Source organism: Arthrobacter sp. zg.Y820, from assembly GCF_030125555.1.
Taxonomy (GTDB): Bacteria; Actinomycetota; Actinomycetes; order Actinomycetales; family Micrococcaceae; genus Arthrobacter_B.
Genome location: NZ_JASKLX010000009.1, coordinates 167734 through 221914 on the forward strand (window position 1 = coordinate 167734; position 54181 = coordinate 221914).

General features: G+C 66.1%; 60 protein-coding genes, 1 tRNA gene, 1 other RNA gene and 1 riboswitch (2 of these 63 running past the window's edge). Of the genes, 35 read left to right on the plus strand and 27 right to left on the minus strand.

Translation table 11 applies throughout. The annotated features are described in order from the left end of the window. The 3 genes from QNN99_RS09680 to QNN99_RS09690 form a co-directional block, all read left to right on the plus strand. Positions 1-597, plus strand: the 3' portion of a protein-coding gene (locus QNN99_RS09680; RefSeq protein ID WP_229966248.1) for an alpha/beta hydrolase family protein. 63 nt of this gene lie to the left of the window's left edge; the window shows 597 of its 660 coding nt (coding positions 64-660); its start codon lies off the left edge, out of view; its stop codon occupies positions 595-597. 241 nt (positions 598-838) lie between these two features. Continuing rightward, positions 839-2641, plus strand: coding sequence for a flavin-containing monooxygenase (locus QNN99_RS09685; protein ID WP_229966249.1), 1803 nt, complete (start codon positions 839-841; stop codon positions 2639-2641). Between the two features lie 74 nt (positions 2642-2715). Continuing rightward, positions 2716-3522 (plus strand): hypothetical protein, encoded by an 807-nt coding sequence (locus QNN99_RS09690; RefSeq protein ID WP_229966250.1) that lies wholly within the window; start codon positions 2716-2718, stop codon positions 3520-3522. 40 nt (positions 3523-3562) lie between these two features. Here the strand turns inward: QNN99_RS09690 and QNN99_RS09695 are convergent, their stop codons facing one another. Further along, complete coding sequence (locus QNN99_RS09695; RefSeq protein ID WP_229966251.1) at positions 3563-3811, minus strand: hypothetical protein; 249 nt, start codon at positions 3809-3811, stop codon at positions 3563-3565. Positions 3812-3939: 128 nt separating this feature from the next. Between QNN99_RS09695 and galT the strand changes: the two genes are divergently transcribed. Both galT and galK read left to right on the plus strand, forming a co-directional pair. Continuing rightward, positions 3940-5082: a galactose-1-phosphate uridylyltransferase gene (galT, locus tag QNN99_RS09700; RefSeq protein ID WP_229966252.1), complete on the plus strand. Its 1143-nt coding sequence runs from the start codon at positions 3940-3942 to the stop codon at positions 5080-5082. Continuing rightward, positions 5079-6236 (plus strand): galactokinase, encoded by a 1158-nt coding sequence (gene galK, locus QNN99_RS09705; RefSeq protein WP_229966253.1) that lies wholly within the window; start codon positions 5079-5081, stop codon positions 6234-6236. Before galT ends, galK begins: the two co-directional genes overlap by 4 nt. Here the strand turns inward: galK and QNN99_RS09710 are convergent. After that, positions 6233-7174: an ABC transporter substrate-binding protein gene (locus tag QNN99_RS09710; RefSeq protein ID WP_229966254.1), complete on the minus strand. Its 942-nt coding sequence runs from the start codon at positions 7172-7174 to the stop codon at positions 6233-6235. The two genes, galK and QNN99_RS09710, sit on opposite strands and share 4 nt — an antisense overlap. A 177-nt stretch (positions 7175-7351) precedes the next feature. Continuing rightward, positions 7352-7843: a hypothetical protein gene (locus QNN99_RS09715; protein WP_229966255.1), complete on the minus strand. Its 492-nt coding sequence runs from the start codon at positions 7841-7843 to the stop codon at positions 7352-7354. A 79-nt stretch (positions 7844-7922) separates the two neighbouring features. Here QNN99_RS09715 and QNN99_RS09720 point away from each other — a divergent pair, with 79 nt between their 5' ends. Continuing rightward, entirely contained in the window at positions 7923-8279 is a 357-nt protein-coding gene (locus QNN99_RS09720) for a nuclear transport factor 2 family protein (RefSeq protein WP_229966256.1), read from the plus strand. A gap of 105 nt (positions 8280-8384) precedes the next feature. On the opposite strand, the gene ssrA is transcribed toward QNN99_RS09720, so the two are convergent. Further along, positions 8385-8755: a transfer-messenger RNA gene (gene ssrA / locus QNN99_RS09725) on the minus strand. Positions 8756-8894: 139 nt separating this feature from the next. On the opposite strand from ssrA, the gene QNN99_RS09730 reads away from it, so the two are divergent. Beyond that, entirely contained in the window at positions 8895-9647 is a 753-nt protein-coding gene (locus QNN99_RS09730) for a nucleoside/nucleotide kinase family protein (protein ID WP_229966257.1), read from the plus strand. A 59-nt stretch (positions 9648-9706) separates the two neighbouring features. Continuing rightward, positions 9707-10129: a VOC family protein gene (locus QNN99_RS09735; protein ID WP_229966258.1), complete on the plus strand. Its 423-nt coding sequence runs from the start codon at positions 9707-9709 to the stop codon at positions 10127-10129. A 64-nt stretch (positions 10130-10193) separates the two neighbouring features. On the opposite strand, the gene QNN99_RS09740 is transcribed toward QNN99_RS09735, so the two are convergent. Then, complete coding sequence (locus QNN99_RS09740) at positions 10194-10493, minus strand: hypothetical protein (protein ID WP_229966259.1); 300 nt, start codon at positions 10491-10493, stop codon at positions 10194-10196. Positions 10494-10678: 185 nt separating this feature from the next. Here QNN99_RS09740 and QNN99_RS09745 point away from each other — a divergent pair, with 185 nt between their 5' ends. Next, positions 10679-11623, plus strand: a complete 945-nt coding sequence (locus QNN99_RS09745) for an SMP-30/gluconolactonase/LRE family protein (RefSeq protein WP_331461780.1) — start codon at positions 10679-10681, stop codon at positions 11621-11623. A 94-nt stretch (positions 11624-11717) separates the two neighbouring features. Here the strand turns inward: QNN99_RS09745 and QNN99_RS09750 are convergent, their stop codons facing one another. Beyond that, positions 11718-12005 (minus strand): FAD-dependent monooxygenase, encoded by a 288-nt coding sequence (locus QNN99_RS09750; protein ID WP_331461784.1) that lies wholly within the window; start codon positions 12003-12005, stop codon positions 11718-11720. A 348-nt stretch (positions 12006-12353) separates the two neighbouring features. Between QNN99_RS09750 and QNN99_RS09755 the strand changes: the two genes are divergently transcribed. Next, positions 12354-12962, plus strand: coding sequence for an Ltp family lipoprotein (locus QNN99_RS09755; protein WP_229966260.1), 609 nt, complete (start codon positions 12354-12356; stop codon positions 12960-12962). A gap of 310 nt (positions 12963-13272) precedes the next feature. Here QNN99_RS09755 and QNN99_RS09760 read toward each other — a convergent pair whose 3' ends face one another. Together QNN99_RS09760 and QNN99_RS09765 are read right to left on the minus strand one after the other, a co-directional pair. Then, positions 13273-13578 (minus strand): hypothetical protein, encoded by a 306-nt coding sequence (locus QNN99_RS09760; RefSeq protein ID WP_229966261.1) that lies wholly within the window; start codon positions 13576-13578, stop codon positions 13273-13275. A gap of 466 nt (positions 13579-14044) precedes the next feature. Then, complete coding sequence (locus tag QNN99_RS09765; RefSeq protein ID WP_229966262.1) at positions 14045-14389, minus strand: antibiotic biosynthesis monooxygenase family protein; 345 nt, start codon at positions 14387-14389, stop codon at positions 14045-14047. Positions 14390-14503: 114 nt separating this feature from the next. Then, positions 14504-14568, plus strand: a riboswitch (guanidine-III (ykkC-III) riboswitch). A 10-nt stretch (positions 14569-14578) separates the two neighbouring features. Here QNN99_RS09765 and QNN99_RS09770 point away from each other — a divergent pair. From QNN99_RS09770 to QNN99_RS09785, 4 genes are all read left to right on the plus strand, one after another. Beyond that, positions 14579-14893: a DMT family transporter gene (locus QNN99_RS09770; protein WP_229966263.1), complete on the plus strand. Its 315-nt coding sequence runs from the start codon at positions 14579-14581 to the stop codon at positions 14891-14893. A gap of 2 nt (positions 14894-14895) precedes the next feature. Beyond that, complete coding sequence (locus tag QNN99_RS09775) at positions 14896-15282, plus strand: DMT family transporter (RefSeq protein WP_229966264.1); 387 nt, start codon at positions 14896-14898, stop codon at positions 15280-15282. Positions 15283-15409: 127 nt separating this feature from the next. Further along, positions 15410-16876 (plus strand): amino acid permease, encoded by a 1467-nt coding sequence (locus QNN99_RS09780; RefSeq protein ID WP_229966265.1) that lies wholly within the window; start codon positions 15410-15412, stop codon positions 16874-16876. A 96-nt stretch (positions 16877-16972) separates the two neighbouring features. Further along, positions 16973-17839 (plus strand): GAP family protein, encoded by an 867-nt coding sequence (locus QNN99_RS09785; RefSeq protein ID WP_229966266.1) that lies wholly within the window; start codon positions 16973-16975, stop codon positions 17837-17839. Here the strand turns inward: QNN99_RS09785 and QNN99_RS09790 are convergent. From QNN99_RS09790 to QNN99_RS09800, 3 genes are all read right to left on the minus strand, one after another. Continuing rightward, positions 17816-19378 (minus strand): sensor histidine kinase, encoded by a 1563-nt coding sequence (locus QNN99_RS09790; protein ID WP_229966267.1) that lies wholly within the window; start codon positions 19376-19378, stop codon positions 17816-17818. The two genes, QNN99_RS09785 and QNN99_RS09790, sit on opposite strands and share 24 nt — an antisense overlap. After that, complete coding sequence (locus QNN99_RS09795; RefSeq protein WP_229966268.1) at positions 19375-20118, minus strand: response regulator transcription factor; 744 nt, start codon at positions 20116-20118, stop codon at positions 19375-19377. Before QNN99_RS09795 ends, QNN99_RS09790 begins: the two co-directional genes overlap by 4 nt. 135 nt (positions 20119-20253) lie before the next feature. Then, positions 20254-21456, minus strand: a complete 1203-nt coding sequence (locus QNN99_RS09800; RefSeq protein ID WP_229966269.1) for an MFS transporter — start codon at positions 21454-21456, stop codon at positions 20254-20256. 167 nt (positions 21457-21623) lie between these two features. On the opposite strand from QNN99_RS09800, the gene QNN99_RS09805 reads away from it, so the two are divergent. The 3 genes from QNN99_RS09805 (at position 21624) to QNN99_RS09815 (ending at position 23019) form a co-directional block, all read left to right on the plus strand. After that, complete coding sequence (locus QNN99_RS09805; protein WP_229966270.1) at positions 21624-21977, plus strand: hypothetical protein; 354 nt, start codon at positions 21624-21626, stop codon at positions 21975-21977. Between the two features lie 245 nt (positions 21978-22222). Continuing rightward, positions 22223-22495 (plus strand): hypothetical protein, encoded by a 273-nt coding sequence (locus tag QNN99_RS09810; protein ID WP_229966271.1) that lies wholly within the window; start codon positions 22223-22225, stop codon positions 22493-22495. Positions 22496-22650: 155 nt separating this feature from the next. After that, on the plus strand, positions 22651-23019 hold the full coding sequence (locus QNN99_RS09815) for a DUF1622 domain-containing protein (protein ID WP_229966272.1): 369 nt from the start codon (positions 22651-22653) through the stop codon (positions 23017-23019). 12 nt (positions 23020-23031) lie between these two features. On the opposite strand, the gene QNN99_RS09820 is transcribed toward QNN99_RS09815, so the two are convergent. Continuing rightward, positions 23032-23565, minus strand: a complete 534-nt coding sequence (locus QNN99_RS09820) for a hypothetical protein (RefSeq protein ID WP_229966273.1) — start codon at positions 23563-23565, stop codon at positions 23032-23034. Between the two features lie 221 nt (positions 23566-23786). Between QNN99_RS09820 and QNN99_RS17505 the strand changes: the two genes are divergently transcribed. Further along, positions 23787-24137, plus strand: a complete 351-nt coding sequence (locus tag QNN99_RS17505) for a PLD nuclease N-terminal domain-containing protein (protein WP_442860520.1) — start codon at positions 23787-23789, stop codon at positions 24135-24137. Positions 24138-24190: 53 nt separating this feature from the next. On the opposite strand, the gene QNN99_RS09825 is transcribed toward QNN99_RS17505, so the two are convergent. Next, entirely contained in the window at positions 24191-25690 is a 1500-nt protein-coding gene (locus QNN99_RS09825; protein WP_229966274.1) for an HNH endonuclease signature motif containing protein, read from the minus strand. 680 nt (positions 25691-26370) lie between these two features. Here QNN99_RS09825 and QNN99_RS09830 point away from each other — a divergent pair. Continuing rightward, positions 26371-27561: an Nramp family divalent metal transporter gene (locus QNN99_RS09830; RefSeq protein ID WP_229966275.1), complete on the plus strand. Its 1191-nt coding sequence runs from the start codon at positions 26371-26373 to the stop codon at positions 27559-27561. Here QNN99_RS09830 and QNN99_RS09835 read toward each other — a convergent pair. The 4 genes from QNN99_RS09835 to arsB are packed head-to-tail and all read right to left on the minus strand — an operon-like array spanning position 27558 to position 31635. Next, complete coding sequence (locus QNN99_RS09835; RefSeq protein ID WP_229966276.1) at positions 27558-29090, minus strand: NAD(P)-binding protein; 1533 nt, start codon at positions 29088-29090, stop codon at positions 27558-27560. The two genes, QNN99_RS09830 and QNN99_RS09835, sit on opposite strands and share 4 nt — an antisense overlap. Further along, positions 29091-30059: a thioredoxin-disulfide reductase gene (gene trxB, locus QNN99_RS09840; RefSeq protein ID WP_229966277.1), complete on the minus strand. Its 969-nt coding sequence runs from the start codon at positions 30057-30059 to the stop codon at positions 29091-29093. Positions 30060-30088: 29 nt separating this feature from the next. Beyond that, entirely contained in the window at positions 30089-30508 is a 420-nt protein-coding gene (locus QNN99_RS09845; protein WP_229966278.1) for an arsenate reductase ArsC, read from the minus strand. Beyond that, entirely contained in the window at positions 30505-31635 is a 1131-nt protein-coding gene (gene arsB, locus QNN99_RS09850; RefSeq protein ID WP_284015822.1) for an ACR3 family arsenite efflux transporter, read from the minus strand. Before arsB ends, QNN99_RS09845 begins: the two co-directional genes overlap by 4 nt. A 234-nt stretch (positions 31636-31869) precedes the next feature. Here arsB and QNN99_RS09855 point away from each other — a divergent pair, with 234 nt between their 5' ends. The 3 genes from QNN99_RS09855 to QNN99_RS09865 all read left to right on the plus strand — a co-directional run bounded on the left by QNN99_RS09855 (position 31870) and on the right by QNN99_RS09865 (position 33395). Then, positions 31870-32187 (plus strand): ArsR/SmtB family transcription factor, encoded by a 318-nt coding sequence (locus tag QNN99_RS09855; RefSeq protein WP_442860521.1) that lies wholly within the window; start codon positions 31870-31872, stop codon positions 32185-32187. Beyond that, on the plus strand, positions 32180-32728 hold the full coding sequence (locus QNN99_RS09860; RefSeq protein WP_229966279.1) for a GNAT family N-acetyltransferase: 549 nt from the start codon (positions 32180-32182) through the stop codon (positions 32726-32728). The genes QNN99_RS09855 and QNN99_RS09860 overlap by 8 nt, the downstream gene beginning before the upstream one ends. Before the next feature lie 88 nt (positions 32729-32816). Beyond that, entirely contained in the window at positions 32817-33395 is a 579-nt protein-coding gene (locus tag QNN99_RS09865; RefSeq protein WP_229966280.1) for a GNAT family N-acetyltransferase, read from the plus strand. Positions 33396-33413: 18 nt separating this feature from the next. Here the strand turns inward: QNN99_RS09865 and QNN99_RS09870 are convergent, their stop codons facing one another. From QNN99_RS09870 to QNN99_RS09880, 3 genes are all read right to left on the minus strand, one after another. Continuing rightward, positions 33414-34292, minus strand: coding sequence for an ABC transporter permease (locus QNN99_RS09870; protein WP_229966281.1), 879 nt, complete (start codon positions 34290-34292; stop codon positions 33414-33416). After that, entirely contained in the window at positions 34289-35224 is a 936-nt protein-coding gene (locus QNN99_RS09875) for an ABC transporter ATP-binding protein (RefSeq protein WP_229966282.1), read from the minus strand. Before QNN99_RS09875 ends, QNN99_RS09870 begins: the two co-directional genes overlap by 4 nt. A 63-nt stretch (positions 35225-35287) precedes the next feature. Beyond that, the gene (locus QNN99_RS09880; RefSeq protein WP_229966283.1) at positions 35288-35833 is read right to left on the minus strand and encodes a GNAT family N-acetyltransferase; all 546 of its coding nucleotides are present in this window, start codon (positions 35831-35833) and stop codon (positions 35288-35290) included. Between the two features lie 80 nt (positions 35834-35913). Between QNN99_RS09880 and QNN99_RS09885 the strand changes: the two genes are divergently transcribed. Both QNN99_RS09885 and QNN99_RS09890 read left to right on the plus strand, forming a co-directional pair. Beyond that, positions 35914-36594: a DUF6308 family protein gene (locus QNN99_RS09885; RefSeq protein ID WP_229966284.1), complete on the plus strand. Its 681-nt coding sequence runs from the start codon at positions 35914-35916 to the stop codon at positions 36592-36594. Between the two features lie 89 nt (positions 36595-36683). Beyond that, on the plus strand, positions 36684-37082 hold the full coding sequence (locus tag QNN99_RS09890) for a hypothetical protein (protein WP_229966285.1): 399 nt from the start codon (positions 36684-36686) through the stop codon (positions 37080-37082). Positions 37083-37090: 8 nt separating this feature from the next. On the opposite strand, the gene QNN99_RS09895 is transcribed toward QNN99_RS09890, so the two are convergent. The 3 genes from QNN99_RS09895 to QNN99_RS09905 all read right to left on the minus strand — a co-directional run bounded on the left by QNN99_RS09895 (position 37091) and on the right by QNN99_RS09905 (position 40948). Next, a complete protein-coding gene (locus tag QNN99_RS09895) occupies positions 37091-38236 on the minus strand; it encodes a glycerol dehydrogenase (RefSeq protein ID WP_229966286.1) in 1146 nt (381 codons plus the stop codon). A gap of 124 nt (positions 38237-38360) precedes the next feature. Continuing rightward, on the minus strand, positions 38361-40010 hold the full coding sequence (locus QNN99_RS09900; protein ID WP_229966287.1) for an ABC transporter permease: 1650 nt from the start codon (positions 40008-40010) through the stop codon (positions 38361-38363). After that, positions 40007-40948, minus strand: a complete 942-nt coding sequence (locus tag QNN99_RS09905; protein ID WP_229966288.1) for an ABC transporter ATP-binding protein — start codon at positions 40946-40948, stop codon at positions 40007-40009. Before QNN99_RS09905 ends, QNN99_RS09900 begins: the two co-directional genes overlap by 4 nt. Positions 40949-41155: 207 nt before the next feature. Here QNN99_RS09905 and QNN99_RS09910 point away from each other — a divergent pair, with 207 nt between their 5' ends. The 7 genes from QNN99_RS09910 (at position 41156) to QNN99_RS09940 (ending at position 47187) form a co-directional block, all read left to right on the plus strand. Then, a complete protein-coding gene (locus QNN99_RS09910; RefSeq protein ID WP_229966289.1) occupies positions 41156-41773 on the plus strand; it encodes a DUF2867 domain-containing protein in 618 nt (205 codons plus the stop codon). Beyond that, on the plus strand, positions 41760-42383 hold the full coding sequence (locus QNN99_RS09915; protein ID WP_229966290.1) for a TetR/AcrR family transcriptional regulator: 624 nt from the start codon (positions 41760-41762) through the stop codon (positions 42381-42383). Before QNN99_RS09910 ends, QNN99_RS09915 begins: the two co-directional genes overlap by 14 nt. Before the next feature lie 50 nt (positions 42384-42433). Continuing rightward, entirely contained in the window at positions 42434-42865 is a 432-nt protein-coding gene (locus tag QNN99_RS09920) for a LexA family protein (RefSeq protein ID WP_229966291.1), read from the plus strand. Positions 42866-42898: 33 nt separating this feature from the next. Beyond that, positions 42899-44185, plus strand: a complete 1287-nt coding sequence (locus tag QNN99_RS09925; protein WP_229966292.1) for a Y-family DNA polymerase — start codon at positions 42899-42901, stop codon at positions 44183-44185. A gap of 309 nt (positions 44186-44494) precedes the next feature. Continuing rightward, the gene (locus QNN99_RS09930) at positions 44495-45403 is read left to right on the plus strand and encodes an ABC transporter substrate-binding protein (RefSeq protein ID WP_229966293.1); all 909 of its coding nucleotides are present in this window, start codon (positions 44495-44497) and stop codon (positions 45401-45403) included. 117 nt (positions 45404-45520) lie between these two features. Beyond that, the gene (locus QNN99_RS09935; RefSeq protein WP_284015823.1) at positions 45521-46423 is read left to right on the plus strand and encodes an amino acid ABC transporter permease; all 903 of its coding nucleotides are present in this window, start codon (positions 45521-45523) and stop codon (positions 46421-46423) included. Beyond that, positions 46420-47187 (plus strand): amino acid ABC transporter ATP-binding protein, encoded by a 768-nt coding sequence (locus tag QNN99_RS09940; protein ID WP_269439194.1) that lies wholly within the window; start codon positions 46420-46422, stop codon positions 47185-47187. Before QNN99_RS09935 ends, QNN99_RS09940 begins: the two co-directional genes overlap by 4 nt. Before the next feature lie 71 nt (positions 47188-47258). Here QNN99_RS09940 and QNN99_RS09945 read toward each other — a convergent pair. Further along, positions 47259-47331: transfer RNA gene (locus QNN99_RS09945), tRNA-Ala, on the minus strand. A gap of 229 nt (positions 47332-47560) precedes the next feature. Here QNN99_RS09945 and QNN99_RS09950 point away from each other — a divergent pair. After that, complete coding sequence (locus QNN99_RS09950) at positions 47561-47977, plus strand: four-helix bundle copper-binding protein (RefSeq protein WP_229966295.1); 417 nt, start codon at positions 47561-47563, stop codon at positions 47975-47977. A gap of 27 nt (positions 47978-48004) precedes the next feature. On the opposite strand, the gene QNN99_RS09955 is transcribed toward QNN99_RS09950, so the two are convergent. Continuing rightward, complete coding sequence (locus tag QNN99_RS09955; RefSeq protein WP_229966296.1) at positions 48005-48520, minus strand: mycothiol transferase; 516 nt, start codon at positions 48518-48520, stop codon at positions 48005-48007. Positions 48521-48702: 182 nt separating this feature from the next. Between QNN99_RS09955 and QNN99_RS09960 the strand changes: the two genes are divergently transcribed. From QNN99_RS09960 to corA, 3 genes are all read left to right on the plus strand, one after another. Beyond that, the gene (locus QNN99_RS09960) at positions 48703-48927 is read left to right on the plus strand and encodes a hypothetical protein (RefSeq protein WP_229966297.1); all 225 of its coding nucleotides are present in this window, start codon (positions 48703-48705) and stop codon (positions 48925-48927) included. A gap of 134 nt (positions 48928-49061) precedes the next feature. After that, positions 49062-51047, plus strand: a complete 1986-nt coding sequence (locus tag QNN99_RS09965; protein ID WP_229966298.1) for a heavy metal translocating P-type ATPase — start codon at positions 49062-49064, stop codon at positions 51045-51047. 114 nt (positions 51048-51161) lie between these two features. Continuing rightward, positions 51162-52157 (plus strand): magnesium/cobalt transporter CorA, encoded by a 996-nt coding sequence (gene corA / locus QNN99_RS09970; RefSeq protein WP_229966299.1) that lies wholly within the window; start codon positions 51162-51164, stop codon positions 52155-52157. On the opposite strand, the gene QNN99_RS09975 is transcribed toward corA, so the two are convergent. Further along, positions 52135-53214 carry a glycosyltransferase family 2 protein gene (locus QNN99_RS09975; protein WP_331461781.1) on the minus strand — a complete coding sequence of 360 codons (1080 nt, stop codon included), beginning with the start codon at positions 53212-53214 and terminating at the stop codon, positions 52135-52137. The genes corA and QNN99_RS09975 overlap by 23 nt on opposite strands. Before the next feature lie 100 nt (positions 53215-53314). After that, positions 53315-54181 carry the 3' portion of a manganese catalase gene (locus QNN99_RS09980; RefSeq protein WP_229966300.1) on the minus strand. The gene runs 15 nt beyond the window's last position, so only the last 867 of its 882 coding nucleotides appear in the window; its start codon lies off the right edge, out of view; its stop codon occupies positions 53315-53317.

Consider the following 54181-nt stretch of genomic DNA (forward strand, 5'->3'; position numbering starts at 1 on the left):
GCCGCACCGGCCAACGCAACTGCCGCCGTCGTCGTCGCGCACGGAGCCGGAGCGGGCATGGACCATCCGTTCCTGACCGGTTTCACCGATGCCCTGAACGACGGCGGCATCGCGACCCTGCGTTTCAACTTCCCCTACCGCGAGGCCGGCCGGAAGTTTCCGGACCGGCCGCCGGCCGCCATCGCAGCCTGGCGGGCTGCCATGGAGGCAGCGGCCTCACGCACCGCCGGCCTGCCGCTCTGGTCCTGCGGAAAGTCCTTCGGCGGGCGCATGGCCTCCATGGCCGCCACGGAGGGAATGCCTACGGCGGGACTGCTCTTCCTGGGCTACCCGCTGCATCCGCCGGGCAAGCCGGAGAAAATGCGCGACGAACATCTGTACGGGCTGACGCTGCCGATGCTGTTCCTGCAGGGCACCAGGGACACCTTCGCGCTGCCCGGCGAACTGGAACCGGTGGCCGAGCGGATCGGGCCGAACGCCCGCGTTGAGTGGATCGACGGCGGGAACCACTCATTCGAGGTGCGCGGAAACAAGCGGGCACCTGAAGTCATCGGGGCCGGAATGGCCGCGTACGTCTCGGAGTTCATTCGGGCCTGATTCTCCCTCTCCCGGGCCGCAGCCGGCTTATCCGCTCAGGCGAGCCGCTCAGTACGGCGTGTGCTGGTGCAGCGCCAGCTTCCGGTCGGTGATCCGCAACCCGCCGGTCAGCATGATCAGGCAACAGAGCCGGCCAGCGCTTTGGGAGCAGACGCTCCGCCCTTCCGCGCCGGGGCCGGGCCGTGTTTACTGGAGCTCCGCAGCCGGTGATGGTTGCTTCCGGACCCACATAGGAGTGGATATGGCTGAAACGTCGCAGGCCCTGCTGGATCAGTCAGTCGAAAATTGGCTGAGGAACCTCGACGCCGCACTGAAAACCCGGAACGCCGCGGCCGCGGCCGAACTTTTCGCAGAAGACGGCCTCTGGCGGGATTTCGTCTCCTTCACCTGGAACCTGAAAACACTCGAAGGACGCGAACAGATCGCCGGCATGCTCAATGCCGTTCTCGAGGAGACTGATCCGGGCGCCTGGGAACTGGCAGAACCCGCAACCGGAACTCCGGAGCTGACTGAAGCTTGGATCACCTTCGAAACCGGGGCGGCAACCGGGTGGGGCCACCTGCGGCTGCGAGACGGCAAAGCGTGGACCCTGCTCACCACCATGCAGGAGCTCAAGGGATACGAGGAGCCGACGGGCGTCCGCCGCCCCAAGGGAGTGGAACACACCATTCGCCGCGGACGTCAGTCATGGCTGGAGGAAAAGGCCGAGCACAACGCCAGGCTGGGCCGCGAGGAACAGCCGTACTGCGTTATTGTCGGCGGCGGCCAGGGCGGAATCGGTTTGGCCGCCAGGCTGCGGCGCCTGAACGTCCCCACCATCGTCATCGAACGAAATGACCGGGCCGGCGACTCCTGGCGCAACCGCTACAAATCCCTCGCCCTGCATGACCCGGTCTGGTATGACCACCTGCCCTACCTGAAGTTCCCCGACGACTGGCCGGTTTTCGCGCCCAAGGACAAGATTGGGGATTGGCTGGAGCATTACACCGCCATCATGGAACTGGACTACTGGTCCGGAACCGAATGCCTGAACGCACGGTTCGATGACGACAGCGGAACATGGGAACTGAAAGTCCGGCGCCACGGCGAGGACATCACGCTCCGGCCGCAGCAATTGGTCTTTGCGCTCGGCGTCTCCGGTTATCCCAATACCCCGGAGTTCGACGGCGCCAAGGCCTTTCTGGGCGAGCAGTACCATTCCTCGCAGTACCCGGGCGGCGGGGACCAGTCGGGCCGCAAGGCGCTGGTTATCGGCTCCAACAATTCCGCCCACGACATCGCGGCCGATCTTTGGGAACACGGCGCCGATGTCACCATGGTCCAGCGGTCCTCAACCCATGTGGTGCGCAGCGACTCGCTCATGGAATTCGCCCTTGGCGGCCTCTATTCCGAGGCCGCGCTGGCTGCCGGCGTCACCACTGAAAAGGCGGACATGCTCTTCGCATCCCTCCCCTATCGGATCCTGCCGGAAGCGCAGATTCCCATTTATCAACAGATCGCCGAACACGACGCCGAGTACTACAACCAGCTCCGCGATGCCGGCTTCGATCTGGATTTTGGCGAGGACGGCTCAGGCCTGTTCCTGAAGTACCTGCGGCGCGGGTCCGGCTACTACATCGACGTCGGTGCCTCTCAGCTGCTCATCGACGGCCGGGTTAAGCTCCAGCGCGGGCAGGTGGCCAAGCTGACCGGCAACGGCGTGGTGCTGGACGACGGTTCGGAGCTGGACGCCGACGTGATTGTTTACGCCACCGGATACGGCTCCATGAACAACTGGCTGGCCGACCTGATTTCCCCAGAGGTCGCAGACCGGGTGGGAAGATGCTGGGGCTATGGCTCGGACACGATCAAGGATCCCGGCCCGTGGGAAGGGGAGCTGCGCAACATGTGGAAGCCGACCAACGTGGAGAACCTCTGGATCCATGGCGGCAACCTGCACCAAAGCAGGCATTACTCCATTTTCCTGGCCTTGCAGCTCAAAGCACGGATGGAAGGCCTGCCCACTCCGGTCTACGGACTGCAGCCGTCCCACCATCTACGCTGAGCCACCGGAATGAGCTGGCACGACGAATGCCCGCCCCCTGTGCCGGCAGGCCCGACGTTCGATAAGCTATCGGCATGCTGAAGAGACTGGCGAAGAAAGTCGCTGTGGCAGCACTGATTTTTACGGCCTTGGCCGCTGGCCTGGCCGCTGTCCTGGGTTATGGATTCCTGCAACTGCTTCAGACGGCAGTTTTCGGCGACGACGGCGACCCCTCGATCCTGTCGTTCGTCGCCGCCTTCATCACGCCGCCGCTGTTCATCGGTGCCGCGGTGCTGCTGGGCCTGGGAGTCCGCGCGCAGAGGCGCCGCACGCGGACCGCCCGGAACCGCCGCGATGATGCCGCGGCGCAGGCCGAGGCCTGGCGCCGGCTGTACCTACGCCGTGACGACCTGCTGGTGAAGTGGTCACGCTACGAAACCGACGTCTCGCTGATGATCGATTATCCGGTGATGACTGACTACTCCGACTCCGTCATCCGCGAGGTCATCGTCGCCATGCAGGGCATTCGGGCGGCTGAGGCTGAAGCCCTGGACCTTGGCCGCGGCCGGGCTGAGAATTCGAAGCTCCGCCGTGCCGTGGACCGCTTCGAGGTAGCCTTCGTCACGGCTGAAAAGTACGCCCGGCGCTGCGGACAGTCGAAGCTCAGCGACTCCGAGCGCAGCAAGCTCGCCACTGCACGGCAAGCCCTGAACATCATCCTCGACGGAGCAGCCACACCGTCGGAGGTCGACGCCGCCTATCGCAGCCTGCGCGGCTCGCTGCGCGGAATCATCGACCTGCCGGACTCCGCCGTCGCCGATCTGGAAGCGCACACCAGGCAGGCCCTGGGCGTGCACCCGCACGGCTCAACGGCTGCATCCGCCGCCAGCCGCGCGGCCTAACGGGTTCATCCCGCCGCGGGGACGCCGCGAGGGGACGCCGCTAGCTGCGTTCTTCGTCTTCCCTTTCGCGCGGATACTCATCCTCATCGCTGTTCGCTGCCCCGCCGTCGGCGTCCTGCTCCAACCTGTCGGCCTCGGACCCGTCAGGCCGCAGCGGATCTCCATGCGGGCGCACCGGGTCCTGAATCCCCGTGTCCTCCTGTGCCTCCGGGACAACGGAAGCCTGCTGCTCAAGGACATCGGCTTCATTCTGCGCCGCTGTTGCGGGACGGTCATTCGGAGTGGACATCGTTCTGCTCCTTTTGCTGGAGGGAATTCTTAAATTGTAAGCCGGCTTACCAGGTTGTCCGCAGGGCATGAGCGCAAACACCTTGGGATAGTCTGTGACTTCCGAGCGATCGGCAGACGAAGGAATCCATGACAGTCTCCACCAGTACGCGGCTCTCCGACGGCCGGGAACTCATCTACTTTGATGCTGCGGAGGACACCGCCCGCCGGCGGGCAGCCGCCCCGGCGGACCGCCGAGGACTGCCGGCCCGGCCGGGCAACGGAACCGCCAGGTACGACGCCCTCACCGGAGAGTGGATCGCCGTCGCCGCGCACCGCCAGTCGCGCACCCACCTGCCGCCCGCCGACCAGTGCCCCCTGTGCCCGTCCTCGCCGTCGCGCGCTTCGGAGATCCCAGCCGAAGACTACGAGGTGGTGGTCTTCGAAAACCGTTTCCCCTCCTTCGGCCCGGAGCTGGGCGTCCTGCCGGACAACCCGTCCTGGGGCACGACGGCGCCGGCATACGGACGCTGCGAGGTGGTGGCCTTCGATTCGGCACACGAGGGCTCCTTCGGTTCGCTGTCCCCCGGGCGTGCCCGCACCGTCGTCGATGCCTGGGCCCACCGCACCGAGGCGCTGTCAGCGATGCAGGGCATCCGGCAGGTGTTCTGCTTTGAGAACCGCGGGGCGGATATCGGCGTCACCCTGCTGCATCCGCACGGACAGATTTACGCCTATCCGTTCCTTCCCCCGCGCTCGGCAGTCATGGCGCAGCAGGCTGCCGCCTTTTTTGAAGCCTCGGGCGGCCGGCAGACCCTGGTGGGTGCGGCGTTGGACGCGGAGCGGAGCTCCGGGGACCGGATGATCCTCGAGGGCCGGCATTTCAGTGCCTTTGTGCCGTTTGCCGCCCGGTGGCCGCTGGAAGTTCATTTGGTGCCGCACCGCCAGGTTGCCGACCTTGCCGATCTGCGCGACGACGAGCGGGATGACCTGACATCCGTCTACCTTGACCTGCTGGCCCGGGTCGACGGGCTGTATTCCACGCCCACCCCGTACATTGCGGCGTGGCATCAGGCGCCGCTGGACGCCCGGTTCCGCGCGGCGAGCCGCCTGCACCTGCAGCTCACCTCGCCGCGCCGGGCCGAGGACAAACTCAAGTTCCTGGCCGGCTCCGAGGCGGCCATGGGAGCTTTCATCAACGACACCATCCCCGAGCAGGTGGCCGCGAACCTGCGTGCCGCCGCTCCCGCTTGCGCCGGCACGGCGCAGGCCGCCGGAAAGGCCCTGGCATGACGCTTTCCGCCCCGGAATTGGTTACCGCTTTCACCAACCGTTTCGGTCGGGAGCCGGCGGGCGTCTGGTCCGCCCCCGGACGGGTCAACCTGATCGGTGAGCACACCGACTACAACGACGGGTTTGTGCTGCCTTTCGCCATTAACCGCTCGACGTCGGTGGCGGCGGCACCGCGCCGGGACCGCACCACGCAGGTGCATTCGGCGTTCAACGGCGGAAGCACTGTCAGCGCGAGCCTGGACGACCTGCAGGCGGGCAGCATCCAGGGCTGGGCGGCCTACCCGCTGGGCGTGCTGTGGGCGTTCGAGGACCACGGCGCCCGGGTTCCCGGCGTCGACCTGTATCTGGATTCGGATGTGCCGGTCGGTGCCGGGCTCTCCTCCTCGGCGGCCCTGGAGTGCGCCGTGGCCGTCATGGCCAACGAGCTCTCCGACGCCGGGCTGACCGGACCGGAGCTTGCCGCGCTGGGCCAGCGCGCCGAGAACCTGATGGTCGGCGCACCCACCGGCATCATGGACCAGTCCGCGTCCCTGCTCGGCGAGGAAGGGCACGCGGTTTTCCTGGACTGCCGGACCCGGGAAGCGCAGCTGGTGCCGCTGGATCTGGCCGGCAACGGCCTCACCCTGCTGGTGATCGACACCAGGGTCAGTCACGAGCATTCCACCGGCGGATACGCCGCCCGGCGGACCTCCTGCGAGCGCGGCGCCGAGGCCATGGGCGTCGCCGCACTGCGCGACCTCTCCCTCGCTGACCTCACGGCTGCCGCGGGCATTTTGGATGAGGAGACCTTCCGCCGCGTCCGGCACATAGTGACGGAGAACGACCGCGTCCTGGCCGCCGTCGACGTCCTGCGCGGGCAAGGCCCCGCCGGGCTCGGCGCCCTCCTCAACGAGAGCCATGCGTCCATGCGGGACGACTTTGAGATTTCCTGTCCGGAGCTGGACCTGGCCGTGGACACCGCACTCAGCGCCGGTGCGCTGGGCGCCAGGATGACCGGCGGCGGCTTCGGCGGCTCGGCCATCGCGCTGGTCAACAGCGACGACGCCGACGCCGTCACCGCCGCGGTAACGGCCGCGTTCACCGCGGCCGGCTACACCGCACCGGCTGTCTTCACGGTGCTGCCCGCCGCCGGTGCCGGACGGGTGCAGGGCTAGGAGGCGTCCGGGCCGCCGGAAACGAAGAACGGGGCCAGGTCGCCGTAAGGGTTCACGGCCGTTTCGTCGTCGAACCCGTCGAACTGCTGGCGCAGGCCGATCACGGCGCGGGCCCCTTCATCTGTGATGGTGGTGTCCCGGGCAATACCCCAGGGGCCCAGTTCGGCGTCCAGCACCAGACGCGCGTCGGGCTTCGACAGTCCGCGCACATCGGCCACCACGTCCACGGCGTCGTTCCGATGGGCCGGATCCAGCACCCAGGCCAGTGCCGCCTCGTAGCTTTCGCGGAAGCGCACGGCGACGTCCCGGTGTGCGGAGTACCAGTCCCCGTTCCAAGCGGCCACGGAACCCAGATAGGGCATGCCGAGTGCTGACTCATCGGCGAGCTGGTTCATCCCCTGTTCCCGTGCGAGCACCTCGAGGCCGTCGCTCAGCAGCGTGGCCGAGGCGTAGCCGTCAGTCATGCGCCGGTAGCGTTCGGCCACCCCGCCCTGGCTGACCACCGTGTAGTCGGAGTCCCGACGGAGGCCGGCCTTGTCCAGGATCGAGTACATGACGTACGCATAACCGCTGTCCCTGGCATCCACCGCCACCTCGCCGCCGTGCACGGCCTCCAGCGACGTAATCTCCGGCGGACTGACCGCTGTCAGTTCCATGCCCAGGTCCAGGGCAAAATCGGCCATAACGTACAGCGGGCTGCCGTAGTCGTTGGAGGCGTTGCAGCGGTAATTGACCACGTTGTCCCAGGCGGTCTGCAGGACCTCGTAGTGTCCCGCGGCGAAGTCCCGAAACTGCTGGTCCGAGGACTGCACCTGTTCGTACACCACGTGCACGTCGTTGTCCCTGAAGAATCCCTTTTTCTCTCCCGCTGCCAATGCGGGAGAAAGTGAAAAGACTCCCATCCTCAGGGGATTCGAGCTGCTCCCTGGCTGTGACATCTCAGGTCCTTTGATCGCTCGGAGTTAACCCCCACAACCAGCCTAGGGAGCCGGACCTGGTTGCGAAAGGATGCAGCGCTAACGGGCGGCGCCGGCCCTTGCACAGGCCCGGTAGCCTGCGGCTATGCATCTAAAACGCCGCGCCGCCCTGCTTGCGGGAATACGGGATAACCGGGGTCAGCGGCTGGCGGTTCCCCGCCTGGATTCCAGCAGCGGTGGTATCCAGGCATCGCACAAAGATCCGGTCACCCACGAATACACCGTTTTATGCACGACATCCACCACGGTTTCATCTGTCGGCCAGGAGGCCGGAGGAGCGCCGACGCCCGTGGCATTTTCCAAGGTCTGATCCGTGGCCAGCCGCACCACGGTGTGGGTGCTGTTGGCCACCGGTCCGCGGATGCCGGTGACTGACCAGACACCCCGCAGCGCACCAAGCACCGCGCCGGTGCCCCAGTGCATGGCGTGATTCCACACAGGCGGGCGGGCGCCGTCGTCGGGCTTTTGGCCCAGCAGTGTCAGCAGCGTGCGGGCCGGCACATACGAATTGGGCCGGGACGTGACCAGCTGCTCCACCTTTTCGCCGGCCGTCATCACCGCCACGCCTGCCAGCCCCGCCACTGTCCCCGTACCTGCCGCCTTGAGCAGCATCCGTCCGCGGCCTGCCATGGTTGACCTCCCCTGTCCGGTTTGGGCTGATTGGAATCCAGCGTAAGAGATCAGCGGCAGGATCGGGCACACTGAAAGCATGAGCGTGCACTCCAAGATTAAAACCGCCGAATTGGAACTTCTCGCCTCGACGACGCGGAGCAATGCAGAGCGGGTGGGAGAACTGCTGCATCCGGAGTTTGTGGAAGTTGGGCGTTCCGGGCGCAGGTGGACCCGCGGGGAAGTCATTAGAGCCCTGAGCCGCGAAGACAGGCGTCCAACGCCGGAAGCGGATGAATGGGCCTTCGCGGACCTCGCTCCGGACCTCGTTCTTGTCACCTACCGGCTGCGCGCGGGCACCCGCCAGAGCCGGCACGCGTCGGTGTGGGACACGTCGGCCCCTGCGCTCCGGCTGCGCTACCACCAGGGAACAGTGATTCCGCTGGAGTTCCAGTAGGCCGGAGTCCGTCCGGCGAGCGCTCCGGCACGAACCCCAGGGCTGCGCAGAACGCCGAAGGCCCGCCCGGGTACGGGCAGGCCTTCGAATTCCGGCAGGTGCCGGTCGTGGAGATGGGGGGAATCGAACCCCCGTCCGATGTTGTGTTGAAAGGGCTTCTCCGGGCGCAGTCTGCGTCGGATTTTCTTGGCCCCAGCCGTCGTACAGACGTGCGGCTGATCCGGGCCCAGCCGTTAAGGAGTCCCGAACACGCCAACGGCGGGCATGTTCAGCAGTGGCCCTCTAAATGACGCCAGGATCCGGAGCGAGAGCAACTCCGGGCTGACGGACTGTGCCTTACTGCTTAGGCAGCAAGGGCGAAGTCAGTGCGCATAGGTTTGGCACTTATTTTTTTGCAGAGAGCGTTTACGAGATAACTCTGCATCCTCGGCCCGCTTCCCCTGTCGCGGCAAACACCGTCGAAACCGATCATCCCCGTATTCAGTTGCCAAGGCCGTTCATTTACAAGGCCGCCGTTCCCGGCGTCCACACAGAATAACGCGCACCGCGCCGCGATGATTCCCGCTCCGGCCGAGGCATCTGCTGCTGCGGACCAATCTGCAGGACAATGTCCCAATGGACATCTCACGGCCCGCCGAGGATCCCGGAAACGCTGCCGGCACCAACACTGTCGGCACCGCCCCGCCGGAGCTGACCACCGCCGCCGAACTGATCAGCCGGGCACGGACGTTGGCGGTCGGCGGCACCCGCCGGATCCTGGGCATCACGGGGGCGCCCGGAGCCGGCAAATCCACCGTTGCCGCGCAACTCGTGAAGGCGCTGGGACCGGACATCGCCGTCTTGGTGCCGATGGACGGGTTTCATCTGGCCAACAGCATCCTGCGGGACCTGGGCCGCCACGGGCGCAAAGGAGCGCCGGACACGTTCGACGACGGCGGTTACGCGGCGCTGCTGCAGCGTCTGCGCTTCCAGCTGGCGGACGAACCGGTAATTTTTGCCCCTGATTTTCGGCGTGACCTGGAGGAATCGATCGGGTCTGCAATTTCCATTCCGCACACCGTTCCGCTGGTGGTCACGGAGGGCAACTATCTGCTGCTGCCCAACAGTTCCTGGCCGCGCGCCCGGGCGGCAATGGATGAGGTTTGGTATCTGGCAGCGGACGCCGCCGTCCGCCGGGAGCGCCTGATTCGCCGCCACGCACGGTTCGGCAAGTCACGGGCGGAGGCCCGCAAGTGGGCGTTGGGCAGCGACGAAGCCAACGCGCGCATCATCCGGCGCCACGCCCGCCGGGCCGACGTCGTAGTCCGGCTTGCCGACGCGGGCCGGGCCGCCGGCCACTCTTTTTCCGCTCCGCCAAGGGGTGGATAATTTGGTTCCATCATTTCCCGGCCATCCCCCATCATTTCCCGGCCATCCCAGGAGCAGCCATGAACAGCGAACTGAACCCGTACCTGTCCTTCCGGGACAGCGCTAAACCAGCCATGGAGTTCTACCAGTCGATCTTCGGCGGTGAGCTCAACACCAGCACATTTGCCGAGTTCGACGCCGCCGAGGATCCGGCCGATCGGGACAAGATCATGCACTCGGCGTTGCGGACGCCCAGCGGGATGGTCCTCATGGCCGCTGACGTTCCCAGCAGCATGCCGCTGGGCGACAACAGCAGCTTCACGCTTTCGCTCAACGGGGACAACGAGTCCGAACTGAACGGCTATTGGGAGCGGCTGATCGAGGGCGGCAGCATCACTGAACCGCTGGAAGTGGCCCCGTGGGGCGACAGCTTTGGCATGTGCACTGACAGGTTCGGCGTGAACTGGATGGTCAACATCAGCGCCGGCGGGGACGAAAGCTGACGGACCGGCCCGCGGCGGCAGGCCGGTACCCCGCCGCCGTGGACGCCCGGACCCACGGCGTTTCCTAGCGGCGGCGTCCGAAAATGAGGGCGGCCGCGGCGGTAACGGCGGTGACGGTGTAGACGGCCGGCCAGGCACCGAGCTTCTTGGCCAGCGGGTGGGACAACCCGAAGGCAGCCACGTAGCCGGCTGTCAGGGCCACAGCCGTGCCGGTTCCGGCGTCGCGCTTCCACATGGTGAAGGCTGCTGCGCCAGCGGCAGCCAGTACCGCTCCGCCCAGCTGGCGGTTGCCGGTGTCCCGGGCGGTCTTGTAACCGCCGATAAGGCCTGCGCTGGAAACGAGGGACGTCAGAAGTGCACTCACTGTTGATTTCTCCTAAAGGCTGGGGCACGAAGGTCGTGAACAAACACCACCCTATCCCCCGCGACGGACAGATCCGGACCGGTGGATCGGTGCGCAGAACGCGAAGGAATGGCGCGCCCGGCAGCGTCTAAGCTGGGGCGAAGCTTCTCCTCTTCTTACGCCCACTTCCACCGTTAGGACTACGCATGACGATGACGCCGGGAACTCTGCTCGCTGATGATGCCACGCTGGAAAGGGTGGCCGCCGGCGCCGCCTGGGCCGAGGGGCCGGTCTGGATTCCGGCCCGGTCGGCCGTGCGTTTCAGTGACATACCGGGAAACCGGATCCTGGAGTACCGGGAAGCCACCGGCGTTTTGGAGGTCTATGCCTCCGACGCCGAGTTTCCCAACGGCCGCGCCCTGGACCTCGACGGCGCCGTCGTCCAGTGCTCGCACGGCCGGCGGGCGATTGAGCGGGACACCGGCACCGCGGACGACGCCGTCCCCGCCGTGAGCACCCTGGTGGACTCGTACAACGGCCGGCGGCTGAATTCACCCAATGACGTGGTGGTGAAGTCCGACGGCACCATCTGGTTCACCGATCCGTCCTACGGAATCCAAAAGGAGAGCGAGGGCCACCTGGGCCGCGAGGAATACGGTGACCGCTATGTCTTCCGCTTCGATCCGTCCAGCGGCGAGCTGACGCCGGCAGTCGTTGACGTGGAGGTCCCCAACGGCTTGGCGTTTTCTCCCGACGAATCAGTCCTGTACGTCTCGGACACCTCGCGCGGCACACCGGCCATGGACGGCGGCGAGCGCCTGCACGGCCACGCCATTCACGCCTATGACGTCGTGGCGGGCCGCTTCGCCCGGAACGGAAGGATTTTTGCCGAGGTGGATCCCGGCGTGCCGGACGGCTTCCGTGTGGACGTCCACGGAAATATCTGGACCTCTTCGCAGGATGCGGTGCGCGTTTATTCCCCGGACGGGGTCCAGATCCTGCGGATCCCGGTGCCGGAAACCGTCAGCAACCTCTGTTTCGGCGGCGACGACGGACGCACCCTCTACCTGACGGCTTCAACCAGCCTTTACCGGATCCGCACCCGGGTAACCGGTGCGGCCGCCGCACTTCGGGGCGGCAGCCGCCGTTAGGGCCGCCGTTAGGAGCAGCAGTTAGCTGAACCGTGCGGCGGCGGACACCGCGAGGTCGCGGGCTGCGGTGAAGCGTTTGGCCGTGCTGGCCCGGTCAGAAACCGTGCCGCGCGCACCATCCTCCCCGGGGGCGGCGACCGGGTTCGTAGGCATGCAGGGCGGAAACGACGTCGGACGCCTCCGCCAAGGCTCCCACCAGCGCTATCGCGTCGAGCAGCGCCTCACAGGCACCCCGCCCCAGGTTTGGCGCCATGCCGTGGGCGGCATCCCCCCAGCAGCGCCGTCCTTCCGAAGACGTAGGAGGGCAAACGCGGCATGTCGAACAGCTCGCGGTAGTCCACAGGGTTCTCCGAGCGGATGCAGGCGAACCAGTTGGTGTTATGGCGGTCCAGCGGGGTGATGCCGAACAGGCGCCCGGGCCCCCACGTCTCCGTCACGCCGGCTGAGATTGATGGTCCCCGTCTGCCCTGATTGCGCTCTGCAGATCGTGATTACCGAGGTACTGGCCGCCGAGGAACGGGACGCTGACGCCCTTGCAGACGCACTGATTGACTACAACGTGGACGAATGGCTGGACGGTAAACTGGACTAGTCCGGCAGCAAGGAAGGAAAGCTACCTTGACGCGCAACACCAAGTACATCGCGGCGGCAGTGCTAGGCCCTGACTGGTTTGACGGCATGCATGCCCGCACCGACCGACTGCACGCCTGAACCAGGCCCCACCGTGACCGTGACCGCCAGGCCTAAGCCTACTGAGCAGGCCCAGAAGGTCCCGGCAGGCCACCGCGCCGCTGCGGAGAAGGCCCAGCAGATGCTGGACGATCTGGCGTGGTCCCCGGCGAAAATCCGTGAAGAACTCATGGACATGTATGACTATGACTACACCGAGGCAGAGGCAGACTACGGCGTTTCGCAGCTGAAATACCCCCCCACCAACTACGCCCCCACTACACAGGAAGGACAAGCAACCATGAGCAAGAAGCAGCAGGCCCCCTACCCGCCGCAGCAGGGCTATCCCGCCCAGCCCTATGTGGACCCCGCAGCTATCGCCGCAGCAGTGGCACAGGGCCACGCAGCAGGCGCAGCGCAGCCGGTGCCAGGCCGCCGCACCCTGACCCGCACCGTGGCCCGCGTGGCGCTTTGCATCTTCCCGCTGATGGGATATGTCCTGGACATTTTTCTGGGCGTCTGGGTGCAGCTGCTCTACCGCGCGATCACCAAGCAGCCCAAGGGCCGCCCCTTGTTCTGGCTCGGGAAGAAACTGACCATCAAGCCCCGCAAGGAGATTCCGCTCTATCAGGCCCAGAAGACCCGCTGGCGCGTGAACCTGAACGTCTAAGCCCCATAAGCCACCTGCCCGGTTTCCTGAGAGGAAGCGGCCCTAAACCTCTTGGCCGCTAGGGATACGCGGGTTCCGGGCAGGTTGGTGCTTTCCCCGGGTGGACCCCTCCCTCGAGGGCAGGTTGAAGCTGCGGGGGCCGTCCTCCCCCAGGCCGGGCGCCGCCAGGGGCGGGATGGCCAGCGGTGCCGTGAACTGCACGGTCTCCGGTTGAGTGCCCCGGAACATACCGTCACAGGCCGTGAGCAGTAGAACGCCGCTGCTCCGGCCAGGACCTGCCGACGGGTTGGAAGAAGGGCTGCACTGCGTGTCATCTCGTCCTCCCCCTCAGCAGGCGCCGAACGGCCGCGGCCAGCAATCCCCACAGGCCGTTCATGATGAGGATTGGGACGACGGCGATCGGCATCGCCAGCGGCCCCTGCACAGTCCCGGTCAGAACCGTCGACACCACGGCGCTGAACGAAATGATGTGCAGGCCGTAGGCGAGACCGGCCAGCGTCAGGGTCAGCACCGGCCGGGGAACCCGGCCCAGACCGACGACGCCGATCCAGGCCAGGCTGATCAGCGCCGTCAGCAGCCAGAGGCCCGACGGAATCTGGTTCTCAAGGCCCGTCATCCGGACCAGGGGCCGGAGCAGCGCGACGGCGCCCAGCCCCGCGGCGAGCTACCACTTCACGCCGGGCGGTGCTGTCAGCGATGTTGTTTTCGGGGACCTCTTTCATACTTCGACGCTATGAAACCGTCCTGATCCGGACATCGGGCGAGGGGCGTCACTTCTGTCGCCTGTGGATGACATCCGCGGTCGCTTTCCGGGGACCGTATTTCCCGCGAAGAGTTCCGAGCAGATGAGCGGGGCTGAACTACCTATCTCCTGCAGCGCTACATGCGCCTCATCGGTGCCCGCACGGTCAAGAACATCACCACCGTTACCGATGTGGTCACCATCCTCATCCGCGGATCAGAAAATGAGCGATACCGCCCGCAGCGGCGGCGTGCTCAATCTTCATGAGAATCCTCCGTCTGCTCCCGCCCCGTCGCCACCAGAGTGTCCCGCCGGGCGGGTATTCCTCAAGAGGAAGCGCTCACTCCGCGGTTCCGGTGCTGCCTCCGGCCGTCCGGTAGCTCCACAGGTCAGCACTCAAACCAACGGGCTTGGGCCGGGTCCCCGCCGAGTCACCGTCACCGGCTGCTGCTGCACCGTGTCCGTGCGCAAAGTTCTTGGACGACACCCAGTCCTGGAACGACTTCTCGTCACGCCAGCGCGTGACGACCAGCCAGGTGGTCCGTTCATCGGTGGGCTGCAGCAGTTCGAACCCCTCGAAGCCGTCCTGCCCGTCGACGGCGCCGGCCCGCGCCGCGAACCGGTGGGCGAGCTCGTCGCCGGAATCGGCGGGGACAGTGATTGCGTTGATCTTGATAATGGTCATGGGCCCATTATGCTCAATTTCCGAAATGCTCAGTTTTCGAAACACCATCAGCCGGACGTTTGGCGGGTGCCATGTGCCGGGTGCCGGGCCGCTCCGGATTTGCTACCGTGGGAGGCCAAGACCGGATGCCGGTCTCCGGACGACGGATCAGTACCCGGACAGCGACAAGACTGGCCAAAGGAATCTGTCATGGCATGGGTCATTCTTGTTCTCTCCGGCATGTTGGAGGCCGTCTGGGCGACGGCGCTGGGTAAGTCGGAGAACTTCCGCCGGCGCTGGCCAACGGTCATCTTCGGCGCCGGCATCATTTTGAGCATGGCCGGCCTCGCCTTCGCCATGCAGTCCATCCCGGTAGGAACCGCCTACGCCGTATGGGTGGGAATCGGCGCCGTCCTCACCGCCGCCTACGCCATGCTTTTCGGCGGCGAAAGAGCCACGGTGCTGAAGGTCCTGCTGTTGCTGGGCATCGTGGGCTGCGTTGTCGGCCTGAAGTTGGTGGCCTGACCATGCCGTGGATCATCCTGCTCCTCAGTGCCGTGCTGGAAGCCGTCTGGGCCACAGCACTGGACGCCTCCGCGGGGTTCACCCTGCTGGCGCCGTCGCTGATCTTTCTCGCCGCCGGCATTGCCTCCATGGTCGGTCTCTCCTACGCCATGAACTCCATTCCCATCTCCACGGCCTACGCCGTGTGGACCGGGCTGGGCGCAGTGCTTACGGTCGTGTACGCCATGGTGTCCGGCGGCGAGCAGCCGGAACTGCTGAAGATCCTTTTCCTCGCCGGAATCATCGGCTGCGTGGTGGGCCTGAAGTTCACGGATGCCCCGCCGGCGGCACGGGAGCCCGCCGGCTCCGACGGCGAAATACCCGCAGGGCCGTCCGAAACCGCTGAATAGCTGCTCCTGCGCGCCCGTCTTTCCGGCCGGTCTTTTCACTGGATTCCGACGGGACGATACTGCTCTGAGTGTCCGAATTTACGGTTTTCGGCGCCCGCGGTATCGGCTGCAACGATCGGAGCCTTCCATGGCCACGGCAGAAAGCTCATCTTCCTCATCCCTCTTCCGGCGCAAGCCCGTCAACGAGGTGGACGATGAGAAATCCGGCAACAAACTCTTCAAGAGCCTTGGCCTGTTGCAGCTGACTGCCATCGGCGTCGGCGGCATCATCGGCGTCGGCATCTTCACCCTGGCCGGCCTGGTGGCCAACGGAGGCGGTGAGGCACCCGGCGCCGGGCCCGGTGTGCTCATTTCCTTCCTGATCGCCGGGCTGGCGAGCGCCGCAGCGGCACTCTCCTATGCGGAATTCGCCGGCTTGGTCCCGCGCGCCGGCTCCGCCTACACCTACGGCTACGTGGCCCTGGGCGAGATCATCGGCTGGTTCATCGGCTGGGACCTGCTGCTGGAATACACGGCCATTGTTGCGGTGGTGGCCATTGGCATCTCCGGCTACTTCACCGAGTTCATGGCCGGAATCAGCGTTGAGGTTCCGGCGTGGATGCAGGGCACCGGCGACACCGTCGAGGGCGGCCTGATCAACCTTCCCGCCCTGCTGGTCTGCCTTTTCATCACCTGGATCCTGAGCCGGGGAACCAAAACCTTCGGCCGGTTCGAACTCGTGGCCGTGGCCCTGAAAGTGCTGCTGATTCTCTTCATTATTGGCCTGGGGTTCTTTTTCGTGAACACCGAGAACTACGTGCCGTTCCTCCCCAACGGTTTTGGGGCGGTCTTCGCCGGAGCCGCAACGGTGTTCTTCGCGGTGTTCGGTTATGACGCCATGAGCACGGCGGCGGAGGAAGCCACTGACGGCAAGAAGCACATGCCCAAGGCGATCCTGCTGTCGCTGGCAGTGGCCATGGTGCTCTATGTCCTGGCCACACTGGTGCTGACCGGCATGCAGAACTACACCGAAATCAGCCCCACCGCGGGGTTCGCTTCGGCCTTCCAAACCGTCGGCCTGCCCGTCATTGCGACGGTCATTTCGGCGTTCGCTGTGCTGTCCATCCTGACCGTCATGCTCACCTTTCTGCTCGGAGTCACCCGGGTCTGGTTCTCCATGAGCCGCGACGGGCTGCTTCCGGGCTGGTTCTCAGTTACTGACCGGCACGGCACTCCGCAGCGGGTGACCTGGATCGCCGGCATCACGTCCGCCCTGCTGGCGGGGGTCTTCCCGATCCGCGCCGTGGCTGACCTGACGAACATCGGCATTCTCGCCGCATTTGTGGTGGTCTGCATCGCAGTCATCGCTCTGCGACGGCGCGAGCCGGATGCGCCCCGGGAGTTCCGCCTGCCGCTGATGCCGTGGATCCCGGCGTTCGGTGTCCTCTCCTCCGGATTCCTCATGCTGCAGCTGCACTGGGAAACCTGGCTGCGCTTCGGTGTCTGGCTCGTGATCGGCCTCCTCATCTACTGGTTCTACGGACGGCGTCATTCACTGCTGAACCCCTCCAGCCCGCGGCATGCCCAGCCGCCGTCGGCCCCGGAACCCGCCTAGCGCAGCCCGCGCCGCGGTCCCTTCGAACGACCGCCGCCTGCCGAGTCCTCCTTTTGGCCGACGACGGCGGTGCCCCCGACCTTTACTGTTGGTGCCATGGATCCCACACTTTTCGGTGCTTTGGCTGTTCTCGCGCTCGTGGACTCCACGAGTTTCGGCACGCTGCTCATTCCGGTCTGGCTGCTGCTGGCGCCGGGCCGGTTGCGGCCCGGCCGGATACTGCTGTTCCTGGGAACGGTGGCCGTTTTCTATTTCGGAGTTGGCCTGGCGATCCTGTTCGGTGCCGAGCTTGTTGTGGAGAACTTCTCCGGCCTCTTTGAATCACGCGGGTTTTCGGTGTTCCTGCTGGCCGCCGGCATAGCCCTGCTGGCCTGGAGCTTCCGGCTCGAGGCGCAGGCAAAGCGGGAGAAGGCAGCCCGGGGTTCGGTGCAGCATACCGGCCACGGAGCCTCAGGAACCGGCAGAACAGGCACCGAAGGAACAGGCACCGGAGCCGCCGGGACGGCCGGCATGGACGAAGCTGCAGGCACCGACCTCGCCGAATCCTCCGCGGGCGCTCCGGCCTCGGGCCGGCTCGCCCGGTGGCGGCACAAGGCCGTGGGCTCCGAGACCCGGGGCAGCGGGGGTGCGGCGGCCCTGATCGGTTTGGCTCTGGGTGCCACGACGATCGAGCTCGCCACCATGGTGCCGTATCTGGCGGCCATCGGCCTGCTCAGCGCCTCCGGCCTGCAATGGCCGCTGACCGGCGCCGTTCTCGCGGCATACTGCGTGCTCATGGTCGCGCCGGCTCTCGTGCTCCTGATTGCGCGCTTCACCGCGTCCCGGCGGGTGGATCCGATGCTGAAGAAGTTGGACGGCTTCCTGAGCCGGACTTCCACCAACACACTGTCCTGGATCACCGGAATCCTCGGGGTCCTCCTCATCGTCAACACCGCAGGTTCAGTCCTGAACTTCGGTGGATGAGTCCGGTTCCCGCCCCGGCTGCACGATGTCTTCGGATGCTGGCCGCACGGGCAGCCGGACAGTGAAAACGGTGTCTCCCGGCACGCTTTCCAACGTAATGGTTCCGTGGTGGGCGGCCACGATGGCATCCACGATGGCCAGTCCCAGCCCGGAAGACCCGGTCCGCTCCGAACGCGAGGTGTCGCGGCGGGCGAAGCGCGAGAAGATCCGCTCCTGAAAGTCCGCCGGGATTCCGGCACCGGTGTCAGCGACCCTGAGCACCGCGTCGCCGCCGTCCCGGACCAGCGACACATCCACCGTGGTGCCGGGAGGCGTGTGCACATGGGCGTTGGTGACCAGGTTGATGAAAACCTGACGCAGCTGCCCGGGATCACCCGTTACCGTAACGGGCTCCTCCGGCAGCTCGATGCGCCAGTGGTGGTCCCGGGCGGCAATTCGGGCGTCACTTACGGTCTCGACCAGCAGGCGCGTGAGGTCCACTTCGCTGCGGATCTCCTGCCGCCCTTCGTCGAGCCGGGCCAGGAGCAGCAGGTCGTCAACGAGGCCGGCCATGCGCCGGGACTCGGCTTCCACCCGGCCCAGCGATTGGGTGCCCTCCGGGCTGAGGTGTTCGGTGAGACGAACCATTTCGGTGTAGCCGCGGATGGAAGTCAGGGGTGTGCGCAGTTCATGGCTGGCGTCGGCGACGAACTGGCGGATCTGCAGTTCGCTGCGCTGGCGCACTTTCAGGGCATGGGCAACGTTGTCCAGCATCTTGTTGAAGGCCAGCCCCACGCTTCCAACCTCCGTTTGGGAATCGGCGAGGTTCTGCGGCACCCGTTCGGCCAGCGCGACGTCGCCCACGTCCAGCGGCAGCCGGGAAACGCTGGTGGCGACGGCCGCCACTTCCTCCAGCGGGCGCAGGCTGCGCCGGATGATCAGATAACCCAGGACGGCGGTCAGTGCCAGGCCGAGCAGGGACACCGCGGCGATGGTGAGTCCCAGCCCGAGCAGCGTGTTTTTGGTGGCTGCCAGCGGCATTCCGGAGACCACCACGCTCCCGGTCGCCGGCTGCGGCTGGGACACCAGCCGGTACTCGCCGAAGGACAGTTCGGCGGACACCGGAACGCGGTCCGCCGGCAGTGCGGCGAGGACTTCGACGTCGTCGGCGGACAGCGCCTGCCGGGTGCCGTCGTCGAGCGTCACCCCGTTGCTGAAGGCCGTGTTTCCGTAATACCGGACATCGAGCATTCCCGGTCCGCCCTGGCCCGGGACATCCAGCGGGTCGGGCAGGTTGCCGTCGTCGGGCGACGGCGGCGTTCCTCCGGGCGGCAGGGGAAAGTTCACGGCACGGTCCGAGGCCTCCAGCAGGGTCTCGTCCAGTTGCTGCACCAGGAAGACGTTCATGACAGCGTGGCTGAGAAAGCCGATAGTGCAGCAGGTCAGCGTGAGCAGGCCCAGTGTGGCCAGCAGGAGCTTGGTGCGCAGCCGCCAGCCGTGCAGCCTCTGGAGGACCGGGCGGCCGCCCGTGCCGTCGCGGTGCGGAGCGGCGTTGCTCATCCGGCAGGTCTGAGCACGTATCCGGCTCCCCGCACGGTGTGGATCATTGGTTCGCGGTCGGCGTCGATCTTTTTGCGCAGGTACGAAATGTACAGCTCGACGATGCTCGCCTGGCCGCCGAAATCGTAGTCCCAGACCCGGTTCAGGATCTGCGTTTTGCTGATGACCCGGCGGGGGTTCTCCATCAGGAAGGTCAGCAGGGCGAATTCGGTGGCGGTCAGCTGGATTTCCTGGCCGGCCCGGGTCACTTCGCGGGTGTCCAGGTTCAGCGTCAGGTCACCGACCACGAGCTCGGCGGTGTCGACGGCGGTGACTCCGGAGCGCTGGACCAGCCGGTGCAGCCGCAGCAGCACTTCCTCCATGCTGAAGGGCTTGGTGACGTAGTCGTCCCCGCCGGCCGATAGTCCGGTGATGCGGTCCTCAACGGAGTCTTTGGCGGTGAGGAACAGTGCGGGCACATCGGGAGCGAATCTGCGGATCTTCACCAGCGCCTCGACTCCGTCAAACTCGGGCAGCATGACATCAAGGACCAGCACATCGGGACGGAAGTCGCGGGCGGTTTCCACCGCCTCGCGTCCGTCCGCCGCCGTCACCACCTGCCAGCCGGCCATGCGCAAACCCATGCTGATCAGCTCGGCGAGGTTGGGCTCGTCGTCAACCACGAGGGCGCGGATCGGAGTGCCGTCGGGGTGCGAGAGCTTGGGAAGGTTACCCACGAAGGAGCCAGGGGCCTCGGACATGTTTGGTTTTCCTATCGGTCCGCCCGGAGGGGGTTGGTCCCAGCATAAACAAACAGGTTCCATCCTGCAGGCAGGTGCTGGCCGGAGCCTGTCCTGCTGCTGTGAACCGGCTGTGGATGACCTGAAGTTATTGGCCTAGGAGATTCCCGCGGGAGTCCGCGCATTCAGCCTCATCCGGTGCAAAACGAGGGCCAGCACCACGCACAGCAGGTAACCGCCGGCCACGAAGATCCACCCGGCGAGGAACCCGCCCGAATACTGCAGCAGCAGGCCCATGGCCAACGGTCCCGCGGCGAAGCCCGCGTACATGCCCAGGGACACAACGCCCGAGGCGGCACCGACACGCTCGGGCGCCACCTCGCGCAGAACCGCTGCCATGACCACAACATTCACACCCAGCACCGTGGCTCCGTGCAGAACGACGCCGCTCCACAGCAGCACCGGCCAACCGGTCTGCCCCGCCGCCAGCAGCAGCCCGGCACCGCCGATCGCCCCCACGGCCAGCGTCGCCAGCAGGACCGGCACGGCAGTTCCCCGGGCCATGCGGCGGCCCCAGAGAATGCGGGAAGCCACGCCCACGACCCCCGCCGCGGCGGCTGCCGCACCCGCCAGCAGGAGGGAAAAGCCCACCTCGCGCTGGGCGAACAACGGCAGGTAGACGTTGGTGGCCTGCATTCCTGCTCCGGACAACAGAGCAAATCCGGCCAGGAGCCACACGGTGGGTGGAAAGGGTTGCCGCCCGACGACGGCGGTCGGCCCGCCCGCGGGCAGCCGCGGCGGATCAGCCGGAAGTTTGTTCCATGAGTAGAGCAGCAGTGCTCCCATGACGACGGCGGCGCCGGCGGCTGAGCCCCGCCAGCCGGCCAGCAGTGCAGCAGCAGGGAAAAAGAGGCTGGAAAACAGCTGGCTGGCCTGCACACCTGACTGCTTAATGCCCAGCCAGCCGGGCCGCCGGGCCGGCTCGACGTGGTGCGTGATCACCCGGTTGGTGGTCGGATTGGAGATTGCCTGCGCCGGCCCGGACAGGGCCACGGCCACCAGAAGCCACACGTAATTCCGGGACACCGCCATCAGAACGAGGGCCAGCGCCGTTCCGCCGAAGATCAGCAGGAGCTGGGCACGTCCGGAAATCCTGTCGCTGAGCCGCCCAAGCGATATGGCGGACAGAGCCGCGCTGAGGAAACAGACCGTCGCCAGCAACCCGAACTGCGCCTCGCTGATGCCAAAATCGGAAATGATCAGGGTGCTCGTGGCGCTCAGCCCGTAGTTCATGACCGGTCCGGCACCCATGGCGCAGACAAGCACAAACAGCAGGCCCGGACCGGATTTATTGTTCAAGTTTCACCCTTCTCGCAACGACACAGTACATTCTGGCGCACCGGTGAACATTGTTCGTTCATAAAGGAGCTATTATCTGCTTGGGGACCTGCTGGGTGGGTCTGGTAGCTGGGGGAGTAGAAATGGGCGAGTCTCAAGCAATGCCTTTTGCGCGGAAGAAATCCGCCATGCTCTTCCGTCGCGGGCGGACCATGTTTGTCCTCGTTGCCGTGTTTTGGCTATGGCTGCTGCTGGGCAGTGCCGATTTCATCGCCAGTCTCTTCGAGTCCCCTTTCTACGCGCTGCTGGCTCTTTACGGCCTCGGCGTCGTAACCCTCATTTCGCTGCTGGTGGCCGGGGTTTCCGTGTTCTACATGGTTGTCAACCGCCCCGCCGGCACCGAAATCCCCTCGGGGGACGCCGTCCGTCACGGTCTCTCCGAGCTGGCGCCCGTCATCCGCATGGTGCCGCGCCGGGTCGCCGACCACAGTGCCGCTCTGTCCAACAAGGCCGCAGCAAAATGGCGGGATCTGGCTTCCTGATCTGAGCTTCCCGCGCCGGATGGTCTGCGGGCTGCTGAATGGCCGGATGGTCTGCGGACTGCCGGGTGAGTGCGCATCCCGCCGGGGCGGCTCGGACCAAAGTGTCAGTGCCGGGCGGCATGGTGGTTCCCATGACTCCCGTCGCTTCACCTTCCCCGCCGGCGCCCGCCCTTCAGCCGCTTCGTCGTGCGGCGCTTACCGGGCCCAGACCTTCCGCCAGGCCGGCTGCGGGTCCGTCGCCGACAGTGCCGACAGTCACGCATGCTCCGTACCGCCGCGAGCCGTACATCCGGTGCCGGACGCCGCCGTCGGTCATTGACGGCAAGGCTGCTGCCTGGACGCGCACGTCGGTGCTGCTGCACTGGATCGACGACAGCGGCCGCGCCCACAACCGCTGGGTTCCTGCCGAAGCGGTGCAGCGCATCCGCCGGGATGAATCGTCGTGGCAGGACCCGTACGACGACTGGTCCTTCTACTATCCGGCCAACCCCGCTCCCCGCATTCCCGTCGCAGCCTAGGAGCGCGGGCTTTTCTTAGGTCCGCTTTTTGGTGCCGGATCCTGACGCGGTTCCCGGACGCCTTTCCCTTGACAGGGACAAGACCCGCAGGGCTTATGGAGATAGGGCGGAGCGCCCGGCTGAACCCAACGGCGGTCCGGGAGCGGAGCACGGAGATGGATTTCAAGGGCATCATCGAGGAAGCCGGGGAAATCGTTGATCTGGCCGGTGTTGCGGTCATCATTGCGGGGGCCGTCATCGCGAGCGTCTCCGCGGTGCGCGCTCTCCTTCGGCGCACCGGACAGCCCGTTTATGAGCCCTATCGGCAACAGCTGGGCCGGTCCATCCTCCTGGGCCTGGAGCTGCTCGTTGCCGCGGACATCATCCGCACCGTGGCTGTGACTCCCACCTTTGAATCGCTGGGTGTGCTCGCCCTGATCGTCCTCATCCGAACCTTCCTCAGCTACACCCTGCAGCTTGAGGTCACGGGCAGACTCCCCTGGGAACAGCGCAGCGGCGTCGCTTCTGCGCCTCCCCTGGAGTGAGAGCAGCCGGAATCAGTGGCGGAGAACAGCTGCACGCTTGCGCCTCTCTCCCTCGAGCTGCGCTCCCTCCCGGAGCGACACCACAACCAGCGACACGGTCAGGCCCAGGGTGAGAATGCCCGCGGGATTGGCCAGAGCGGCGGAAATTCCCGCTGCCTCTTCTCCCAGCAGTGCAGACATTACTGAACCGGTCCGCCCGGGTGAGCCGCCGACGTCGGGCACCAGAAAGCCGAAGGCGCCACCGGCAGCCCAAACGGCCAGCAGCAGGAATGACGTCCGCAGCGGCGCTCCAAAGTTTTGGTATCGGGTTGCGGACACGGTGATTCGTACGGCTGACACCAGCATCAGCACGGCCAGAAGCGGTCCTGCCGTTGCCGCGAAGATCGCGACCAGATTGCCCTCGATACCGAAAAGGGTGCGCCCTGCCGTAATCCACAGCGGGATCAGAAGGGCCATGGGGATGCTCAGTGCTGCTGAAACGGCGCGGAAGAGGCTTGCCGCGCGAGGAAGGCCGGCCGGTGACTGTACTGGTGACGGGGTGCTCATGGTTCCAGCCTAGGGTTCTCCCGGAGTCTCACCGCGACCGACTACGCGGTCAGGAGACAACCGGATCCGAAGTCATCACATGGGATGAGGCGCGACAGTGGTGCTGATACATATTCTGGAATGGCGTCGATTTCCAGCCGATGGCCGTTCTCCGTTCATTGCTAATTGCTTCTCTGTTCATGATGAAAGCGCAAGGTTTGGTTATGCCTGTCGAATACCTGATGTGGGTTCCCCTGGTGGCCACGTCACTGGTTTTATATGTGACTCTGGCTGTCGGTGCGCTCTTTAGCATTGCCAATTCCGGCTGGGTCCCGTCTTCTTCCCGTCCTGTGTGGGCGGCAACGGTTGTTGTCCTTCCCGTGGCAGGGGCCATCCTGTGGCTGGCCGCTTCACATCGGCACAATACGGCCGGTCGGGACGAAGCCCGCGCTGCTGTCCGGCAGCCGGACGGAGATGGCCACACGATGACCCTAGGCAAAGAGACTTCCGATCGAGTGGATGCCACCTCTTCTCCGTCATCTTCTTTGCCATCCCCTCAGGACGGCCGGGACAGTGGTGGTATCCAGGCTTGAAGTACAGAGGGTAAGGATCATGAGACTGGAGCATTGGGGCATTCCGGACGAACCTAGAAGGGCGGCGGATTGTCTCCGTAGCCATCCGGATCATCTGGAGCACTTGGAGCACTCGAATCGCCGGGGGCGCTTGGACCACCGGCATCATTGGCAGGTGATGAATCAATGCCCGTTGCGTTGCCTCCGCGATTCGCCTGGCCACCATTCGCCTTGATACCCGTTTGCAGTCCGCTGGCACCATCACAGGTTTCCTGAGAGCCCTCACCGGTTTCCCGGGACAGGCTCAGTTGCGGTTCGGTCCGGTAACACCTGCCGCCCGGTGAGGTCCACTCAATCACCCCGGGACGAGGCTGCCTGGCTTTCCAGAACCCTTCGGTTTTGAACATGTGATGCCGCCGGCACAAATGCTCCAGGTTGTCATGATCTGTCGGCCCGCCCTGCGCCCACGGTTTGGTGTGGTCGATCTCGGAAATCACCGCATTGGTCCGGCACCCCGGGAACCGGCAGGTTCCGTCCCGCACCCGCAGGACCCGTTTCAATCCGTCGGGAACCTTTCGTCGCTTTCCCACGCGCAGGATCTCTTCGGTGTCCGGATCGCGTTCCACCGGTGTCCATTTCATGGCCTCGCGGGCCATCCGCCGAGCCGTTACGGGACTGATCGGTCCGTACCCGTTCAGTTCCGCCGGCTGATCATCGGCACCGAAGAGGGTTTCGGCGTTGATCACCACCAGGATCTCCGTCCGAGCCCGGGGACCATGACCAATCCGGCAGGACCCGGACCCCTTCCCGGAACCGGAATTCTTGCCGAGGCCCTTGCCCTTCCTGCCCTTTCCGGCCCCTCGACCGGCGCCGTCGGCATCACCGCATTCATGGTCGTGGCCGCCGAGTAAGTCCGTCAGAATGTCCGTGCGCAACTGATCCACCGTGCGCGTGTCTCCGGCGGCCTGCTCACCCCGGGCCGCAACACTAAGCTGAGTAAAAATCGCTTGGGCTTTCTCGGCAGGCAGCAACGCCGAGAGCCAGGACATCCCGTCCGGCTCCGGCCGCACCCACACCATCCGCTGCTCAAACGCCGTCAACTGCCGCTGCACAATGGTTTCCGGATAGTACTGCTCCCGCAACCGGTGAGCCTTCACCCGAAACTGGGTTCTGGTCTGACCCGCCGCCAGACCCAGCAACTCCGCCTCGAACCCGGGCAGCTCCGCCGGCACCACTCCCACACACTGCTCCACCAGGGTCTCCACGTGCCCGTAACTGATCTGTCCGGCCTCCAACGCCTGCAGCGTGGCCGTGTTCCTGGTGCAGAGATCACCGGCCTGACTCATCAACGCCTTTCCAGTACCGGCAGGCACCCCCAGAATGGTCGCGGCTTCCTCCGCAGCGAGACTGAACGCCATCTCCGCATCCCGCAACCCGGTAACGGATAGCGTCTCGTCCTCGTAAACGGTCTGCAACCGGGACAGGACCCGAGCCTGCTGCGCCTGCACCCACCGCGACAAATGATTGAGCCGGGCCAACACCGTCCCGGTTTGCTCCTCGGTCAACGACTCCACGTTCTGCAGGGTCAGGAACCCGGTAAACCCGTCCCGGTAACCGGCGCCAGACGCCTCAGGGGAATGGACAGAACCAACAGAGGATGAAGGAACTGGAGAGCCACCGGATCCTTGAACGTCAGCCCCGTCGCCAGCAACAGGATCAACCCCGGCACCGGCAGCAGGATCAGTGCCGGCCACCCCAGGCTCGGCGACAAAGACGAACCGACTGCAAGCTGCAGCCTCACCGCCAGTGCCGGGAGTCCCGGTCGAAGATCCGTTCCGATCCATGACTTCAGACTTTCACCCGGCACTGACATTTCCGGGTTGGAAAAGGCCTAAAACAGTCCCAAACAGGACGATTTGGTGACCCGCAAATACCTGTCTTTTTCAACGGACTACCTACGCCCCTTCATGTCGAGCATTTCCTCTTCCGCGCGTCCAGCCCGGAGACCCAGACCCCTCCCCCAGACCACACCCCACGACCTTCCCCGGCTCCCCAGGTCCCATAGGTCAAGACTTGGCTCCCCTTTTTCGAGACACCGCTAACTTATCTTCGGTCGCCCGAACTTCCGTGCTAGGTTGCTGGTATGAGCCGCAAGACGCCCCTCCTCCAGCCAGGGGGATCCGAACCGGCGGGACGCCCACCAGCGGGTTCCCCACCGCCGGCATCACCGCCTGCGCCCAAACGCCTGCTCTGGATGCTTGGCCCGGCACTGGTAGCCGGGGTCGCCTATCTGGATCCCGGCAACGTCGCCAGCAACATGACCGCAGGAGCCCGCTTCGGCTACCTGCTGGTGTGGGTTGTGGTTGCGGCGAACACCATGGCGTGGCTCATCCAATACCTCTCAGCCAAGCTGGGACTGGTCACCGGCAGGTCCCTGCCCGAACTTCTGGGTGAAAGGATCGGCCGCAAATCCGCGCGCCGGCTCTACTGGCTCCAGGCGGAACTGGTGGCGATGGCTACCGACGTCGCCGAAGTCATCGGCGGAGCAGTGGCCCTCTGGCTGCTGTTCGACCTGCCGCTGCTGCTCGGCGGCGTCATCACCGGCTCAATTTCCTTGGCCGTGCTGGCGCTGCAGGGCAGCGGGCGGCACCGGACCTTCGAATACGTCATCATTTCCATGATGGCGATCATCGCCGTCGGGTTTACCGCCGGCGTCGTTATTGCACCGCCCGACGCCGGTGCCCTGGCAAACGGCCTGGTCCCCCGCTTTGAGGGCAGCGAATCCGTACTGCTTGCCGCTTCCATTCTTGGCGCCACCGTCATGCCGCACGCCATTTACGCGCATTCCGCACTGACCCGGGACCGCTTCCCGGACCGCAGCGCCAGCCTGACCACACCCATGCTGATCAGGGCCACGCGGTGGGATGTCACCATTGCCCTGGCAGTGGCCGGAACGGTGAACCTGGCAATCCTGCTGCTGGCGGCGAGTTCGCTGCAGGGGGTCGAGGGCACCGACACGTTGGAGGGCGCGCACGCCGCCATCGCTGCCTCGCTGGGCGGCGTCGTAGCGACCCTCTTTGCGGTGGGACTCCTTGCCTCCGGCCTGGCCTCGACGTCGGTGGGCGCCTATGCCGGCGCGGAGATCATGCAGGGGCTGCTGAAGATCCGGATTCCGATGCTGCTGCGACGCCTGGTCACCCTGATTCCGGCCCTGCTGATCCTTGCGGCAGGCATCGACCCCACCTGGGCGCTGGTCCTGAGCCAGGTCATCCTGTCCTTCGGCATCCCGTTTGCCCTGATTCCGCTGGTCTGGCTGACCTCCCGCAAGGACCTGATGGGCGTGCACTGCAACCGCTGGTGGACGACGGCGCTGGGCGTGGTGATTGCACTGCTTCTGGTGGGGCTGAACATCACGCTGCTGGTGCTGACCGTCAGCGGCGCCTAGCAGCAGCCGCCTGTGCCGGGAGATCCCGGAGCGCCGGAGGATCCGGAGCCGGATTCCCCCGAACGTCCGTGAGCACTCCCGGTGGCGAAACCAAGCGAGACCGGCTGTGGTCCCGCCGCCGGGGCTTCGCAGCACGACGACGCCGAAGCCGCCGGCTCGGTCTCGGTTTCGCAGCACGACGACGCTGCCGCTGCCGGCGCCGGCTCGGCTTCGGTTTCGCAGCACGACGACGCCGAGACCTCAGTGTCGCAGCCGCCCCCGCCAAGATCGGTGGAACAGACGCCGGTCTCCGGAAGCTCCAGCTCGAGCTGGTCAGCAGCAACCCAGTTGCCCGCCAGAGCGGCAGCAACGGACCGGACCTGCTCGTAGCCGGTGGCCAGCAGGAAGGTGGGCGCCCGGCCGTAGGACTTCATGCCGACAATGTAGAAGTCCTTCTCCGGATGGGCCAGCACCCGGGCTCCGTGCGGCGGCACCGTGCCGCAGCTGTGGAATTCCGGGTCAATCAGCGGTCCCAGGGCGCGGGGCGCTTCCACAGCAGGATCCAGATCCAGCCGGATTTCGCGCAGCAGTTCCAGCTCGGGCCGGAAGCCGGTGGCCGGGATCAGGACGTCGACTTCCAGGGAGGTTTCGCCGTCGGGCGTTGACCCGGTGACCAGCAGCGAATCCGCCGCCTTCAGCGCGGTGAGGGTGAAGGAGGTGTGCAGTTCGATCCGGCCCGACCGGACCAGATCCCGCAGCCGGGATCCGAGGGCACCCCGTGCCGGCAGCCCGTCCAGGTCTCCCCCGCCGTACAGCCGCGTGGCGTCGGCGCCGCGGATGGCCCACAGGATGCGGGTGTCCGGTGCGCTTTCGGCCAGGTCGGCCAGGGACAGCAGCGTGTTGGCCGCGGAATGCCCGGCGCCCACCACCAGGACACGGCGGCCGGCGAAACGGTCCCGGTCGCGGCCGGTGACGTCGGGCAGGGGGCGGGAAATCAGCTGCCGTGCGTCCTGCTCGCCGAGGGCCGGAAGACCGGCCTGCCCCAGCGGATTCGGCTGGCTCCAGGTGCCGGAGGCGTCGACGACGGCGCGGGCCAGGTGGTCGGTGATGCTGCCGTCGGCGGCCTGCACCCGGAGAAGGAAGGGCGCGGCATCCCGGCCGGCGGTTCGGGTGCGGTCCAGGCCGGCGCGGCTGACGGCGAGCACACGCGAGCTGGGGTGCAGGGCTGCTGCAATCGGAGCCGTGCGTGCCAGCGGTTCCACATACTGCTCGACCAGCTCGGTGCCGGTGGGCAATACCGCCGGATCCGGTGCCTGCCAGCCGTGGGCCTCGAGCAGCCGGCGCGCAGCGGCGTCCACGTTGTACTGCCACGGCGAGAACAGCTGCACATGGCCCCAGTCCCGCACGGCGGCGGCGGGCTGGTCTCCGGCTTCAAAGATCAGCGGAGTCAGACCGTTCTCCAGCAGGTGCGCCGCAGCGGCGAGGCCGATTGGCCCGGCGCCGATCACGGCAACGGGCAGGTCGGCGGACTCAGGAATTCGTTCAGACATTTATTTTCCTTCTACTAGTGCGGTGGCGATGCTGTCGGCGTCTTCCAGGGCGGCCAGATAGCGTTCGGCGTCGAGGGCTGCGGCGCAGCCGGTGCCGGCAGCGGTGATGGCCTGGCGGTAGCGGTGGTCCACGGCATCGCCGCACGCAAAAACGCCGTCGGCAGTGGTGGCGGTGGTGGGAACGGCAACGGTGATGTAGCCCTCCGCATCCAGCTCCACCTGCCCGTGCAGCAGTTCGGTGCGCGGCACATGGCCGATGGCGACAAACAGGCCGTCGGCGCGGAGCTCGCGCTTGTCCCCGGTGACCGTGTCGGTCAGGGTTACGCCGGTGACCTTGTCGGTGCCATGAACGGCGGTGACCTCGCTGTTCCACTCGAACCGGATTTTGTCGTGGCTTTTCGCCCGCAGCGCCATGATCCGTGAGGCCCGCAGCTCTCCGCGGCGGACGATCACGGTGACGGTTTTGCCGAACCGGCTCAGGAACAGGGCCTCCTCCATGGCTGAATCCCCGCCGCCGACCACCAGAACGTCCCGGTCCCGGAAGAAGAACCCGTCACAGGTGGCGCACCAGGAAATGCCGCGGCCGTTGAGCCGTTTTTCCTCCGGCAGACCCAGTTCCTTGTAGGCGGATCCGGTGGCCAGAATGACGCTGCGCGCCTTGTACGTCTCCCCGCCGCCGGTCGTCACCCGCTTGGTGTGTCCGCCCAGCTGCAGGGACACGACGTCGTCGTACTGGATGGTGGCGCCGAACTTTTCCGCCTGCCGGCGCAGGTTTTCCATCAGGTCCGGGCCCTGGATGCCGTCGGGAAAGCCGGGAAAATTCTCCACTTCGGTGGTGTTCATCAGGGCGCCTCCGGCGGTCACCGAACCCGCCAGGACGCGGGGCCGCAGACCGGCGCGCGCGGCGTATATTGCCGCGGTGTAGCCGGCGGGACCGGAGCCGATGATGATGACCGGATCAGTGCTCACGAGGTGCTCCTTAGGCGGGCGGACGGATTCTACGACCGGGAAGGCTCCGGAAGCAGCTCGGCGAGCAGTGCCCGGACCCGGGCCTTGATGTCGTCGCGGATGGGGCGGACGGCCTCCACGCCCTGCCCGGCAGGATCAGCCAGCGCCCAGTCCTCGTAGCGCTTTCCCGGGAAGATGGGGCAGGTGTCGCCGCACCCCATGGTGATGACGACGTCGGATTCCCGGACTGCGTCAACGGTGAGGATCTTGGGGATTTCCGCCGACATGTCGATGCCGTCCTCGCGCATGGCGGCCACGGCGGCCGGATTCACGGCGTCGGCGGGGGCGGAGCCAGCGGACCGGACCTCGACCCGGCCGCCGGACAGGGCGGTCAGATACGCGGCGGCCATCTGTGAGCGGCCGGCGTTGTGGATGCAGACAAACAGGACTGAGGGTGCTGCGGAGGTCATGATTTCGCCTTATCGGTGGTGGTTTCCAGTGTGAGCGTGCCGGCTTCCGGAGGAAAGGAGCCGGCCGTGAAGAAGCGGCGGGCCCACAGCGCGGCATAGACCAGCGCCACGAGGACGGGAACCTCGATCAGGGGCCCGACGACGCCGGCCAGCGCCTGCCCCGACGCCACGCCATAGGTGCCGATCGCCACGGCAATGGCCAGTTCGAAGTTGTTGCCGGCAGCGGTGAAGGCCAGGGTGACGGTGCGGGCGTAACCGAGCTTCAGGATCCGGCCAAGCAGCATGCCGGCGCCGAACACCACCAGAAAATACACCAGCAGCGGCAGCGCGATGCGCACGACGTCGAGCGGCTTTTCGGTCACGGTGCCGCCCTGCATCGCGAACAGGACGGTGATGGTGAACAGCAGCCCGTACAGGGCAAACGGTCCGATTTTCGGCAGGAAGGTTCCTTCGTACCAGTCCCTGCCCTTGGCCCGTTCACCGAGGGTGCGGCTGAAGTAGCCGGCCACCAGCGGAATTCCCAGGAAGATCAGCACCGAGCCGGTGATCGCCCAGAAGGAGAACCCGGCGCTGGTGGTTTCCAGGCCCAGCCAGGACGGCAGCAGCTGGAGGTAGAACCAGCCGAGCGCGCCGAAGGCGAACACCTGGAACACCGAGTTGATGGCCACCAGCACGGCGGCGGCTTCGCGGTCTCCGCAGGCAAGGTCGTTCCAGATCAGCACCATGGCGATGCAGCGGGCCAGACCGACAATGATCAGCCCGGTCCGGTATTCGGGCAGGTCCGGCAGGAAGATCCAGGCCAGCGCGAACATGAAGGCCGGTGCGGCCACCCAGTTCAGCACCAGGGACGTGACCATGAGCTTTTTGTCCTGCAGCACCGACCCGGTCTGGCTGTACCGGACCTTGGCGAGCACCGGGTACATCATCACCAGCAGGCCGAGCGCGATGGGCAGCGAGACGTTGGCGATCTTCAGTGCGTCCAGCGCCGGACCGATGTCCGGCACAAAACGCCCCACCACCAGGCCGAGCGCCATGGCTCCCAGGATCCACAGGGGCAGGAACCGGTCCAGAGTGGACAGGCGGGCAACGGTTTGCTGCGTCCCCTCCCGGGTTGAAACTGTGCTCACGGAACTCCTAGGATGAACGCCGCCCGGAGGAGACACCGGCGGCCGGGCGGTAACCCAAACATTGATGATGGTCGATATGAGTATCCCCGGACATATCGACGAGTGTCAATGTGAGTGCATAATGGACGGGTGACTACCCTTCCCCTGGCCAAGCCCTTGTCAGCACCAGTGCCGGAGGTCGCCCCGGAGGCCCCTGCGGATACCCGGGAACCGGACGCCGCAGCCTGCGACGGCGTGGCCGGCGCCTGCTGCACTCCGCTGACCAGCGGCGCCCTGGGCGGCGACGAGGCTGCCCGCTTGGCCCGGCTGCTCAAGGCTCTGGCCGATCCCACCCGGCTCCGGCTGGTCTCCCTGATCGCCGCCCGGGAGAACCGCGAGGCCTGCGTCTGCGACCTGACCGAACCGGTGAACCTGGGTCAGCCCACGGTGTCGCACCATCTGAAAATCCTGGTCGACGCCGGCATCCTGCACCGCGAAAAGCGCGGCGTCTGGGCATACTTCTCCCTGGTTCCGGGCGCCTTGGAACAGATCGGCTCCGTCTTTCGTGGCTGAGCGTCCGTTGGCTGACGCTCCCGGGCAGCAGCGCCCCGCCGTCGAACTGGTGCAGCTGCCGCTGACCGCCATCGATGCGCTGGCCGACGGAGACCTGGCGACCGCCAACCGACACTCGCCTGTGCCGCTGACCCGGCATTTTTCGTCCGACCGGCAGGCGGTGTGGAAAATCCGCAGCCTCCAGCTGGCCACGGCGCCCGACGACGCCGGCTGGGTTACCGGGGCGATTGTCGACAGCGCCACCGGGCAGGCCGTCGGTTGCGCCGGCTTCCACGGGCCTCCGGATTCCGCCGGCATGGTGGAACTGGGCTACTCAGTGGACCCCGTCCTCCGCCGCCGCGGCTATGCCCGTGCCGCGCTGGAGCTGCTCCTGGGCCGGGCGGCGCGCGAGCCGTCGGTCTGCACTGTGCGGGCCACGATCAGTCCGGACAACGAAGCGTCCCGAAACCTCATCCTGCAGTACGGATTTCAGGAGAACGGCTCGCAGTGGGACGAAGAAGACGGCCTCGAGATAATTTTCGAGGTTGCAGCCGGGCGTTAGCGCTCCTTGCCGTCCCGCCTCATGCCCCGAGCCCGGGCACCCGGTGTATCGGATCAGCCCGCCGGATCAGCAGCGCTAGGCTGGCGAGGTGATTCCCGGAAACCTCTTTGCCCACCAGGCCACCCTGACCACCGAGCGGCTGCGCCTGGAGCCGCTGGGGCCGGAGCACTTCGACGGCGCCTGGGCGGCCCTGCAGGATCCGGAGGCCATGCGCCTGACCGGCACCCATGCGGAATTCACGCCGGACCAGATCCGGAGCTGGCTGGCCGGACTGGCGGGGCGGCACGACCGCGCCGACTGGGCCGTCATCCGGCGCCCGACAGATCAGGATCAGGATCAGAAGGAGCAGTATCTGGGCGAAGTGGTGCTGAACGACCTGGATCCGGACAACGCATCCGTCGGGTTCCGGATTGTCCTGTCGCCCGCCGACGTGCTGGGGCAGGGGTACGGCACGGAGGCGACCCGCGCCGTCGTCGGGCACGCCTTTGATGACCTGGGCCTGCACCGGGTGGCGCTGGAGGTGTTTGCGTTCAATCCGAGGGCGCAGCGCGCCTACGAGAAGGCGGGCTTCACCGTCGAGGGCCGGCAGCGCCACGCCCTGCGCTGGGACGGGGCCTGGGTGGACGCCGTGAGCATGGGCATGCTCGCCATCGACCCGCGGGTGTAGCTGCGGGGCCCCCGGCGCTCAGGCGATCCGGCTGCGGATCCGCAGGGATGCCAAGACGGTGAACACAACGGTCATGACGGCGAGGATGAGCACCACGTAGGTGTTGGTGACGGCCCAGTCCCCCACCGAGGCGGTGATGCCGTAGATTTCCTGCAGCTCGGTCACGGCTTCCTGCTGCCCGCCGGCCATGGCGTTGAGGGATTCGGCCGTCATCTCCTGGCGGATGGGCACCGATCCCTGCATGAAGGGCAGCGCGTTGATCACCGTCTGCACCCCGTTGGGCATCGCGCCGACGGGAATGTAAGCGCCGGCCACGAAGCCGAGGACCGTACCAGCAATCGTGGACAGCGCCGAGTAGGCCCCGGGGGTGCGGACAAAGGACACCGCCAGTGCGCTCAGCGATGCGAACGCCACACAGCTGAGCGCCACGAAGCCATAAATCGTGGCGATCTGTCCGGCGTCGAAGCTGACGCCGTCCACCAGATACAGGTAGGCCAGGCTGATGATGAGCACTGTGGTGGTCATGAGCAGCGCAATGACGCCGGCGGAGAGCAGGTAGCCAATGATCAGTTTGTCGCGGCGGATCGGCGAGACGAGGAAATCGCGGAACCGGCCCGACGCCGAGTCCTCCACAAACACGTTCATCGCACCCAGACCGGAGGTGATGGAGGTGATGCCGACGATGCCCGCGAACATCCAGCTGTCCACGAATCCCTTGACCTCCCCTTCCGTGGCCCCGGGAAAGGACTGCTGCAGGTCCTCCACCTGCCCGTTGCCCAAGAACAGGGCGTAGAGCAGGAACAGGATCAGAGCCGAAAGCAGGGAGAAGAACACGCCCAGCCGGTCACGGAAGAACAGCCGCAGGTTCCGGCTCATCAGGGTGAGTACGACGCTCATGTATTTACTCCTTTGCGTCCGGTCAGCGCCAGGAAGACGTCGTCCATGGTGCCGTGCCGGAATTCAAAGTCCAGGACGTCGTCGCCGTGCCGGTCCAGGATCCGCCGGGCGGTGGCGGCGTCATCGACCTCCAGCTGCACCACGCCGCCGTCGTCCTCCTCGCGGATGCGGGCGCCTTCTGCCGCTGCCAGCGCCAGCAGCGCCGGGCGGTTGTCCGTGGTGATGCTCAGGACCGAGCTGCTGTGCAGGGCGCGCAGCTGGGCCGGAGTGCCGTCGGCGATGATCCGGCCGCGGTCGATGATGCACACCCGGTCCGCTTCCTCGGTTTCCTCCATATAGTGCGTGGTGAGGAAGACGGTGAGCCCGTGCCGGTCCCGCAGTTCGCGGATGGTGGACCAGACGAGGGCCCGGCTGGCCGGATCCAGTCCGGCGGTGGGTTCGTCCAGGAACAGGATCGACGGCGAATGCAGCAGCGCGCGGGCAATGTCCACGCGGCGGCGCTGCCCGCCGGAATAGGTGCCGTAGCGGCGGTCCACGAAGTCCTCGAGGTCGATGAGCGCGCTCAGCTCCGCGATCCGGGCGTCATTGGCGGCGTTGTCCGCGGAGTAGAAGCGGGCCCGGGAGCGCAGGTTCTCCCGCCCGGTGAGCAGGGGGTCCAGCACGGAGTCCTGAAAAACGACGCCGATGTCTTTTCGAACCTCCCCACCGTCGGTGCGGACGTCATGCCCGCTCACCGACACTTCTCCCGCGTTGAACGGATTCACTGTCGTCAGGCAGGAAATGGTGGTGGACTTGCCGGCTCCGTTGGTGCCCAGGAAGGCAAACACGCTGCCGGCCTGCACCTCGAAGGAAAGGTCGTCGACGGCCGTGGTGGCGCCGTATTTCTTTGTCAGTCCACGGACCGAGATGGCCGTTTCCGTACTCGCAGTCAAAATTCCCCCGAAATTCTCGGCCGGCGGCCGGTTATTTGTTCAGAGTCTACGGAGAAGTCCGGTTCAGGCCGGGAGGTCATGCCATTCGAACCCTGTGGTGTCCTTGCTTTCCCAATCCTGGCGCAGAATCGCATAGGCCACCGATGCAACGCGGGGACCCTCAGCGGTGGGCCAGCCGAGACGGTAGTGCGCTTCCTTGAGGAAACCTGCACGGAGGAAGGTCTTGCGCATGGCGATGTTGTCCTCCCGCGTCTGGCCCTCAAACCGCACCGGTTCCGGAAACTGCTCAAACACCTTGGTGCACAGCGCGGCAAGCACCTTTGGCCCCAGGCCTTTGCCGCGGAACGCCTCGGCCAGGCGTAAATCAAACATGGGGGTGTCCTCGTCGAGGTCGTCCAGGACGACCAGCCCAATCCGCGCGCCGTCGTCGTCGATCCAGTAGCCGTGGGATTCCCCTGACCAGAAACGCCCGCTGGCCACGGCCTCACGGGCTGATTCCTCCGAATGCTCGGGCAGCACATGGAACGGAAACCGGTTGGTGGTCAGGAACCGAACCAGCTCGTCGGTGTCCCGTTTGGAATTCGCCATGGGACTGAAGGTAATGGGCATGGTGGGACTCTATAGAACGACAGTAGGGTGTGGAAGCAGCACCTGTTTTTAGGACTTTCCAACCCATCGACGGGGGAACCATGAAACGCGTTATTTCGACGGGCGAAATCACCGTTGATACGGCAGCGCAGAATCTGCGGGATTTCTTCACCGAAATTATGCCGCGCACCGGTTTGGTCCGCAGTAGTTCCCGGTTTGATTCCTGGGCCGGCGGCGGTGATGCCCCCGAAACGGTGAACCGGATTACCGCCGACGACCTAGTGGCTGCCTCCTTTCGGTCGGTGAAGATTCCACCGCGGACAGCCATAGCCGTTTTGGAGACCCGGGCGGAGGAGATCTCCGATCTCCTGGCGCAGATCCCAGCGGATGTGGACCTTCCCTACGCGGACCCGCAGCGGGATCTGGGTGCCGAGAGTGCCGCCCGGCAGCTGTGGAACCTGCTCCGCGGAAAGCACGACGACGCGGGCTGGGGCGTGGGACCGAGCACCACCAGCAAGATCATGGCTCGGAAACGGCCGCGGCTGATCCCGGTTTATGATTCCATCATCCGCCGGGTGACCGCGCTGCCCGGGCCCAAGGACCAGTGGCTCTACTGGCACACGTCCTATGCTGACGGTGTGCTGACCGAACGGTTGGCTGAAATTCGGGCCAAGTCCGGTATCACCGAACCTATTTCGGAACTGCGGCAACTGGATATCGTGCTCTGGATGCACGGCAAGCGGCAGGGTTTCGAACCGCAGGGCGAGGACCTCGAAAGCTGAACTCCGGCATAATCCAGCCAGCCCCGAGCGTCTCCAAGCGTCGTATCCGTCGCACCTCTCGTATATCTGTCGCATCTAAGGAAAAACCCATGAACACCAAATCCGGCACTGGTCCAGCACCCGAACGCGTCCAGCCGGACCCACCGGCCGACCCGCCCACACCGGAACGGGCAGCAGACAGCTCTTGGCTGGGGACGCCGTCGGGCATTGTGGCACTGGTCGCCCTGGTGCTCTCGGTCTTCCTGCCGCCCCTGTTTTTCCCGCTGGCGGGCCTGGCCTTCGTGCTGGCGGTCGTTGCCCTGGTCCGGCGCCGGCCGCGCCCGCGCAGCGCCCTGGTGGTAACGATCATCAGCGGGGTGCTGCTGCTGGTGGTCTTGGCGATCGGGATCCTGGTATCGGGAATGATTCTCCAGATGGAAGATTCCGGGGGATCCGGCGAGCCGGGGGCTCCTGCAGCCCCTGCGTCGGCGCCTGCGGAGCAGCCCTAGCTGCCGGTTCAGTCCGCCTTGTACGGCACTGGTTCGGGTAGCCCTGCTTCGCGGCGGACCCGCCGGGAAAACCGCTCGATGGATTTCAGGGCGGCCACCACATCGGCGGGTCCGACATCGAATGGCATGGACTTCATGGTCTCCCCCGGCACCGTGGACGCCTCCGCCACCAGATCGAGTTCGCGGGCGTCCTCGACTGACAGCCCCACTTCGGTCAGCGTGTTCGGCAAACCGACCCGCGTGGTGAATTCCACAAAATCTCGGACTTCCGCGGTCGGTGCACCCTCAAGCACCAGCTGGGTCAGCGAGCCGATGTTCACCTTCTGCCCGTGCGCCAACCCGTGCGTTTGCGGTGCTGCGGTCAGCCCGTTGTGAATGGCGTGCGCCGCCGCCAATCCGCCGGATTCGAAGCCGAGGCCGGAAAGCAGCGTATTGGCCTCAATAACCTTCTCCAGCGCCGGAGTCACCACATGGTCCCGCGCGGCATCAAGTGCCGGGAGTGCGAACTCCCAAAGAACGTCCCAACTCAGCCGGGCCAGCGCTGTGCCGGTCTGGGTGGGCAGGCCCCCGGCCATGGTCAGCGAGTTGGAGGCAGCGGTGGCGCGCGCTTCGAGCCAGGTCGCCAGCGCGTCTCCTACGCCGTAGGCCAGGAACGACGCCGGTGCATTGGCGACAATCTGCGAGTCCACCAGCACCAGGTCCGGGTTCCGCGAAAAGAATCGATACTCCTCAAAGGCTCCATCGGCGGTGTAGATGACGGCGAGGGCCGACGTCGGCGCATCAGTGGAAGCCACGGTGGGCACCGACGCCCAGCGGATGCCTGCCGCATCTCCGGCTGCCTTGCACGCGTCGATGGTGCTGCCGCCACCGACTCCCACCACCACGTCGGCGCCAGCAGCCCGAATGGCGCCGGTTAACCTGTCGATCTCGGCAGCGGTGGGGGTTCCGTTAAAAACTTCGCGGGTCAGCGGCAGCTCATGGGTCTGCAGCGAGGTGGTGACATCGTGGCCCACGAAACCCCAGACGACGTCGTCCGCCACCATGAGCGGAGTCTTGCCGATCTGTGCCAGGAACTCGCCCAGGCGGTGAATAGCGCCGGCACCCTGCACATAACGACCGGGACTGATTACGGTACGAATTGGTGTCTGCTTCATCAGGAACTCCTGGTCCGCGTGGAGGACGGCGGGTCAACCGCCGCCTTCAGCGTAGGGGGCTGCCCCACTCCACGGCTAGGGTGGCGCCGTCTTCCTCCGGAGCAGCCCTACGCCGCTCCGGACATCAAGAAGCCCCGACATCCCGGCGGCGGAACCCGACCAGACCGGCGACCGCCAAAACGGCGGCGAACAGACCCATCAGGACCAGCGGTTCAGCCACCAATTCAGCACTCGGAACCAGCGGGACGTGGGCAAGCGGTGAAAGGTCGGTGGCCCAATCGGGGAGGCCGAGCAGCGAACCCAGATACAGCACGACGGCGGCCCACACCACCGGCGCCCAGGCCAGGGGCAAGATTTTGGGGGCCAGGCCATACAGCGCGACGGCGATGGCTGCGGCCAGCGCGACGGCCGGCAAATAGGCGAGCGCAGCGAGCGTGAGCTTGCCGGCCCAGCCGGCGTCGCCGGTTCCCGCCCAGACGCCCATTCCGGTGCCGAACCCGCCCACCGCGGTGAGCAGGATCGTCTGCACGGCCACCACACCCAGCCAGCGGATGAGCAGCCCCGGCCGTGAGCTGCCGGTGACCAGCAGCTGCTCGACGCGGCCCGCATCTTCCTCGCCGCGCAGCCGCAGGACGCCGGAAACGCTGAAGATCAGCGGCGCGACCATGAGAAAGGAGAGGAGGGCGGAGGCGAAGCTGGTGGTCACGTCCGCCAGATCGACGGCGATCAGGTTCCCCAGCTCCGGAACATCGGCGAATGCGTCCTCCAGCGAGTTGGCCAGGGCACCAGACGCGGCTGCGAAGAGGAAGACGCCAGCTGCCCAGGCCGCAAAGGAACCGCGCAGCAGCCGGCTCGCAAGGCCCGCCGGCGAGAGCAGTGTGCGGGGGGCGGCCGCGGGCCCGGGGTGCGGCTGGCGAAGCCCGGCCCCCAGATCCCGCCGCTGGGCCAGATACACGGCCAGGGCCAGAAGCAGCACGGTCGCCACGGCGGCCAGCGCCAGCGGTTCCCAGCGCAGGTCCACATAGAAGCGGGCCTGCTGGGCCCACGCAAGCGGGGAGAACCAGGACAGCCACGAGCCCTGGTTGTTGATTACGTCGCCGATGCCGCGGATCAGGAAGGCGGCCGCCAGGACGGCCATCGCGGTTCCGGTTGCGCTGCGGGCGTGTTCCGTCAGCTGGGCGGACACCGCCGCCACGCCGGCGAAGACCAGGCCGGTGAGTGCCGTCCCGACGCCGAGGGCCACCGAACTGGCCATTTCCAGGCCCGACCCCGCAAGGGCAGCTATTGTTGCGGCACCGACAGCCGCATTGGCGACGGCAACCGTGAGCACCGCTGCGGCAGCCGGCGCGAACCGGCCCACGGGCAGCGCGCGCAGCATCTCCATCCGCCCGGATTCCTCCTCGGCGCGGGTGTGCCGGACCACCAGGAGGATGCTCATGATCGCCGCGGCCAGGAAAAGATACAGCGAGAGCTCGTTGGCGACCATGGCACCGAACGTGTAGTTCTCCAGCCCAAAAGCCGGCCCGGTCATCATGACCGCCGCGGGGTTGGCCATCAGGCCCGCCCGCGCCTGCAGCGCTTCCGGCGTGTTGTAGGTGACTTCGAAGCTGGCCATGGACCCGGCCACCGCGAGTCCGACCGCCAGGGTCCAGACCAGGATGCGGATCCGGTCCAGACGCAGGTTCAGCCGCAGCAGCCCGCCGGTGGCGGCCCACGGGGCTGAGGATCGCCGCTCGACGGCGGCGGGGCGGGAAACCGCGGCTGCGGTGCTCATCGGACTGCCTCTTCCGTGGCTGTCTCGCCGTAGTGGCGCAGGAACAACTCTTCCAGCGACGGCGGGGTAATGGTCAGGTTCTCGACGCCTGCGTCGGCGAGCAGCAGCAGGATGTCGTTGACGCGGGCGTTGTCGACGTCGAACCGCAGGTAACCGTCGTCAACGCTGAGGTTGTGCACTCCGGCGGCGGCGGAGAGGGCGGCGGGATCCGCCGTCGTCGTCGCGGTCACCGCGGAACGGGTCAGGTGGCGCAGCTGCCCCATGGTGCCCGTTTCGACGTCGCGTCCGGCGCGGATGATGGTCACTGTGTCGCACAGCTTCTCCACCTCGCCGAGGATGTGGCTGGAGAGCAGCACCGTGCGGCCGTCCTCCCGCAGGCTGCGGACCTCATCGGTGAACACCGCTTCCATCAGCGGATCCAGTCCGGAGGTGGGTTCGTCGAGGAGGTAGAGGTCGGCGTCGGAGGCGAGCGCAGCCACCAGGGCAACCTTTTGCCGGTTGCCCTTGGAATAGGTCCGCGCCTTCTTGGTGGGATCCAGTTCGAAGCGCTCGAGCAGTTCGGTGCGGCGTCGGGAACCCCGGCTACGCCGGGCGCCCTGCTCGCTGCCGTTGCGGCCGCTGTGCAGGCGGGTGAAGATGTCGATCGCTTCACCGCCGGTCAGGTTCGGCCAGAGGCTGGTATCCCCCGGAACATACGCGATGCGCCGGTGGATGGCGACGGCGTCAGCCCAGGGATCGAGTCCCAGGACTCGGGCGGTTCCGGCGTCCGCGCGCAGGACGCCGAGGAGGACGCGGATGGCTGTGGACTTTCCGGCGCCGTTTGGCCCGAGGAAGCCGGCCACCTGCCCGGGCTCGACGGCGAGCGAGAAGCCGTCCAGGGCGCGGGTTGAGCCGAAGGTCTTGACCAGATTGGCGGTTTCGATGGCGAGCTGGGTCATGAGGAACTCCGGTGCGATGAGGCGTTGCTGGGAGTGCTGTTGACTGGGCAGGCCGGCTGCCCGGAAGGCGGTTGACGGTCCTCAAGACGAAGACCATGGGCACCTGAAGCGAATCGATGTACCATATGGTACATCGATTCCTTGTGATGCACATCTCATTTTTTCCTCCATCTTCTCTCCCGATTTCCTCCGCAAGGAGACCTGACCATGGCACACCCATCCACGGAACATCCACCGGCAGACGGCCCCTGGCGAATCCATGAGGTCGCTCCTGATTTCCGCCTTTACGGAGTCTGGGACCTGCCCACCCCCGGCGGCGCCGGGGACTTCCCCAAACTGGTCCATCTGTTCGCCGCCGGAGATACCGCCGACAACCCCTCCCGCATCGCCCGCCTGCTTTTCCCCATTCGATGGAAGCTGGGCGCACTGTTCGGCTGGGACGGCGCCGGGGCCGGGATCGGCAGCCGGGTCCAGTCATTGCGCGAGCGGCTGCCATCCGATCTGCGCGAAGCCCCGCCCGGTCCGGCCTTTCCCACCCTCCCGTTCTCTCCGGTTTTCCTCCTGGAGCGAGAAGCTGCTGCCGAAATGGCCAACCGCACGGTGCACGGGGTGCTGCACCTGAGGTGGGTGCCTGACGAGGCCGGCGGCTACCACGGCCAAATGGCCGTACTGGTGAAGCCCAACGGCCTCCTGGGCCGAATGTACATGGCGGGGATTACTCCCTTCCGGCACCTGCTCGTCTATCCACCCCTGCTGCGCGGCATCGGAGAGGACTGGCGCCGCGCTGCGGCGCAGAGCAGCGCGGATCCGCATGGCCGGGCGTGAGGCCGGCTCCGGCCGGGAGCAGTTGCTGCAGGCCGCGTTGGCGTATTTTGCGGCGAATGGAGTGCACAACCAGAGCCTGCGCAGCCTCGCCGCAAACATTGGCACCAGCCATCGCATGCTCAACTATCACTTCGGCTCCCGCGAAGGGCTGCTGACCGAGGTGGTGGCAGCCGTCGAGCGCCGGCAACGGGAGGCGTACGCCAGCCTTTTCCGCGTCGACTCGGACCCTGCCGCCTCCCCGCGCGAGATGACCGCACTTTTTTGGAACCGCATGGTTGATGAAACATTGACCTACGGCCCGCTGGTATTCGAGCTTGCATCCCATGCCATGCAGGGCGAGCCGCATGCCCGCATTCTGAGGCAAACCCTGGTGGCCCCCTGGCTTGACGCCATGGAAGACAGTTTGGTTCGCGTGGGCTACGACCCCGGTACCGCCCGCATGCAGGCCCGGCTGGCCCTTGCCGTGGTCAACGGCCTGCTGTTTGACCTGCTGCTGACAGGCGACCGGGCCGGCGCGAGTGAGGCCCACGGCCACTTCCTGGACCTCATCGGCCTCGGCGACCGGACCTGGCCAGGCAGTGACGGCGCCGGCGGGGCGGTGCTAACCTGAGAGCACTCGAAAGTGTGTTCTAGAAAAGTCGATTCTTGGGAGGATGCGGCATGGCGGTTTTTTCCTCGAACCCTTCCCCGCGCTCCGGAGGCAACGACGCGGCTCCGGCCAACCGTTCATCAACGCTTCCCGCCGGGTTCGCCTCCCCCGCGCAGGACTATTACGACGCCGGCATCGACCTGAACCGGCATCTGATCCGCGATGCCACCTCCACGTTCATCATGCGGGTCTCCGGCGATGCCATGGACGGGGCCGGCATCAGCGACGGAGACGAGATCATCGTGGACCGGTCGCTGACGCCCAAGGACGGGTCCGTCGTCGTCGCCGTCCTGAACGGTGAATTGACCATCCGACGCCTGCTGCTCACCGGGCAGGGGATCTACCTGCACGCCGACAGCCCGGGATCGACTGACATCCGCGTACCCGATCCGGCCGAGCTGTCTGTCTGGGGCGTGGTGACCCGGTGCCTGCACCACGTCTGACCCCTCCCGCCTCCAGCAACCGGGAAGCCGCCCGTGGCTGAGCAGCAGCGTTTCGCCCTGGTGGACGTGAACAGTTTTTACGTCTCCTGCGAGCGCGTGTTCGATCCGAAGCTGGCCGGCATTCCCGTGGTGGTGCTCTCCAACAACGACGGCTGCGTGGTGGCGCGCTCCGATGAGGCCAAGGCGCTGGGCATCAAGACCGGGGATCCGTGGTTCAAGCTCGCCGAATCCGCCCCGAAGCTGGGCCTGGTGCAGCGCTCGAGCAACTATGAGCTGTACGGAGACCTGAGTTCGCGGGTGATGCAGCTGCTGGCCCGCTTTTCCTCGGAACAGGAAATCTACTCCATCGACGAGTGTTTCCTGCACCTCCACGGAACCGACGAGCAGCTGCGCAGCCGCGGCGCCGACATCCGCGCCGCGGCCGCGCGGAACATTGGCCTGCCGGTCTGCGTGGGAATCGGCGCCACCAAGACGCTGGCCAAATTCGCCAACCGGATTGCCAAACAGAATCCGCATCTGGGCGGAGTCTGCAACCTCGACACCCTGGGCCCCTCCGTCGTCGACACCATCATGTCCCGGGTGCCGGTGACCGGACTGTGGGGCGTGGGGTCGCGCAACGGTGCGCGGCTGAATGCACTGGGGATTCACACGGTCGCTGACCTGCGCGACGCCGATCCCGCCGTGATCCGCGCAAAGTTCTCGGTCGTGCTGCAGCGGACCGTGCTGGAACTGAACGGCACCGCGTGCATCCCGATGGAAACGGAATCCGCCGACAAGCAGCAGGTGCTCTTTTCCCGCAGCTTCGCGACGCCGGTGACCACCCGCGAATCGATGCGCCAGGTCATGAGCCTCTACGCCCAGAAGGCAGCCATCCGGCTGGCGAAGGAGGGCCAGCTCGCCACCGTAATGACGGTGTTTGCCGCGACATCCCGGTTCAACACGACGGCGGCATCCGCACCCTCGGTGACGGTGCGGCTGGAGCGGCCCACCGCGGATCCGCTGGTCCTCACCCGGGCGGCCATCACGGCGATGGACTCCCATGTGGTGGAGGGAGCACCGTATGCCAAGGCCGGCATCATGCTCACCGGCCTGTCCCCCGCCGGGGCGGAACCCGTTTTCGACCTGTTTGCCGCCGGCCCCGAACAGCCCGACATCGGTCCGCTGCTGGCCCAGGTCGCCGACAAGTACGGCGCGGCCAGCATCGGGCTGGGGCTGGCCGGCCTGGCCTCGGCCAAACCGGACTGGACCATGGCCCGGAAGTTCGCCTCGCCGCGCTTCACGACGGAATGGTCCGATCTGCCGGTGGTGAAGGCCGTTTAGGCGCGGGAGCTGCATGCGCCGGACCGAGGACGAATAGTTCCGGAACGGCGGAGCTTTTGCCGGCCGGGCAGCCGGCCAACACGCTGAGAACCGGGACGGCCCCGCCGTACTTGCAGGGAATCATGCCGCGTTGGCGGCGAACCAAAAATTTATGTGGATTCCGCATTCGACGCGGCAGTGACATCTTAAAAGTGGGCTAGAGTCGCTTTTCTAAGGATCGGGATCAATTCCAGACCTGTCACATAGCCCAAAATAGCCCGATCGCGCACGTCATGAATTATTCAGTCCAATTCAAATTGAGGACCAATTATGCGTGCCAAATACGCACTAACCGCACTCGCCGCAGGCTTGCTGCTGACCGGATGCGTCGACAACAGCGCCGCCGAAGCGCCTGCCGTGACCACGAGCGGCTCGGACGGCGGAGCAGAGACGATTACCGTCGAGAAGAATGAAGAACTGGCAGCAAAACTGCCGGCGAAGATCAGGGAGGCCGGGGTACTTAACGTCGGCATGGCAAACAACTACCCGCCAAATGAGTTCAAGGACCCGAATGGAGACCCGGCCGGCTGGTCGGTGGATCTCACCAATGCCCTGGGCCAGTCCCTTGGCCTGACGGTGAATTTCGACATTGGCACATTCGACAACATCATTCCCTCCGTGAATGCCGGCAAGGATGACATGGGCATGTCCTCCTTCACGGACACTGTTGAGCGTGAAAAGCAGGCCGATTTCATTAACTACTACTCGGCCGGCATTCAGTGGGCCTCCCCCCAGGGCAAGGACGTCGACCCCAATAACTCGTGCGGTCTCAAAGTTGCGGTTCAGACAACCACATACGAAGACACGCATGAGGTTCCCGCCAAGTCCAAGGCCTGCACGGACGCCGGGAAGCCAGCCATTGAGATTTTCCGGTACGACACCCAGGACCAGGCAACGAACGCCCTGGTCATCGGCCAGGTCGACGCCATGAGCGCTGACTCTCCAGTGACGCTGTACGCCATTTCGAAGAGCGACGGCAAGCTGCAGACCGCCGGCGATCCTTCCGAGGTCGCGCCTTACGGCATTCCGATGGCAAAGGGCTCCGAACTGACCCCTGTGCTCCAGGAGGCATTGCAGGCCCTCATCGATGACGGGACGTACAACGAGGTCCTGTCCAAGTGGGGCGTTGAAAGCGGCGGGGTCGAGACCGCCGCCCTTAACGTCGCCGCGAAAGGCTAGCTGATGGGGTCCCCCGGCGAAGGAACGGGCAGGCAGGCGTCCACGGACTCCCAAGAACTGGACGGTGCGCCGATCCGGGCCATTCCGCTGCGCCACCCGTGGCGGAACCTGGCCGCGGTGGCACTTGTCATCGCGCTCGGCGTGTTCATCATCGATGCAGCTCAACGTGAGGAGTACGGCTGGTCCGAGGTCGGCAAATACCTCTTCGACAAACGCATCAGCGAGGCAGCCCTGGCCACCCTGCAACTTACCGTTTACTCGATGGCGGCAGCCATTCTGCTGGGCCTGGTGCTGGCAATCATGCGCCTTTCCCCAAACCCCGTGGTCAGGAATATTGCCTGGCTCTATCTGTGGATCTTCCGCGGCACGCCTGTTTATGTGCAGCTCGTGTTTTGGGGAATTGTCGCCCTGATCTATCCGGTGTTCACCATCGGCATTCCCTTCATGGATCCTTGGGTCACCTTTGACAACGGAGTCTTCACTAACCTGTTCGTGACGGCTGTTATCGGGCTGGCGCTGAACGAAGCGGCGTACATGTCCGAGATTGTGCGCGCAGGTCTGCTCTCGGTGGATGAAGGCCAGGAGGAAGCGTCAACCGCCCTGGCATTGTCCTGGGGGCAAACAATGCGCTTTGTCGTGATTCCTCAAGCGATGAAGGTCATCATCCCGCCCACGGGCAACGAAGTCATCTCGATGCTGAAGACCACCTCCCTTGTCGCGGCGATCCCACTCAGTGTTGACCTCTACGGGGTGTCGCGGGGCATTTCCGCGGTGACCTTCACTCCAGTCCCGCTGCTCATCGTCGCTTCAATCTGGTATCTCCTGTTCACCTCGGTGCTGATGGTGGGGCAGCACTTTATTGAGAAGCGTTACTCCCGCGGGAGCGGACGCCGTGCAGAAAAAACAGCGGACCGGGGATCCTCCCCCACTCATCCTCAGGTTCCGGAAGGCCCGGCTGACGCCAGGGCTGCCGCTATCCTCGAAACGCCCACCGGCAAGGGAACAGGAGGCAAGGGATGACCGGCACCCCAATGGTCCACGCCGATCGCGTGTCCAAGAGCTACGGCACCAACACCGTGTTGCGCAGCATGAGCCTTACCGTGAACACGGGAGAGGTCCTGTGCATTGTGGGGCCCAGCGGCTCCGGGAAATCCACCTTCCTGCGCTGCATCAACCACCTTGAACGGGTTGACGCAGGCCGGCTCACCGTAGAAGGAACACTCGTCGGGTACCGACAGAAAGGCGACAAGCTCTACGAGCTTCGACCTGCGGAAGCCTCGTTCCAACGCCGGGAAATCGGCATGGTCTTCCAGCGTTTCAACCTTTTCCCGCATCTCACGGCCGTTGAGAATGTTGCTTTGGCACCCATGCGCGTGAAGCGCAGGTCCCGGGCCGATGCAACAAACCAGGCCATGGAATTGCTGACCCGCGTCGGACTTGGCGACAAGGCCGACTATTATCCGGCGCATCTCTCGGGCGGCCAGCAGCAACGCGTGGCCATCGCCAGGGCACTCGCCATGGAACCCAAACTCATGTTGTTCGATGAGCCGACCAGCGCCCTCGATCCAGAACTCGTCGGAGAAGTCCTGGATGTCATGAAGGAGCTCGCATCGACCGGGATGACCATGATCGTTGTGACGCATGAGATGGGATTTGCGCGTGAGGTCGCGGATTCATTGGTCTTCATGGACGGCGGCGTCGTCATTGAGTCCGGAGATCCGAAACAGGTCCTGACAGCACCTCGACACGAACGGACCAAGGCGTTTCTTTCGAAGGTTCTGTAAGTCGCCGGACACCGCACATGCGAAAAGGCTGCCCCGCATCATGCGGGGCAGCCTTTTCGACTTTGCGTCTGTGGAGCTTAGGGGAATCGAACCCCTGACCTTTTCATTGCGAACGAAACGCTCTACCAACTGAGCTAAAGCCCCAGCCCGGCACGAGACCGGACGGCTCCGAAGAGCTAACCCCGATTCTAGACCCGGGCACAGGCTCCGGCGCAAATCGGCCGGCAGCAAACATGCACTGATCGACGCCGATCCGCGCCCGACCTCTGCCTCCGGTCTCGCGGCGCGGCTATCCTGAACGCCCGGGCCGGCATTGAGCCCAACTGCATCTCCCCGACCGTGCCGTTAGGCGAAGCGAAAAAGGAGCAGCACCATGTCCCTCATCGAAGATGTGCTCAGTGAACGGCCCGACGGCGCGGGAACAGATCTGCTGGCCGTCTCCACCTGCGTCATCGCCTGCTTCGACTGCGTGCAGGTCTGTACCGCCTGCGCCGATGCCTGCCTCAGCGAAGACATGCTCGGCGACATGGTCGAATGCATCCGCAAGGACCTGAACTGCGCCGATATCTGCGCAGCCACCGGGACCGTGGTGGCCCGCACCGGAACCCGGTATTCGGGCTACGACGGCAGCACCACGGCACTGCTGCGTGCCTGCGCAGCCGCCTGCCGCCAATGCGCCGAAGAGTGTGCCCAGCATGCCGCCGAACACGGGCACTGCCGGATTTGCGCCGAAACCTGCCGCCGCTGCGCCGCCATGTGCGAGGAACTGCTGGCCGTGATGGCCCGGTAAACCGCCGGAACGACGACGGCGGCCCGGTTACGCGCGGGAAGCCAGAATCATGCCGCGCAGATAGGCGGCCTGGCCCACGTGTTCCAGCCCGTCCCCCAGGATGCTGACCAGCCGCACGCCCAGAGTGACCGGCGGATCCCAGGCCGTGTCCACCACGGAGTCCAGATCCCCGCCGGTCACGCCGGAGACGAAGGCTGCGGTGCGGGAGTGCACCGCCTCGTAGTACGCGAGCAGCACGTCGGCCGACGGCACCTGAACGGCAGCCACCTGGTCGGAATCATGCCCGTACCCGGTGTCGTCCACCGCCAGAGGCAGCCCGACCCGGCCGTACCAGTCCTCCGCCGTCCACGCCTGTTCGTGCCCCGCCAGCGGAGCGACCTGCGCGTCCTCGCTCCGGGCCAGATGCCAGACCAGCCAGGAGATGGAGTTGCCTGCCGGATACGGCCGGTGGTTCAGCGCTGCGGCATCCAGCCCGTGCACCGCCCGGCGCACGGCCTGGGGCAGACGCCCGAAGGCGTCGATGAGAAGGTCGCTCTGTTCCATGTCCGTACTCCAAGGTTTGCATTCGGCAAGGTTCGCATTCGGCGCCTGCTGCGGAAGGATAGGCCGCCATCCTTTCATTCACCGGTCCGCCGGGAAAGGGCAGAAGGACGGACCCGTTGCCGCCCCAAGAAAAACCGGCGGCAAGCGGTTCCATCTGCTCCCGGCCGACCTAAAATTGCGAGATGAGTTGGACTGACGAGCGTCCTCCCTGGCTTCCGCCGCTGCCCTCGCCGCACCGCGGGCGGATGCGGATCGTCGTGGGCATGGTCCTGGTCGTCGCCTGCATGATGGGCATCCTCGTCGTCGCTTTCCTGGGCGAAACGCTGAGCCTGTACACGTGGTGGCCGCTGGCCATCGGCCTGGCCTTTCTGATGTCCGGCCTGTTGAGCCGCCGCCGCATGCCGTGACAGCACCGCCTCCCCTCCTTTCGCGGCGACAGTGCCGGCAACCCGGACCAGGCATCCCGCGCAACAGGGCCGGCAACCGTTAGGTTAGGTATCTCTTGCTGGAAAAGCCCCACCGGCGGGCCTATAACGAGAGCATGAGACTCTCCGTGATCCGGAGGTATCCGGCGGTGGCAGCGACCATCGTCGTCGGGCTGGCCGTCTTCGCACTGCTGGGAACCGGCCTGCCGACAGCCGCCGCACGGCTCGCCTCCGGCTATGCATTGCTGGTTGCCGCCGTGACCGGCGCCCGAATGGTCCGCGACCTCCTCCGCGGCCACTGGGGACTGGATGTCCTGGCCGTGCTTGCCATCCTGGCCACGGTGGCGGTGGGCGAATACGCTGCCGCCCTGATCATTGTCCTGATGCTCTCCGGCGGTGAGGCGCTGGAGGACTTTGCCGCGCGGCGGGCGCGCAGCGAACTTGATGCACTGTTGGAACGGGCGCCGCAGGCGGCCCACCGGCTGCCGCCGGACAGCGAAACACCGAGGGACATCCCGGCTGCCAGCGTCGTTGTCGGCGACGTGCTGCTGGTCAAGCCGGCCGAGCTGGTTCCCGTGGACGGCATTCTGCTCAGTGCGGAGGCCGCCTTTGACGAATCATCGCTGACCGGTGAATCGCTGCCGGTCACCCGCGCCGCCGGCGAGACGGTGATGAGCGGTTCCGTAAACGGCCCGCAGGCGGTTCGAATCCGGGCCACGGCGACGACGGCGGACAGCCAGTACCAGCGGATCGTCGCCTTGGTCCGCGAAGCCGCTGCGTCGAAGGCTCCCGTGGTGCGCCTGGCCGACCGGTTCGCGGTGCCGTTTACCGCGGTTTCGCTGCTCATTGCCGGCGGTGCCTGGCTCCTCAGCGGAGATCCGGTGCGCTTCGCCGAGGTCCTGGTGCTGGCTACTCCCTGCCCGCTGCTGATCGCCGCCCCCGTTGCCTTCCTGGGCGGCATGAGCCGCTCGGCGCGCAACGGCATCATCGTCAAGGGCGGAGCCACCCTGCAGCAGCTGGCCCGGGCCCGCAGCATTGCCTTCGATAAGACCGGCACCCTGTCTTACGGCCGGCCGCACCTCGTGGCGGTTTCCCCCGAACCTCCGTTTACCGCCGGTGAGGTGCTGCGGCTGGCCGCTTCGGCCGAGCAGTATTCCTCCCACGTGCTCGCCGCCGCCGTGCAGGCTGCGGCGCTCGAGAAGGGACTGGTCCTGAGCCCGGCAACATCGGCCGCCGAGGTCGCCACCAACGGAGTGCAGGCACAAGTGGCGGGCCGCACCGTCCTGGTCGGCAAGCGCCGTTTCGTGGCAGCAGCGGTCCGGAACGGGCTTCCCGGCGGGCTCCCCGGCGGTGTTGCGGGCGGAATTTCGGGGACGGGAGCCGGTCCTGCCGCTGGACAGGGCTCCCTTGCTGCCGCCGGGCACGGAGCCGCCGGAGAGCTTCTGGTTTACGTCGGCGTGGACGGCCGTTTCGCCGGCACCCTGACCCTGCGCGACACCCCGCGGGACAACGCCCGCGCCACTCTGGAGCGTCTGGCCCGGCTCGGGCTGGGGCAGCCGGTGATGCTCACCGGCGACGGGCGGGCCTCGGCGGAAAGCACCGCTGCCGCGCTGGGCATTCGGACCGTCCATGCGGAATTGCTGCCGGAGGACAAGGTGCGTCTGGTCGCCGCCCTGCCGCTCCGGCCGGCGATCATGGTGGGCGACGGCGTGAACGACGCCCCGGTGCTGGCAGCGGCCGACGTCGGCATTGCGATGGGTGCCCGCGGATCCACTGCGGCCGGAGAATCCGCTGACGCCGTGATTGTCGCTGACGACATTTCCAAGGTGGCCGACGCCGTCGACATCGGACGGAGGACCCTGCGGGTGGCGCTGGAGAGCATCTGGCTGGGTATCCTGCTCAGCGTCGGACTGATGCTCACCGCGGCCTTCGGGTTCATCCCCGCCGTTGCCGGGGCCCTGACCCAGGAGCTGGTCGACCTGGCCGCGATCCTGAACGCACTGCGGACCCTCGGCAGCGGAACAGGTTACGTTCCCGCTTCATCCGTTCCGGACCCGGCTGAAGAAGTCCGCGGAGTGCCGCCCGGCAGCGCTCAGCACTAAAGGTCGCGAGAGCGGTCGCCGGCAGTCCGCCGAAGAAGGGGACGGGATGGATAATGGAAGCTGCCGCGCCACAGCCGCGGCACTGTGCACAGTTCAAGCAGCTAGGGGACGTCCATGACCTTGATCGACAACGGCGTGTATGTGGACGGCAAACGGCAACACACACCCGACAACCTCGATGAGACTTTCGAACTGACCCGGTCCTCCGGCGGCATGGCGTGGATTGGCCTGTACCGGCCGGACGACATCGAGCTCCTGGCCGTCGCCGAGGAGTTTGGCCTGAACGTGCTGACCGTTGAGGATGCCCTCGCCGGGCATCAGCGGGCCAAGCTGGAACACTACGACGACACGCTGTTCGCGGTCCTGCGGCCGGCACGCTACCTTGACGACGTCGAACGCGTGGAGTTCGGCGAGCTGCACGTTTTTGTGGGCCCCAACTTCGTCGTCACCGTCCGGCACGCCGAATCTCCGGATCTGGGCCGGGTCCGCAAGCGCCTGGAACAGGAACCGGACCTGCTGGCCCTCGGCCCGCACGCCGTACTTTATGCGGTGCTGGACCAGGTCGTGGATGAATACGCGCCGGTGGCGGCCGGGCTGGAAAACGACATCGATGAGATTGAGGACCAGCTCTTTGGCGGCGACGCCGAGGTGTCGCGCCGCATCTACGAACTCTCCCGCGAAGTCATCCAGTTCCAGCGTGCGCTCTCTCCGCTGGAGGGCGTGGTGGGCAGCCTGCAGCGGCACGCGGAAGAGTACGGGGTTCCGGCAGAGCTCAAGGACAACCTCGGCGACGTCCTGGACCACATCCTGCGGCTGATTGACCGGGTCAACGCCTACCGGGCCCTGCTGGAGAATGCCCTGAATCTGGCCTCCACGCTGGCCTCGAACCGGCTGGCCGAAACCAGTATTGAGCAGAACGAGCAGGTCAAGCGCATCTCCTCGTGGGCTGCCATCCTCTTTGCTCCCACCCTGGTGGGCACCGTTTACGGGATGAACTTCGAGGACATGCCCGAATTGGGCTGGACCTGGGGCTATCCGATGGCTGTGGCGGCGATGGCGGTTATGGGCTTCGTCCTCTACCTGACCTTCAAGCGGAACAAATGGCTGTGACAACGCGCATCCGTTTCCGCGCATCTTCCCCCACGCCCTCCCCCGAGAAGATCGATACGTGGGCGGTCCCGGCCCGGCGAAGCCGGCGCACGGAATGCCCGGCCGTCCGAAGCCGGATCCCCGCATAGGGAATGCCGCCCCGAATCCGCCATCCCGCCGCAAGCCACACGCCCACCGCGCGTTCGAGCACCCACAGCGGTGCCCAGAACGCGGCATCCGCCATGAACACCCGGGTTCCCTCCGCACGCCGGCGGCCTGCTTCAGCCACGAGGATGCTGGCCGCAGCGAGCATGGCCAGCCGTGCCGGCTGCCGCAGGGACAGCAGAATCACCGGCAGCAGAGCCGCTTCCGCGGCCAGGCGAGCGGGCTGGGCGAAATCGTCATATGCCTGCCGCACCCGCTGCCGGCGAAAATGCGGCACCGAACACGGCACCCGGGACACGAAGAGGTCATCGGCCCGCACTTCGCGTCCTCCTGCCGCCCGGATGGTCCGCAGCAGCTCAAGGTTTTCGAACAGCACATCGCCGCTGTAACCGCCGGCGTCCAGCAGCGTTGACCGCCGGACCGCCAGCGTTCCGGGGTAGTCCGAGCGGAACGCCCGGTTTATCAGGGTTCTGGCCGTGTCCCACCGGGCGTGCCAGGGCAGCGGGGCCGGAAAGTAGTTTTGCGGGCGGACGACGTCGGCGTCGGCGAGCAGCGCCACCGCCCGCTCCAAGCCGGTTCGCGTATACCGCACGTCGTCGTCGGCAAGGACGAGGTACTCGCGCGCGCTGAGCTGCACGCCGGTCAGCACGCCCTCCACCTTTCCGTTGCCATAGCCCATGCTGCGGGGCCTGCAGTGGCGCACTGCGGAGGGAAAGGCCTGCTCATGTGCAGCAAACAGGGCGGCGGGCGACCCGTCCACCACGAGGACCGGAATCCACTGGACCAGCTGGTTCAGATACGCACACAGGGATTCGAGTCCAGCGTCGTCGCTCCATTTGAGCGGCAGAATGTACTGGGCTCCAGCAAGTTGAGGTACTGCGGTCTTCGGCATTCCCGCCTTGGTTCGGGCCACAGCCCTTCCGTCTCCTTGTCCACGCTGCTTCCACACTGTTGCTTCCAGACGGCCGCGGTCCGCGACCGCCCCGCAGGACGGCCGCGGAACCTGGATGATGCTATTCCCTGTGCAGCTTGTCCTGAACGCTGCCGGCGATCTTCTCCACAATGTTCGGCAGGTCGGTGGTGCCGTAGTAGCGGGCGTCCACCCGGGTGGGCGGCGGCATGGGTGCCGACGTCGTCGGGCCGTCGTGGTAGCTGAACTCGCCCAGACCGTCCGGCGTGGGTCCGGAGGCCCAGGACCCTTCGGCGGCAGCTTTCCCGTCGGAGAAGTTCAGGTACTGATAGGACACCGACCGTTCCTCCTTCTTGATCGGGAAGTTGGACGGCACGGGCAGCGACTCAGCGCCTTCGGCCTGCAGTTCCTTCGCCGCCGCCATCCACTGGTTCTGGTGCATGGTGTCCCGCGCGAGCAGGAACGAGAGCATGTCCCGGACCCCGTGGTCATCGGTCATGTGATAGAGCCGGGCAACGGCGAGGCGGCCCTGCATTTCCGCGTTGGCGTTGGCAGTGAAATCCGCCAGCAGGTTCCCACTGGCGGTGATGTAGCCGCCCGTCCAGGGGTTGCCGTTGGAGTCCACCGGCCGCGCGCCGGCACCGGCAACGATGGCGTGCTGCACATCCATGCCGCCGATCACCGCCGCCACCGTGGGATCGTTCTGCACGGCATCCTCGGTCACTCCCAGTGGCGCCTTTTCCAGCAGCTGGGCAATCATGATGGCCAGCATCTCCACGTGGCCCATTTCCTCGGCGCCGATCCCGTACAGCAGATCACGGTATTTGCCGGGGATGTGGGAGTTCCAGGCCTGGAAGCCGTACTGCATGGCCACGGTGATCTCACCGTACTGGCCGCCCAGAACCTCCTGAAGCTTGCGAGCGTAAACAGCGTCAGGCTTGTCCGGCGTGGACTTGAACTGCAGCTCCTG

Excerpts from the sequence above, each read along its gene's own strand:
- QNN99_RS09715 (WP_229966255.1), bottom strand. The coding sequence starts at position 7,843 with ATGGCAGGCCGCGGACGGATGCTGCTCAAGGCGGCAGGTACGGGGACA.
- QNN99_RS09820 (WP_229966273.1), bottom strand. The coding sequence starts at position 23,565 with ATGAGCACCCCGTCACCAGTACAGTCACCGGCCGGCCTTCCTCGCGCG.
- QNN99_RS09955 (WP_229966296.1), bottom strand. The coding sequence starts at position 48,520 with ATGGAACAGAGCGACCTTCTCATCGACGCCTTCGGGCGTCTGCCCCAG.
- QNN99_RS09960 (WP_229966297.1), top strand. The coding sequence starts at position 48,703 with ATGAGTTGGACTGACGAGCGTCCTCCCTGGCTTCCGCCGCTGCCCTCG.
- QNN99_RS09735 (WP_229966258.1), top strand. The coding sequence starts at position 9,707 with ATGAACAGCGAACTGAACCCGTACCTGTCCTTCCGGGACAGCGCTAAA.
- QNN99_RS09770 (WP_229966263.1), top strand. The coding sequence starts at position 14,579 with ATGGCATGGGTCATTCTTGTTCTCTCCGGCATGTTGGAGGCCGTCTGG.
- QNN99_RS09885 (WP_229966284.1), top strand. The coding sequence starts at position 35,914 with ATGAAACGCGTTATTTCGACGGGCGAAATCACCGTTGATACGGCAGCG.
- QNN99_RS09745 (WP_331461780.1), top strand. The coding sequence starts at position 10,679 with ATGACGATGACGCCGGGAACTCTGCTCGCTGATGATGCCACGCTGGAA.
- QNN99_RS09880 (WP_229966283.1), bottom strand. The coding sequence starts at position 35,833 with ATGCCCATTACCTTCAGTCCCATGGCGAATTCCAAACGGGACACCGAC.
- galK (WP_229966253.1), top strand. The coding sequence starts at position 5,079 with ATGACGCTTTCCGCCCCGGAATTGGTTACCGCTTTCACCAACCGTTTC.
- QNN99_RS09795 (WP_229966268.1), bottom strand. The coding sequence starts at position 20,118 with ATGTCCGAGGCCCCTGGCTCCTTCGTGGGTAACCTTCCCAAGCTCTCG.
- QNN99_RS09910 (WP_229966289.1), top strand. The coding sequence starts at position 41,156 with ATGGCACACCCATCCACGGAACATCCACCGGCAGACGGCCCCTGGCGA.
- QNN99_RS09890 (WP_229966285.1), top strand. The coding sequence starts at position 36,684 with ATGAACACCAAATCCGGCACTGGTCCAGCACCCGAACGCGTCCAGCCG.
- QNN99_RS09760 (WP_229966261.1), bottom strand. The coding sequence starts at position 13,578 with ATGACGGGCCTTGAGAACCAGATTCCGTCGGGCCTCTGGCTGCTGACG.
- QNN99_RS09690 (WP_229966250.1), top strand. The coding sequence starts at position 2,716 with ATGCTGAAGAGACTGGCGAAGAAAGTCGCTGTGGCAGCACTGATTTTT.
- QNN99_RS09830 (WP_229966275.1), top strand. The coding sequence starts at position 26,371 with ATGCTTGGCCCGGCACTGGTAGCCGGGGTCGCCTATCTGGATCCCGGC.
- QNN99_RS09965 (WP_229966298.1), top strand. The coding sequence starts at position 49,062 with ATGAGACTCTCCGTGATCCGGAGGTATCCGGCGGTGGCAGCGACCATC.
- QNN99_RS09895 (WP_229966286.1), bottom strand. The coding sequence starts at position 38,236 with ATGAAGCAGACACCAATTCGTACCGTAATCAGTCCCGGTCGTTATGTG.
- corA (WP_229966299.1), top strand. The coding sequence starts at position 51,162 with ATGACCTTGATCGACAACGGCGTGTATGTGGACGGCAAACGGCAACAC.
- QNN99_RS09870 (WP_229966281.1), bottom strand. The coding sequence starts at position 34,292 with ATGAGCGTCGTACTCACCCTGATGAGCCGGAACCTGCGGCTGTTCTTC.
- QNN99_RS09900 (WP_229966287.1), bottom strand. The coding sequence starts at position 40,010 with ATGAGCACCGCAGCCGCGGTTTCCCGCCCCGCCGCCGTCGAGCGGCGA.
- QNN99_RS09730 (WP_229966257.1), top strand. The coding sequence starts at position 8,895 with ATGGACATCTCACGGCCCGCCGAGGATCCCGGAAACGCTGCCGGCACC.
- QNN99_RS09785 (WP_229966266.1), top strand. The coding sequence starts at position 16,973 with ATGGATCCCACACTTTTCGGTGCTTTGGCTGTTCTCGCGCTCGTGGAC.
- galT (WP_229966252.1), top strand. The coding sequence starts at position 3,940 with ATGACAGTCTCCACCAGTACGCGGCTCTCCGACGGCCGGGAACTCATC.
- QNN99_RS17505 (WP_442860520.1), top strand. The coding sequence starts at position 23,787 with ATGTGGGTTCCCCTGGTGGCCACGTCACTGGTTTTATATGTGACTCTG.
- QNN99_RS09805 (WP_229966270.1), top strand. The coding sequence starts at position 21,624 with ATGCTCTTCCGTCGCGGGCGGACCATGTTTGTCCTCGTTGCCGTGTTT.
- QNN99_RS09845 (WP_229966278.1), bottom strand. The coding sequence starts at position 30,508 with ATGACCTCCGCAGCACCCTCAGTCCTGTTTGTCTGCATCCACAACGCC.
- QNN99_RS09930 (WP_229966293.1), top strand. The coding sequence starts at position 44,495 with ATGCGTGCCAAATACGCACTAACCGCACTCGCCGCAGGCTTGCTGCTG.
- QNN99_RS09915 (WP_229966290.1), top strand. The coding sequence starts at position 41,760 with ATGGCCGGGCGTGAGGCCGGCTCCGGCCGGGAGCAGTTGCTGCAGGCC.
- QNN99_RS09950 (WP_229966295.1), top strand. The coding sequence starts at position 47,561 with ATGTCCCTCATCGAAGATGTGCTCAGTGAACGGCCCGACGGCGCGGGA.
- QNN99_RS09940 (WP_269439194.1), top strand. The coding sequence starts at position 46,420 with ATGACCGGCACCCCAATGGTCCACGCCGATCGCGTGTCCAAGAGCTAC.
- QNN99_RS09835 (WP_229966276.1), bottom strand. The coding sequence starts at position 29,090 with ATGTCTGAACGAATTCCTGAGTCCGCCGACCTGCCCGTTGCCGTGATC.
- QNN99_RS09790 (WP_229966267.1), bottom strand. The coding sequence starts at position 19,378 with ATGAGCAACGCCGCTCCGCACCGCGACGGCACGGGCGGCCGCCCGGTC.
- QNN99_RS09780 (WP_229966265.1), top strand. The coding sequence starts at position 15,410 with ATGGCCACGGCAGAAAGCTCATCTTCCTCATCCCTCTTCCGGCGCAAG.
- QNN99_RS09710 (WP_229966254.1), bottom strand. The coding sequence starts at position 7,174 with ATGTCACAGCCAGGGAGCAGCTCGAATCCCCTGAGGATGGGAGTCTTT.
- QNN99_RS09920 (WP_229966291.1), top strand. The coding sequence starts at position 42,434 with ATGGCGGTTTTTTCCTCGAACCCTTCCCCGCGCTCCGGAGGCAACGAC.
- QNN99_RS09765 (WP_229966262.1), bottom strand. The coding sequence starts at position 14,389 with ATGACCATTATCAAGATCAACGCAATCACTGTCCCCGCCGATTCCGGC.
- QNN99_RS09695 (WP_229966251.1), bottom strand. The coding sequence starts at position 3,811 with ATGTCCACTCCGAATGACCGTCCCGCAACAGCGGCGCAGAATGAAGCC.
- QNN99_RS09685 (WP_229966249.1), top strand. The coding sequence starts at position 839 with ATGGCTGAAACGTCGCAGGCCCTGCTGGATCAGTCAGTCGAAAATTGG.
- QNN99_RS09905 (WP_229966288.1), bottom strand. The coding sequence starts at position 40,948 with ATGACCCAGCTCGCCATCGAAACCGCCAATCTGGTCAAGACCTTCGGC.
- QNN99_RS09815 (WP_229966272.1), top strand. The coding sequence starts at position 22,651 with ATGGATTTCAAGGGCATCATCGAGGAAGCCGGGGAAATCGTTGATCTG.
- QNN99_RS09775 (WP_229966264.1), top strand. The coding sequence starts at position 14,896 with ATGCCGTGGATCATCCTGCTCCTCAGTGCCGTGCTGGAAGCCGTCTGG.
- QNN99_RS09720 (WP_229966256.1), top strand. The coding sequence starts at position 7,923 with ATGAGCGTGCACTCCAAGATTAAAACCGCCGAATTGGAACTTCTCGCC.